This window comes from Acidimangrovimonas pyrenivorans (genome assembly GCF_042643245.1).
Taxonomy (GTDB): domain Bacteria; phylum Pseudomonadota; class Alphaproteobacteria; order Rhodobacterales; family Rhodobacteraceae; genus Acidimangrovimonas; species Acidimangrovimonas pyrenivorans.
Genome location: NZ_JBHRSK010000001.1, coordinates 1 through 53846, shown reverse-complemented (window position 1 = coordinate 53846; position 53846 = coordinate 1). Strand labels below are relative to the sequence as shown.

At 68.5% G+C, this 53846-nt stretch carries 60 protein-coding genes (1 of these 60 running past the window's edge); 32 read left to right on the top strand and 28 right to left on the bottom strand.

Annotation, left to right across the window (positions count from 1 at the left end; all coding sequences use genetic code 11):
• Positions 1-39, top strand: partial view of an ornithine carbamoyltransferase gene (gene argF, locus ACFOES_RS00300; protein WP_377830713.1) — the 3' end only. The gene continues 888 nt to the left of window position 1, outside the view; 39 of the gene's 927 nt are visible here — the last part of the coding sequence; its start codon lies off the left edge, out of view; its stop codon occupies positions 37-39.
• A 6-nt stretch (positions 40-45) separates the two neighbouring features.
• Here argF and ACFOES_RS00295 read toward each other — a convergent pair whose 3' ends face one another.
• Positions 46-543 (bottom strand): DUF2846 domain-containing protein, encoded by a 498-nt coding sequence (locus ACFOES_RS00295; protein ID WP_377830711.1) that lies wholly within the window; start codon positions 541-543, stop codon positions 46-48.
• A 104-nt stretch (positions 544-647) separates the two neighbouring features.
• Positions 648-3113: an ATP-dependent helicase HrpB gene (gene hrpB, locus ACFOES_RS00290; RefSeq protein WP_377830709.1), complete on the bottom strand. Its 2466-nt coding sequence runs from the start codon at positions 3111-3113 to the stop codon at positions 648-650.
• Positions 3114-3295: 182 nt separating this feature from the next.
• Between hrpB and meaB the strand changes: the two genes are divergently transcribed.
• Entirely contained in the window at positions 3296-4276 is a 981-nt protein-coding gene (meaB, locus tag ACFOES_RS00285) for a methylmalonyl Co-A mutase-associated GTPase MeaB (RefSeq protein ID WP_377830707.1), read from the top strand.
• 7 nt (positions 4277-4283) lie between these two features.
• On the opposite strand, the gene ACFOES_RS00280 is transcribed toward meaB, so the two are convergent.
• Entirely contained in the window at positions 4284-4445 is a 162-nt protein-coding gene (locus tag ACFOES_RS00280) for a hypothetical protein (protein ID WP_377830704.1), read from the bottom strand.
• Positions 4446-4544: 99 nt separating this feature from the next.
• Between ACFOES_RS00280 and ACFOES_RS00275 the strand changes: the two genes are divergently transcribed.
• A complete protein-coding gene (locus ACFOES_RS00275) occupies positions 4545-5453 on the top strand; it encodes a LysR substrate-binding domain-containing protein (RefSeq protein WP_377830702.1) in 909 nt (302 codons plus the stop codon).
• 6 nt (positions 5454-5459) lie between these two features.
• On the opposite strand, the gene ACFOES_RS00270 is transcribed toward ACFOES_RS00275, so the two are convergent.
• Positions 5460-5807, bottom strand: coding sequence for an antibiotic biosynthesis monooxygenase family protein (locus ACFOES_RS00270; RefSeq protein WP_377830700.1), 348 nt, complete (start codon positions 5805-5807; stop codon positions 5460-5462).
• Positions 5808-6072: 265 nt separating this feature from the next.
• On the opposite strand from ACFOES_RS00270, the gene rpmB reads away from it, so the two are divergent.
• From rpmB to ACFOES_RS00250, 4 genes are all read left to right on the top strand, one after another.
• Complete coding sequence (gene rpmB / locus ACFOES_RS00265; protein ID WP_377830989.1) at positions 6073-6360, top strand: 50S ribosomal protein L28; 288 nt, start codon at positions 6073-6075, stop codon at positions 6358-6360.
• 129 nt (positions 6361-6489) lie between these two features.
• Positions 6490-6843, top strand: coding sequence for a hypothetical protein (locus ACFOES_RS00260; RefSeq protein WP_377830698.1), 354 nt, complete (start codon positions 6490-6492; stop codon positions 6841-6843).
• A 37-nt stretch (positions 6844-6880) separates the two neighbouring features.
• Entirely contained in the window at positions 6881-7345 is a 465-nt protein-coding gene (locus ACFOES_RS00255; protein ID WP_377830696.1) for a copper chaperone PCu(A)C, read from the top strand.
• A gap of 144 nt (positions 7346-7489) precedes the next feature.
• Positions 7490-8041: a 2OG-Fe(II) oxygenase gene (locus ACFOES_RS00250; RefSeq protein ID WP_377830695.1), complete on the top strand. Its 552-nt coding sequence runs from the start codon at positions 7490-7492 to the stop codon at positions 8039-8041.
• Positions 8042-8141: 100 nt separating this feature from the next.
• On the opposite strand, the gene ACFOES_RS00245 is transcribed toward ACFOES_RS00250, so the two are convergent.
• Complete coding sequence (locus tag ACFOES_RS00245; RefSeq protein WP_377830693.1) at positions 8142-8840, bottom strand: NAD-dependent deacylase; 699 nt, start codon at positions 8838-8840, stop codon at positions 8142-8144.
• Positions 8841-8894: 54 nt separating this feature from the next.
• On the opposite strand from ACFOES_RS00245, the gene ACFOES_RS00240 reads away from it, so the two are divergent.
• The gene (locus ACFOES_RS00240) at positions 8895-9344 is read left to right on the top strand and encodes a low molecular weight protein-tyrosine-phosphatase (protein WP_377830691.1); all 450 of its coding nucleotides are present in this window, start codon (positions 8895-8897) and stop codon (positions 9342-9344) included.
• A gap of 37 nt (positions 9345-9381) precedes the next feature.
• Here ACFOES_RS00240 and ACFOES_RS00235 read toward each other — a convergent pair whose 3' ends face one another.
• The 5 genes from ACFOES_RS00235 to ACFOES_RS00215 form a co-directional block, all read right to left on the bottom strand.
• Complete coding sequence (locus ACFOES_RS00235; RefSeq protein ID WP_377830689.1) at positions 9382-9681, bottom strand: hypothetical protein; 300 nt, start codon at positions 9679-9681, stop codon at positions 9382-9384.
• A gap of 164 nt (positions 9682-9845) precedes the next feature.
• Positions 9846-10055, bottom strand: coding sequence for a cation transporter (locus ACFOES_RS00230; protein ID WP_377830687.1), 210 nt, complete (start codon positions 10053-10055; stop codon positions 9846-9848).
• Positions 10056-10257: 202 nt separating this feature from the next.
• A complete protein-coding gene (locus tag ACFOES_RS00225) occupies positions 10258-11001 on the bottom strand; it encodes a DUF3800 domain-containing protein (RefSeq protein ID WP_377830686.1) in 744 nt (247 codons plus the stop codon).
• Between the two features lie 239 nt (positions 11002-11240).
• A complete protein-coding gene (gene lepA, locus ACFOES_RS00220; protein ID WP_377830684.1) occupies positions 11241-13040 on the bottom strand; it encodes a translation elongation factor 4 in 1800 nt (599 codons plus the stop codon).
• A gap of 92 nt (positions 13041-13132) precedes the next feature.
• Positions 13133-13270 (bottom strand): entericidin A/B family lipoprotein, encoded by a 138-nt coding sequence (locus tag ACFOES_RS00215; protein ID WP_377830682.1) that lies wholly within the window; start codon positions 13268-13270, stop codon positions 13133-13135.
• 156 nt (positions 13271-13426) lie between these two features.
• Here ACFOES_RS00215 and ACFOES_RS00210 point away from each other — a divergent pair, with 156 nt between their 5' ends.
• From ACFOES_RS00210 to ACFOES_RS00200, 3 genes are all read left to right on the top strand, one after another.
• Entirely contained in the window at positions 13427-13732 is a 306-nt protein-coding gene (locus ACFOES_RS00210) for a hypothetical protein (RefSeq protein ID WP_377830680.1), read from the top strand.
• A gap of 98 nt (positions 13733-13830) precedes the next feature.
• The gene (locus ACFOES_RS00205) at positions 13831-14004 is read left to right on the top strand and encodes a hypothetical protein (protein WP_377830678.1); all 174 of its coding nucleotides are present in this window, start codon (positions 13831-13833) and stop codon (positions 14002-14004) included.
• Positions 14005-14094: 90 nt separating this feature from the next.
• The gene (locus ACFOES_RS00200) at positions 14095-14586 is read left to right on the top strand and encodes a cytochrome b (protein WP_377830676.1); all 492 of its coding nucleotides are present in this window, start codon (positions 14095-14097) and stop codon (positions 14584-14586) included.
• Here the strand turns inward: ACFOES_RS00200 and ACFOES_RS00195 are convergent.
• Complete coding sequence (locus ACFOES_RS00195) at positions 14583-15383, bottom strand: alpha/beta fold hydrolase (protein WP_377830674.1); 801 nt, start codon at positions 15381-15383, stop codon at positions 14583-14585. The two genes, ACFOES_RS00200 and ACFOES_RS00195, sit on opposite strands and share 4 nt — an antisense overlap.
• Positions 15384-15517: 134 nt before the next feature.
• Between ACFOES_RS00195 and ACFOES_RS00190 the strand changes: the two genes are divergently transcribed.
• Positions 15518-15889 carry a hypothetical protein gene (locus ACFOES_RS00190; RefSeq protein WP_377830672.1) on the top strand — a complete coding sequence of 124 codons (372 nt, stop codon included), beginning with the start codon at positions 15518-15520 and terminating at the stop codon, positions 15887-15889.
• Between the two features lie 160 nt (positions 15890-16049).
• Here the strand turns inward: ACFOES_RS00190 and glyA are convergent, their stop codons facing one another.
• Positions 16050-17354, bottom strand: a complete 1305-nt coding sequence (gene glyA / locus ACFOES_RS00185; RefSeq protein ID WP_377830670.1) for a serine hydroxymethyltransferase — start codon at positions 17352-17354, stop codon at positions 16050-16052.
• Between the two features lie 178 nt (positions 17355-17532).
• Here glyA and ACFOES_RS00180 point away from each other — a divergent pair, with 178 nt between their 5' ends.
• The 19 genes from ACFOES_RS00180 to folD all read left to right on the top strand — a co-directional run bounded on the left by ACFOES_RS00180 (position 17533) and on the right by folD (position 36036).
• Positions 17533-18300, top strand: a complete 768-nt coding sequence (locus ACFOES_RS00180; RefSeq protein WP_377830667.1) for an NAD kinase — start codon at positions 17533-17535, stop codon at positions 18298-18300.
• 191 nt (positions 18301-18491) lie between these two features.
• Entirely contained in the window at positions 18492-19415 is a 924-nt protein-coding gene (gene htpX / locus ACFOES_RS00175) for a zinc metalloprotease HtpX (protein ID WP_377830665.1), read from the top strand.
• An 80-nt stretch (positions 19416-19495) separates the two neighbouring features.
• A complete protein-coding gene (gene ruvB, locus ACFOES_RS00170) occupies positions 19496-20530 on the top strand; it encodes a Holliday junction branch migration DNA helicase RuvB (RefSeq protein ID WP_377830662.1) in 1035 nt (344 codons plus the stop codon).
• A 171-nt stretch (positions 20531-20701) separates the two neighbouring features.
• On the top strand, positions 20702-21334 hold the full coding sequence (locus tag ACFOES_RS00165; protein WP_377830659.1) for a hypothetical protein: 633 nt from the start codon (positions 20702-20704) through the stop codon (positions 21332-21334).
• Positions 21331-21732: a tol-pal system-associated acyl-CoA thioesterase gene (gene ybgC / locus ACFOES_RS00160; protein ID WP_377830655.1), complete on the top strand. Its 402-nt coding sequence runs from the start codon at positions 21331-21333 to the stop codon at positions 21730-21732. The genes ACFOES_RS00165 and ybgC overlap by 4 nt, the downstream gene beginning before the upstream one ends.
• A 102-nt stretch (positions 21733-21834) precedes the next feature.
• Positions 21835-22530, top strand: a complete 696-nt coding sequence (gene tolQ, locus ACFOES_RS00155; protein ID WP_377830653.1) for a protein TolQ — start codon at positions 21835-21837, stop codon at positions 22528-22530.
• Positions 22531-22533: 3 nt separating this feature from the next.
• Positions 22534-23013: a protein TolR gene (gene tolR, locus ACFOES_RS00150; RefSeq protein WP_377830649.1), complete on the top strand. Its 480-nt coding sequence runs from the start codon at positions 22534-22536 to the stop codon at positions 23011-23013.
• A 12-nt stretch (positions 23014-23025) separates the two neighbouring features.
• Positions 23026-24234: a hypothetical protein gene (locus tag ACFOES_RS00145; protein ID WP_377830645.1), complete on the top strand. Its 1209-nt coding sequence runs from the start codon at positions 23026-23028 to the stop codon at positions 24232-24234.
• The gene (gene tolB, locus ACFOES_RS00140) at positions 24231-25559 is read left to right on the top strand and encodes a Tol-Pal system beta propeller repeat protein TolB (protein ID WP_377830641.1); all 1329 of its coding nucleotides are present in this window, start codon (positions 24231-24233) and stop codon (positions 25557-25559) included. The genes ACFOES_RS00145 and tolB overlap by 4 nt, the downstream gene beginning before the upstream one ends.
• 92 nt (positions 25560-25651) lie before the next feature.
• Entirely contained in the window at positions 25652-26167 is a 516-nt protein-coding gene (gene pal / locus ACFOES_RS00135) for a peptidoglycan-associated lipoprotein Pal (RefSeq protein WP_377830639.1), read from the top strand.
• A 13-nt stretch (positions 26168-26180) separates the two neighbouring features.
• Positions 26181-27038, top strand: a complete 858-nt coding sequence (gene ybgF / locus ACFOES_RS00130; protein ID WP_377830636.1) for a tol-pal system protein YbgF — start codon at positions 26181-26183, stop codon at positions 27036-27038.
• Positions 27035-28321 carry a tRNA lysidine(34) synthetase TilS gene (gene tilS, locus ACFOES_RS00125; RefSeq protein WP_377830633.1) on the top strand — a complete coding sequence of 429 codons (1287 nt, stop codon included), beginning with the start codon at positions 27035-27037 and terminating at the stop codon, positions 28319-28321. The genes ybgF and tilS overlap by 4 nt, the downstream gene beginning before the upstream one ends.
• A 90-nt stretch (positions 28322-28411) precedes the next feature.
• Positions 28412-30319 (top strand): ATP-dependent zinc metalloprotease FtsH, encoded by a 1908-nt coding sequence (ftsH, locus tag ACFOES_RS00120; RefSeq protein WP_377830631.1) that lies wholly within the window; start codon positions 28412-28414, stop codon positions 30317-30319.
• A gap of 133 nt (positions 30320-30452) precedes the next feature.
• Positions 30453-31229: a methyltransferase domain-containing protein gene (locus ACFOES_RS00115; RefSeq protein ID WP_377830628.1), complete on the top strand. Its 777-nt coding sequence runs from the start codon at positions 30453-30455 to the stop codon at positions 31227-31229.
• A 3-nt stretch (positions 31230-31232) separates the two neighbouring features.
• Entirely contained in the window at positions 31233-31838 is a 606-nt protein-coding gene (locus tag ACFOES_RS00110) for an MOSC domain-containing protein (protein ID WP_377830625.1), read from the top strand.
• Positions 31839-32152: 314 nt separating this feature from the next.
• Positions 32153-33829, top strand: coding sequence for a formate--tetrahydrofolate ligase (locus ACFOES_RS00105; protein WP_377830623.1), 1677 nt, complete (start codon positions 32153-32155; stop codon positions 33827-33829).
• An 88-nt stretch (positions 33830-33917) separates the two neighbouring features.
• Entirely contained in the window at positions 33918-34235 is a 318-nt protein-coding gene (locus ACFOES_RS00100; protein WP_377830620.1) for a chorismate mutase, read from the top strand.
• A complete protein-coding gene (locus ACFOES_RS00095; RefSeq protein ID WP_377830618.1) occupies positions 34232-35122 on the top strand; it encodes a bifunctional 5,10-methylenetetrahydrofolate dehydrogenase/5,10-methenyltetrahydrofolate cyclohydrolase in 891 nt (296 codons plus the stop codon). The genes ACFOES_RS00100 and ACFOES_RS00095 overlap by 4 nt, the downstream gene beginning before the upstream one ends.
• Positions 35123-35133: 11 nt before the next feature.
• Positions 35134-36036, top strand: a complete 903-nt coding sequence (gene folD / locus ACFOES_RS00090; RefSeq protein ID WP_377830615.1) for a bifunctional methylenetetrahydrofolate dehydrogenase/methenyltetrahydrofolate cyclohydrolase FolD — start codon at positions 35134-35136, stop codon at positions 36034-36036.
• 274 nt (positions 36037-36310) lie between these two features.
• Here folD and ACFOES_RS00085 read toward each other — a convergent pair whose 3' ends face one another.
• On the bottom strand, positions 36311-36745 hold the full coding sequence (locus ACFOES_RS00085; RefSeq protein ID WP_377830612.1) for a PaaI family thioesterase: 435 nt from the start codon (positions 36743-36745) through the stop codon (positions 36311-36313).
• Between the two features lie 150 nt (positions 36746-36895).
• On the opposite strand from ACFOES_RS00085, the gene ACFOES_RS00080 reads away from it, so the two are divergent.
• Entirely contained in the window at positions 36896-37615 is a 720-nt protein-coding gene (locus tag ACFOES_RS00080; RefSeq protein WP_377830610.1) for a LytTR family DNA-binding domain-containing protein, read from the top strand.
• Here the strand turns inward: ACFOES_RS00080 and pdeM are convergent.
• The 15 genes from pdeM to ACFOES_RS00005 form a co-directional block, all read right to left on the bottom strand.
• Positions 37582-38283, bottom strand: a complete 702-nt coding sequence (pdeM, locus tag ACFOES_RS00075) for a ligase-associated DNA damage response endonuclease PdeM (protein ID WP_377830606.1) — start codon at positions 38281-38283, stop codon at positions 37582-37584. The two genes, ACFOES_RS00080 and pdeM, sit on opposite strands and share 34 nt — an antisense overlap.
• Before the next feature lie 42 nt (positions 38284-38325).
• Entirely contained in the window at positions 38326-40731 is a 2406-nt protein-coding gene (locus tag ACFOES_RS00070) for a ligase-associated DNA damage response DEXH box helicase (RefSeq protein WP_377830602.1), read from the bottom strand.
• Between the two features lie 163 nt (positions 40732-40894).
• Positions 40895-41725, bottom strand: a complete 831-nt coding sequence (locus ACFOES_RS00065) for an NAD(P)-dependent oxidoreductase (RefSeq protein ID WP_377830599.1) — start codon at positions 41723-41725, stop codon at positions 40895-40897.
• A complete protein-coding gene (locus ACFOES_RS00060; protein WP_377830597.1) occupies positions 41725-43038 on the bottom strand; it encodes an ATPase in 1314 nt (437 codons plus the stop codon). The genes ACFOES_RS00065 and ACFOES_RS00060 overlap by 1 nt, the downstream gene beginning before the upstream one ends.
• Before the next feature lie 77 nt (positions 43039-43115).
• Complete coding sequence (locus tag ACFOES_RS00055) at positions 43116-43610, bottom strand: prepilin peptidase (RefSeq protein ID WP_377830594.1); 495 nt, start codon at positions 43608-43610, stop codon at positions 43116-43118.
• Between the two features lies 1 nt (position 43611).
• The gene (locus ACFOES_RS00050; RefSeq protein ID WP_377830592.1) at positions 43612-44469 is read right to left on the bottom strand and encodes a tetratricopeptide repeat protein; all 858 of its coding nucleotides are present in this window, start codon (positions 44467-44469) and stop codon (positions 43612-43614) included.
• Between the two features lie 25 nt (positions 44470-44494).
• Entirely contained in the window at positions 44495-45076 is a 582-nt protein-coding gene (locus tag ACFOES_RS00045; protein ID WP_377830589.1) for a tetratricopeptide repeat protein, read from the bottom strand.
• Positions 45077-45081: 5 nt separating this feature from the next.
• On the bottom strand, positions 45082-46071 hold the full coding sequence (locus ACFOES_RS00040) for a type II secretion system F family protein (protein ID WP_377830587.1): 990 nt from the start codon (positions 46069-46071) through the stop codon (positions 45082-45084).
• A 10-nt stretch (positions 46072-46081) separates the two neighbouring features.
• Positions 46082-47050 (bottom strand): type II secretion system F family protein, encoded by a 969-nt coding sequence (locus tag ACFOES_RS00035; RefSeq protein ID WP_377830584.1) that lies wholly within the window; start codon positions 47048-47050, stop codon positions 46082-46084.
• A gap of 10 nt (positions 47051-47060) precedes the next feature.
• A complete protein-coding gene (locus ACFOES_RS00030) occupies positions 47061-48524 on the bottom strand; it encodes a CpaF family protein (protein WP_377830985.1) in 1464 nt (487 codons plus the stop codon).
• Positions 48525-48536: 12 nt separating this feature from the next.
• Complete coding sequence (locus tag ACFOES_RS00025; protein WP_377830582.1) at positions 48537-49793, bottom strand: AAA family ATPase; 1257 nt, start codon at positions 49791-49793, stop codon at positions 48537-48539.
• A 280-nt stretch (positions 49794-50073) separates the two neighbouring features.
• Complete coding sequence (locus ACFOES_RS00020; protein WP_377830580.1) at positions 50074-50727, bottom strand: OmpA family protein; 654 nt, start codon at positions 50725-50727, stop codon at positions 50074-50076.
• Positions 50728-50732: 5 nt separating this feature from the next.
• Positions 50733-52154, bottom strand: a complete 1422-nt coding sequence (locus tag ACFOES_RS00015) for a type II and III secretion system protein family protein (protein WP_377830578.1) — start codon at positions 52152-52154, stop codon at positions 50733-50735.
• A gap of 221 nt (positions 52155-52375) precedes the next feature.
• Complete coding sequence (cpaB, locus tag ACFOES_RS00010) at positions 52376-53242, bottom strand: Flp pilus assembly protein CpaB (RefSeq protein ID WP_377830576.1); 867 nt, start codon at positions 53240-53242, stop codon at positions 52376-52378.
• 166 nt (positions 53243-53408) lie between these two features.
• Entirely contained in the window at positions 53409-53618 is a 210-nt protein-coding gene (locus tag ACFOES_RS00005) for a hypothetical protein (protein ID WP_377830573.1), read from the bottom strand.
• Between the last annotated feature and the right edge of the window lie 228 nt (positions 53619-53846).

Here is a 53846-nt window from a genome sequence, read left to right as displayed (position 1 = left end):
GCCCAGAAGGCGGTGCTGCGCTGGTGCCTCGGGGTCTGAGCTCGCTCAGCCCTCGGGCGTGACCGTCGCCGCCTGTCCCAGCTTCGGCAGTTCGGGGCGGGCGGTTTCTTCGGGGACCAGCTGCAGTTTCGGCCCGCCGGCGAAGCCGGTCGTGATCCTGACATAGGTGACCGTCCCGCCCTTTGTGCTCAGGGTCAGGTCGGGCTTTTCCATCATCGCGTGGGCGAGGCCGATATTGAGGAAGTTCGCCTGCGTCCGGGCTGCGATCTGCACTGTCCCCGGGGCGGTGACGGCGGCGTAGCGCGTGCCGGATCGAATATCGGCGATGGCGGCGCCGTTGATCGCGATGCGGTAGATATTGGCGCTGCCGACGAAGTTCGCTGGCCGGTAGAAATAGACTACCGCCTTGTTGCGCGGCACCGTCAGCGGCGCCTCCTGCACCTGCGGCGGCGCGTTGGCGGGCGGCGCGGTGGCCGGTCCGGTTTCCGGAACACAGGCCGCGGCCAGCAAGGCGACGGGAATGACGCTGGCGATACGGAACATGGCCGGTTTTCTCCTCTCGGCGTGGCTACGAGGCAGAAGTCTAGACCGCGCCCTTCAATGTAGGTGTTGATCCCGATCAAGCCCCGCTTCAGCGGTCCGTCGCCTCAGCCGCGCCGTTTCGCCCGCAGGGTCGGATCGGCCTGGGTCGGGTCTTCGGGCCAGGGATGCTTGGGATAGCGGCCGCGCATGTCCTTGCGGACGTCGGCATAGGACGAGGCCCAGAAGCCCGGCAGATCCATCGTCACCTGCACCGGCTTGCCGGCCGGCGACAGCAGGGTCAGGCGCAGGGGCAGGCGCCTGGGGCCGACCGTCGGGTGTTCGGTGACGCCGAAGAGCTCCTGCAATCGCAGTTCGATCCCCGGCGCCGCGCCGGAATAGTCGATCGGCACCTTGCGGCCGAGCGGGGTGGTGAAATGGGCCGGTGCGAGGCGGTCGAGCAGCTGCATCTGCTCCCAGCTGAGGCTCTGGCGCAGCGGCTCCAGCAGGTCGAGCGCGGCGAGGTCTGCGGCGCTCTTGCGCCCCGCCAGGTGGGGCAGGAGCCAGTCGTCGAGCCGCGCCATCAGACCGGCATCGGACATGTCGGGCAGATCGGCGCCCTGGCCGCGCAGCAGCTCGACCCGGGCGCGGAAGCGGCGGGCGGCGGGCGAGAAGCCGAGGGCGTCGAGGCCGAGATCGCGGACGCCGTCGGCGGCGGCACGGGCGACGGCCTCGGGCGGGGCGTCGGGCCAGGTCCGGTCGTCGAGGACGAGGGCGCCGAAGACCTCCTGCCTGCGGGTCACGACGCGGCGGTCGCGCTTGGACCAGTCGCAGACCTCGCGCCAGTGGATCTGGTCGGCATAGAGCGCGCGCAGCCCGGCCTCGGAGATCGTCGCCGCCTGGCGGATGCGGGCCTCGCGCGTGTCGCCGTCGAGATTGGGGACGACGATCAGGCGGGCGCCGGCCAGCGGGTCGGCCTCGTCCATCATCGCCCCCTTGCCGCCCGACAGCACCCAGCGCGGCGTCTCGCCCTTGCGGCGCAGCCCGACCCGGTCGGGATAGGCCAGTGCCGCCATCTCGCCCGGCTCCAGCCCGGCATCGGGGGTCTTGACCATGCGGGCCAGCCGTTTCGCCTCGGCCCTGATCCGTTCGATCACGCCGCGATCCGCCGGCCAGGGGTGGCGGTCGGCATAGGCGCGGGGATCGGCGATCGCTCGTAGCCGCAGCGCCAGGTCGACCGGGGCGCCGCGGGAGAGCGGGTCGCGTTCCTCCAGCAGCGCGGCGAGCGGGGCGGCGGAAGGGCCGGCGCGCAGCAGCATGTGGCCGAGCCGGGGATGCAGCGGCAGGGCGGCGAGGGCGCGGCCGTGATCGGTGATCGCGCCGGCGGCGTCGAGGGCACCGAGCTCGGTCAGCAATGTCCGCGCTTCGGCGAAGGCGCCCGGGTTCGGCGGGGTCAGGAAGGCCAGATCGTCCGTCCCGCGCGCGCCCCACAGCGCCAGTTCCAGCGCCAGGCCGGTGAGGTCGGCGGTCTCGATCTCGGCCGGGGCGAAGCCGGGCAGGGCACCCTCCTCGCCCTTGGTCCAGAGCCGGAAGCACACCCCCGGCGCCACCCGGCCGGCGCGGCCGCGGCGCTGTTCGGCCTCGGCCCGGCTGACCTTTTCGGTCACCAGCCGCGACATGCCGGAATTGGGGTCGAAGCGGGCGCGGCGGGCGCGGCCGGCATCGACGACGACGCGGATGTCCTGGATCGTCAGCGATGTCTCGGCGATGGCGGTGGCCAGCACCACCTTGCGGCCTTCCTGCGCCGGGGCGATGGCGGCGCGCTGGGCGGCGAACTCCATCGCGCCGTAAAGCGGGCGCAGGGTGCAGTCGGCGGGCAGCCGGCCCTTGAGCAGGGTTTCCGTGCGCCGGATCTCGCCCTCGCCGGGCAGGAAGACCAGCACGCCGCCCTCGGTCTCGGCGACGGCCCGTTCGACCAGCCCGGCCACGGCCTCGGGCAGGCGGGCGCGGGGGGCGAGCGGGCGGTCGAGCCAGCGCGTCTCGACCGGGAAGGCGCGGCCCTGAGAGGTGACGACCGGGGCGTCGCCCATCATCGCCGCCACCGGCTCGGCGTCGAGCGTGGCGGACATCACCAGCAGCAGCAGGTCGTCGCGCAGGGCGCCGCGCAGCTCCCAGGTCAGGGCGAGGCCGAGATCGGCATTGAGCGAGCGTTCATGGAATTCGTCGAAGACGACGGCGCCGATGCCGTCGAGCGACGGGTCGGACTGGATCATCCTTGTCAGGATGCCCTCGGTGACGACCGCGATGCGGGTCTCGCTCGAGGTCCTGGTCTCGCCACGGATGCGGTAGCCGACGGTTCTGCCCACCGGCTCGCCCAGCGTCTCGGCCATGCGCTCGGCGGCGGCGCGGGCGGCGAGGCGGCGGGGTTCGAGCATGACCAGCTTGCCGGCGAAGAGGCCGGCATCGAGCAGCGCCAGCGGTACCCGCGTCGTCTTGCCGGCGCCGGGCGGGGCCTGCAGCACGGCGCGGCCGGCCCGGCGCAGGGCGGCGGTCAGCTCGGGCAGGGCGGCGTCGATGGGAAGCGTGTCGGCCATGGCGCGGTTATCGGCGTTTCGGCGCGGCTTGGCCAGAGCGGGTGATGATCGGAGGTTCCGCCCGGCGATTGCGCCGGGCAGGCAGGCGCTGCCCTTCTCTCCTCGCTCGACCGCTTCACAAGGCTGGACATGGCCGCCATGCCAAGAGACAACGGCTCCCGAGCAGGCACCGGAGGCAGGACATGGATATCGACGATCTGGCGCAGCGCATCCAATCGGGCGACCGCAGGGCGCTGGCCCGGGCGATCACGCTGGTCGAGAGCGGCCGCGCCGATCATCGCGAGATGGCGGCCGAGTTGCTTGACCGGCTGGCGGGCTCGGGCCGGCAGGCGCTGCGCATCGGCCTTTCCGGCACGCCCGGTGTCGGCAAGTCGACCTTCATCGAGTCCTTCGGCCTGATGCTCACCGGCCAGGGGTTGCGCGTCGCGGTGCTGGCGGTCGATCCGTCCTCGGCCCGCTCGGGCGGCTCGATCCTCGGCGACAAGACCCGGATGGAGCGCCTCAGCCGCGACCGCAACGCCTTCATCCGGCCCTCGCCGAGCCAGGCCCAGATGGGGGGCGTCGCCCGCCGCACGCGCGAGGCGATCGCGCTGTGCGAGGCGGCGGGCTTCGACGTGGTGCTGATCGAGACGGTCGGCGTCGGCCAGTCGGAAACCATGGTGGCCGAGATGTCGGACCTGTTCGTGCTGCTGCTGGCCCCGGCCGGCGGCGACGAGTTGCAGGGGGTCAAGCGCGGTATCATGGAGATCGCGGACCTGATCCTCGTCAACAAGGCCGACGGCGCGCTGAAGGAAACCGCGACGCGGACCTGCGCCGATTACGCCGGGGCGCTGCGGCTGCTGCGCAAGCGGGCGCAGGACCCGGAGGGCTTTCCCAAGGCGATCACGGTTTCGGCGCTGGAGGAACACGGGCTTGAGCGGGCCTGGGACGAGATGCAGGCGCTGGCGGACTGGCGCCGCGAACACGGGCATTTCGACGCCCGCCGGGCCGAGCAGGCGCGCGGCTGGTTCGAGGAAGAGGTCCATCTCGGCCTGCTGGCGCGGCTCGAGCGCGACCCGGCGCTGAAGGCGCGGATGGCCGAGCTGGGCGCCGCGGTGGCCGAGGGCCGGGCGGCGCCGGCGCGGGCGGCAGCCGAGCTGCTGGCGGCGCTCGAGGGGCGCTGAACCGGGTTCATATATCAGTCAGGCCAATGTCACGCCGCATATGCGGAGGCAGGCGACGCAAGCCGTGCATCCGGGCGCGCCGCGGCTGCGGCGCGCGCTTTTGCGATTGGCGGAATATCCTTTTCAGAAAGGACAGGTCAGGCGGGCGGATCAGGGTTTGCGTGGTCATGACGGGTTTCCTTTGCTTGGCTGAGAACCCTGATATGGCGCCGGGAGGGCTGGAGAACCAATCGAACCTGGGCTATCAGGCATAAGGAGGTTTTATGCCATGCCCGCCGCGCCGCTTGCCCCTCTGCCGCCCCTTGCCGCGATCCGTGCCTTCGAGGCCGCGGCCCGCCACCGCAGCTTCACCCGCGCCGCCGAGGAACTGGGAATGACCCAGGCGGCGGTCAGCTATCAGGTCAAGGTGCTGGAGGACCGGGTCGGCGTGCCGCTGTTCCGGCGCCGGGCGCGCGGCGTGTCGCCGACGCCCGAGGGCGCCCGGCTGGCGGCCCGCGCCGGCGAGGCGCTGGAGATCCTGCGCGACGCCTATGCCGAGGCGCGGCAGGACAGCGACCAGACGCTGGTGATCTCGGTCGTCGCCACCTTCGCGACCCATGTGCTGGCGCCAAGGCTGGGCCGGTTCCAGATCGCCCATCCCGAGATCACGACGCGGGTCGATGTCGATCAGCGGCTGGCCGACCTGGCGGCCGGCGAGGCGACGGTGGCGATCCGGACCGGCAAGGGCGTCTGGCCCGGGCTGCACGCCGACCGGCTGATGCGGGCGGGCTTCACCCCGATGGTCAGCCGTGGCTTCCTCGACCGCCACGGCCCGCTGACCGATCCGGCGCAGCTGCTGCAATTGCCGCTGGTCGATCCGGCCGATCCCGACTGGGCGCGCTGGTTCGCCGCCGCCGGGGTCGAGCGGCCCGCCGCGGCCGCTGGCCAGCGCAGCAGTTTCGGCACCCAGGTGCTGCAGGCGCAGGCGGTGCTGGCCGATCAGGGCGCCGGGCTGCTGTCGCCGCCCTTCTTCGGCGAGGCGCTGCGGCGGGGCGACCTGGTGAGACCGTTCGGGATCGAGATCGACAACGATGTCGATATCTGGCTGGTCTATCCCGAACGGCGCCGCAACGCCCCGGCGGTGCGGGCGTTCCGGGCCTGGATACTGGAGGAGATGGCGCAGATCGGGGCGGCGTGAGCGCCCTCAGCCGCCATGCGCCGCGCGGCTGTCCGCAGGGGCCTGGGCGCGGTCGTCGAGCCCGTAGTCGCGGATCACCCCGGCGACGCGCAGCCGGTAATCGGCGAAGACGCCGGATCGGCCGGCGGCCTGGGCCCGGCGATGGCTGTCCCGTTCGCGCCAGGCCTGCACCGCCGCCTCGTCGCGCCAGAAGGACAGCGACAGCAGCTTGCCCGGCGTCGTCAGGCTCTCGAAGCGTTCGACCGAGAGGAAACCGTCGGCCTGTTCGAGGTCGGCGCGCAGGGCGGCGGCGGTGGCCAGGTAGGCCTCGCGCTGGCCCGGGGCCGGGCTCACTTCGAATATCACCGCGATCATGGCGCGTCTCCTTTCCGGCTCTGGGCGGGCGGGCCTTGTGCCCCCCTTTGTGCTCCCATGTGCCCCCCCCTTGTGCCCGCGGGGCTCGGCGCCCATCATAGGCGCGCGCGCCGCGGGGGCCAGAGCCCGTGGCCGGCCCCGAGGCGGATTCCCTGTCCTGAATCGCTTGACGCCCCGCGGGATTCCCCCTAAACGGCGCGGATGGAATTCGGCGCATGGCCCTTGGCCGTGCCCTATGATGTTTACGACACGAAGGATCAAGACGATGTCGCGCGTCTGCGAACTGAGCGGTAAGGGCCCGATGACTGGCAACAACGTCAGCCACGCCAACAACAAGACCCGTCGGCGCTTTCTGCCGAATCTGAACGATGTCACCCTGCTGTCCGAGACCCTCGGCCAGTCGTTCAAGCTGCGCGTCGCGGCTTCGGCGCTGCGCTCGGTCGACCACCGCGGCGGGCTCGACGCCTACCTCGCCAAGGCGAAGGACGAAGAGCTGTCGCCGAAGGCGCTGAAGATCAAGAAAGAGATCGCGAAGGCCCAAGCCTCCGCCTGATCCGACCGTTCGCGACACGGTTGACCGGCCCTGCCAAGCGGCGGGGCCGTTTGCATTGCGTGCGGATTTCACCGCCGCGGCCGCCTTTGCGGCTTTCCTCCCTCACCGCGACGTGACTAGAGTGCGGCCATGACCCGGCGCGCGCTTCGCACTCTGCTGCCTCTCGCCCTGTCGCTCGTCCTGGCGGCGACCGGCCTCACCATGGCCGTCGCCCGGGGCCAGGCGCGGGTCGCCGGCAAGATCGTGGTCTGCTCGGGCTACGGGCTGACGACGATCTATGTCGACGAGAACGGCAAGGAAGTCCCCAAGGTCCATATCTGTCCCGATTGCGTGCTGGCGCTGATGGCGGCGCTGGCGGTCGAGGCGCCGCAGCTGGTCCGGCCCGAGACGCGGATGGCGCGGCTGACGGCGCCGGAACGGCGGCTGGCGGCCTCGCGCCCGGGCTGCCCCCATTGCGCCCGCGATCCGCCGCTGTCGGCCTGAGCCACCTTCACCGACATAACCAAGGACAGGACAAGCCATGTTCATGAAACCGATTCTGGCCGCCGCCGCGGTCGCCTTCGCCCTGCCGGCCCTTGCCGGGGACATCACCATCAAGGACGCTTACGCCCGCGCCTCGACGCCGGTGTCGAAGTCCGGCGCCGCCTTCATGGTGATCGAGAATGCCGCCGACCAGCCGGACCAGCTGATCGCCGCGCGCTCTGACATCGCCGCCAAGCTGGAACTGCACACCCACAAGCAGGACGCCAACGGGGTGATGCACATGATGGAGGTGCCCGGCGGCTTTCCGATCCCGGCCCATGGCAGCCATGTGCTGGCCCGGGGCGGCGACCACATCATGCTGCTGGGGCTGCACAAGGGGCTCACGCAGGGGGAGACGTTCAAGATCACCCTGACCTTCAGGAACGCCGGCGACGTTACCGTCGAGGTGCCGGTGGACCTGAAACGGATGCCGAAGATGGGTGGCATGAAGATGGACAACTGAGCCGCAGGGGGCTTCACGGCGCAGGGTGGCCCCGCGGGGCCGCCCTGTCGCGTTGCGGGGCGGAAAGCGACATCCAGGTCGCGGATATGCGGGACGGGGCCGCGATCCGCGCTATGTTGCTTCTCTTTCGAGGAGACCCGTTCCGTGTTCGCCATTCACACCATTCCCGACGCCTTCACCCCCGCCGAATGCGCCCGCATCGTCGCGCTCGCCCACCAGGACGACCTGGCCGAGGCCGGCCTGGTCGGCCGCGTCAGCGATCACAACATCCGCCGCGCCGAGCTGGCCTGGCTCGACGAGCGCGCCGGCAGCGACTGGGTGATGGAGCGGATTATCCGGCTGGTCTCGGCCGTGAACCGCGCGGCCTTCGGCTTCGACCTGAGCGAATTCGCCGAGAGCCCGCAGGTCGCCCGCTACGGCGCCGAGCGCGAGGGCCATTTCGGCTGGCATTCCGACATCGGCGACGGCCCGGTGGCGCGCAAGCGCAAGCTGACCATGGTGGTGCAGCTGAGCGCCGCCGACGCCTATGACGGCGGGGTGCTGGAGCTGCGGCCCGACCTTGCCGTGCGCGCGGCCGAACGCTGGCAGGGCGCGGCGGTGCTGTTTCCCAGCTTCATGCTGCACCGGGTGACGCCGGTGACGCGCGGCGAGCGCCATTCGCTGACGATCTGGGCGCACGGTCCGGCGTTTCGCTGACCCCCGAGGCCGGGCAGGGGCGGGCGGGCCGCGCGCGCCCGCGAGGGGCCCGCGCGGCCCGGGGCCTCCGGCGGGGATATTTTCGTGAAGATGAAAGGGATCAGGGGGCGAGGAGCGCGCTCACCCAGGCGGGGACGAGCTCGGTCGCCGGGCCGCGGCGGGTCTCGTCGAAATCGGTCGCGGTGTCGGACGGGTCGAGATTGAGTTCCAGCGTCCGGGCACCGAACAGGGCGGCCTCGCGCACGAAACCGGCGGCGGGGTAGACATTGCCGCTGGTGCCGATGGCGACAAAGAGGCCGGCGCGGTCCAGGGTGCGGTCGATTTCCGCCATGTGGTAGGGGATTTCGCCGAACCAGACGATGTCGGGCCGGGTGGCAGCGGCGCCGCAGGCAGGGCAGGGATCGGCGGCGTGCATCTCAAGCGGCGCCGGCCAGCGGTGGCCGCAGGCGGCGCAGAGGGCGCGGGAGAGCTCCCCGTGCATGTGCAGGACGTTGCGGCTGCCGGCGCGTTCGTGCAGGTCGTCGACATTCTGGGTGACGATCAGGACCTCGCCGGGCCAGTCGCGTTCCAGCCGGGCGAGCGCGTCATGGGCGGCGTTGGGCGCCGCGGTGGCGCAATTGGCGCGCCGCGCGTTGTAGAAGGCGTGCACCAGCGCCGGGTTGCGGGCGAAGCCCTCGGGCGTGGCGACCGCGTTCAGGTCGTAGCGGGTCCAGAGCCCGTCAACGTCGCGGAACGTGCCCAGCCCGCTTTCGGCCGAGATGCCGGCGCCGGTGAGGATGACGATCGTGTCGCGGGGCATCGGGCTTCCCCCTGTTCGGGCTTTCTGGCACAAGGATCGCCGAAGGAGAGCCCGATGACCAGCCGTATCCTCTTTGTCTGCCTTGGCAATATCTGCCGCTCGCCCTCGGCCGAGGGGGTTTTCCGCGCGCTGTCCGAAGAGGCGGGGAAGGCGCTGGAGATCGACAGCTGCGGCACCGGCGACTGGCATGTCGGCAAGGCGCCCTACGGCCCGGCGATCGCGGCGGCGGCCGCGCGCGGCTATGACCTGACGCCGCTGCGGGCGCGGCAGCTGGACGTGGCGGATTTCGACCACTTCGACCTGATCCTGGCGATGGACGAAGCCAACCGGGCCGATATCGAGGCGCTGCGGCCGGCCGGGAACAGGACGCCGGTGCGGCTGTTCCTCGATTACGCGCCCGAGACCGGCGTGGCCGAGGTGCCCGACCCCTATTACACCCGCGATTTCGACGCGGCGCTCGACCTGGTCGAGGCGGCGAGCCGGGGGCTGCTGGCCAGCCTTTAGGCGGCCTGCCCCGGTCTTTGCGCCCCGTGTCCCGGGCCTAGTCGCCGCACATGGCGACGGCGGTCTCGCCGAAATTCTGGTAGCGGTCCCAGAAGGCGTTGTCGCGGTCGGAGGAGGATTGCCGGACCTCCTGCGCCTTGTGCGGATCGCTGAAGAAGCGGGCGGCGCGGCGCTGGTCGCTGTGGCGCAGGGTGATGTCGGCGGCCTGCTGGATGCAGCCGCAGAGGGCGGCGGTGGCCGGACGGTCGGAGTTCTTGCAGGCGGCCTCGATCGGGCCCGCGTGAAGCGCCGGCGCCGAGGCAAGGGTGACCACGGTGGCGCAGACAAGTTTCTTCATATGCTGCCTCGTTCCGTTGGGCGCGGGTTGCTCCCGCTGCCGGGTGACGGGCGGATTATGGCGATCGCGGCGCGGTTTTTCAATTCCGCCAAAGGTCGCATGAGAAGGGCCGGCCGCGCCGCGCAAGCGAACGTGACCGGCCCCTGGGGCCGTTCGGCCGGGGATTAGCTGACGGGGCTGGCCGCGTAGCCGGCCTCGGCCAGCGCCGCCACCAGCGCCTCGGGCGCGGCGGAGCTGGCGACCTCGGCGGTGCGGCTGTCGAGATCGACGGCGACCTGCGCGCCGGCATCGAGCCCGGTTATGGCGCCCTCGACGGCGGCCTTGCAATGGCCGCAGGACATCTCGGGGATCGACAGTTTCAGTTTGTCCGACATGGGGAACCTCTCGGGGTGAGTCCGTTACGGGCGGAAGATGGAGGTTCCTGTTGGGGGAAGGTCAAGGGGCGAGGGAGATTTGTTGCGAACTCAATCAGTCATAGCATTTCCGTAGGAAATGTCCTACATTGTACCTATGATCTGAACGCGGGCACACTCGCTAGTAGGATCGTCCCGGCGGGCAGGAAACTGCCCGCCCTTTCTATAAGGTCACGATTCCCAACGGATTTGAGCGTGAGGCATGAGTGTTGAGGACAGGTGCTAGGCGGTCATAGTAGCGAGTTGCCCCAGATTTTCTCACATACGAATTAGGGTGGTGTCGTTGGTGGAGGAAGTACGCGACAACGTCGCATGCCTGTATGGGAAGAGAGCGAGCGGAGTTGCGCGGAGACGGATCCTCGATCACTCTAAGTATGGGGATATTTCGATAACCAACGCCCCCAGTATTGGGAATAGGATTATAGACATTCATCTTTCTCATGATTTGATTTAGGCGATTGCCGTTTGTGGCGTCTGTAAATACCTTTCCATACGATCTCTTGTATCCGCCTGGGAAGTTTCCGTGTGCTAAGGTATTCTCAAATCTTTGGAACAAAGTGCTCCATGCCGCTGCAAAGATGTCATATTGTGATGGCTTGCCCCGCTTGTCGACAACAACGCCGGTGATAGAGATGAAGTTCAGCTTTGCCAACTCGTCTAGGTAGTTGCGCAAGATGGCCAAGCGGGCGTGCTTTGCAATGCCAAAGGAGCTATGCCGAATTAGTTTGACTGCATGTAGCTCACTTCGCACGGGGAAACCATAAACATTCTTAATGGTGCGTCGAAATTTCATGTTCGCATTAATAAAATTCCGCCACTCGCTTTCGTGAATGACAATTCCTGAAAGACAGAAGAAATCCGACTGGGCGGTGTTGTTCCCCGGATCCCCGCTTTCGTCTACATACATTAGATACATGGTACAGCCTGCAGAAAACTCTTATCGGGACGCACCACCACATCCTCAGGCGCATTCCGGCAGTCAAAATTCGACTTGAGGTAGTAGAGCAGGCGAAGAGGCTACATTCAAGCGTGCGATTGGTGGCGACGTGCTTGTGCGTCCAGAAAGAAAAGAAAACCAGTGACTGTTCGGGCGTTGCTCAAGCAGAGGAGTGGGATGATGATCTTGGTGTTCGATCAACAGCCTCCTCACCCATCCATCTTCAACGCATTGATGAACGCCTGCTGCGGAATTTCCACCTTGCCGAACTGGCGCATCTTCTTCTTGCCCGCCTTCTGCTTCTCGAGCAGCTTCTTCTTCCGGGTGACGTCGCCGCCGTAGCATTTCGCGGTCACGTCCTTGCGCATCGCGGCGATGGTTTCGCGGGCGATGATGCGGCCGCCGATGGCGGCCTGGATCGGGATCTTGAACATGTGGCGCGGGATCAGCTCTTTCAGCTTCTCGCACATCGCCCGGCCGCGCATCTCGGCCCGGTCGCGGTGGACCATCATCGACAGGGCGTCGACCGGCTCGTCATTCACCAGCACCGACATCTTGACCAGGTTGTCCTGGCGGTAGCCGGTGATCTGGTAATCGAAGCTGGCATAGCCCTTGGTGACCGACTTGAGCCGGTCGTAGAAGTCGAACACGACCTCGTTCAGCGGCAGGTCGTAGACCACCATGGCGCGGCTGCCCGCGTAGCTGAGGTCGAGCTGGAGGCCGCGGCGCTCCTGGCACAGCTTGAGCACGTCGCCGAGGAAGTCGTCGGGCACCATGATGGTGGCCTTGATCCGCGGCTCCTCGATATGGTCGATATTGGCCGGGTCGGGCATGTCGGCGGGGTTGTGCAGCTCGATCATCTGCCCGTCGCGCATGTAGATCTGGTAGACGACCGAGGGCGCGGTGGTGATCAGGTCGACATCGTATTCGCGTTCCAGCCGGTCGCGGATGACCTCGAGATGGAGCAGGCCGAGGAAGCCGCAGCGGAAACCGAAGCCGAGCGCGGCCGAGGTCTCCATCTCGTAGCTGAAGGAGGCGTCGTTGAGGGCCAGCTTCTCGATCGCCTCGCGCAGGTTCTCGAAATCGGCGGCGTCGACCGGGAACAGGCCGCAGAAGACCACCGGCTGGGCCGGCTTGAAGCCGGGCAGCGGCGCGGCGCATTGCTTCTTCTCGTGGGTGATGGTGTCGCCGACGCGGGTGTCGCGGACCTGCTTGATCGAGGCGGTGAAGACGCCGATCTCGCCCGGGCCCAGTTCGGCGATGTCGACCATCTGCGGCTTGAGCACGGCGAGCTTGTCGAGCTTGTAGGTCGCCTTGGTCTTCATCATCCGGATCGTGTCGCCCTTGCGGATGACCCCGTCCATCACCCGGATCAGGACGACGACGCCGAGATAGGCGTCGTACCAGCTGTCGACCAGCATCGCCTTGAGTGGTGCGTCGCGGTCGCCCTTGGGCGCGGGCAGGCGGTGGACGATGGCCTCGAGCACGTCGGGAATGCCCATGCCGGACTTGGCCGAGATCGGGATCGCTTCGGAGGCGTCGATGCCGATGACGTCCTCGATCTGTTCCTTGACCCGGTCGGGCTCGGCCGCCGGCAGGTCGATCTTGTTCAGCACCGGGACGATCTCGTGATCCGCGTCGATCGCCTGGTAGACGTTGGCCAGCGTCTGCGCCTCGACCCCCTGGGAGGCGTCGACGACCAGCAGCGAGCCCTCGACGGCGCGCATCGAGCGGCTGACCTCGTAGGCGAAGTCGACATGGCCGGGGGTGTCGATCAGGTTGAGGATATAGGTGTTGCCGTCCTTGGCCGGGTATTCGATCCGGACCGAGTTGGCCTTGATGGTGATGCCGCGCTCGCGCTCGATGTCCATCGCGTCGAGCAGCTGGGCCTTCATGTCGCGTTCGGCCACCGTGCCGGTGAGCTGGATCAGCCGGTCGGCAAGGGTGGATTTGCCGTGGTCGATATGCGCCACGATGGAGAAATTGCGGATGCGGTCGAGATCGGTCATGGCGCGCATATGAGCAGGAATCAGGGGCCGGTCAAGCGGGGTCGACCGGCCGCGTGCGGGCTCGTGCGCAGTATTGCCCCGGCCGGGGCAATTTACATGTCCTTCTGGACCTTCTTGGCCGAGGAGGTGATCGCCGTGCCGGCCTTCTGGATGTCCTTGCCCGCGCCCTGGACGGTTTCGCAGGCGGCGAGGCCGAGGACGGCGGTGAGAACAAGGGCGATACGGATCATGCGGAAGGCTCCTGTTGCGGTCTGTGCCGCGGAAGTGACGCTGTCTTCCCGGTTTTGTCAACTCTCCGGCGGCCGCGCTGGCAGGGATGTGTATTAGGCAGGTGTTAACCGTGGCGCGGCGAGGCTGGCCCGGTCCACCACGCTGCGAGGGGTTCGATGCGGCTTGCCCTGGTCCTGCTTGTCCTGTCCGCGCTGGCCGGCTGCGCCGCCTCGCCGGCACCGCCCTTCTTCGGCGCGCAGCGGCAGCAGGTGACGCGCGGCGGCCACGACTACGTGCTCTACCGCCGTGGCGACCGGGTCGAGGTGATCCGCCTCGGCTATGCCCGGCCCGGCGAACATCGTGCGATCCGCGCCACCATGCTCTCCCTGATCCCGGAGCTGACCGGCTGCCGGCCGTGGAAACACAGCCTGCACGGCGACAGCGGCGAGATGCGCGGCCGGCTCGTCTGCCCTGCCGGCTGACCCCCGCGTCGGGAAACTTGATTCGGATCAAAGAGGGGCCTGTGGCCCTGTGCAACAAGGGGGATCTGAGGTCACGGCTCTGTGAAGGAGGGTCCCGGATGCACAAGCTGATCCTGATCTACTCGGTTCTGGCGCCGGCGGTGATCAGCCAATGCGTGCTGCTGGCCCTGGTGATCGGCTTCACCACGCTGACGCCCTATCTGGCCGCCGCGGGACTGGGGCTGGCGCTGTCGGCGCCGCTGTCCTGGTATGCAAGCCGCGCCCTGGGCTGAAAATCTCCGGATGAATTGCGCCTTTGCGCGACGGAAGCGGGCGGGCGCCGCGTATCATCTCTCAGGCAATCGAAGATAACAGGAGGAAGGATGTCCACCGTTACGGGATATTCCAAGGGCCAGATCCGTCTGCACTGGATCGTGGCCGCGCTGATCGTCATTCAATACGTGTTTCATGACGCGATCTCGCACGCCTGGCGGGCGATCGGTCGCGGGCTGGAGGTCGAGTTCAGCCCGATGATCCTGCTGCATGTCGTCGCCGGGGTGGCGATCGGGCTGCTGGCCCTCTGGCGGCTGGCGATCCGGGCCCGGCGCGGCGCGCCCAAGCCGCCGGCCGGCGGCAACCCGGTCCAGGACCTGCTGGCGGCGGCGGTGCATTGGCTGCTCTACGCGCTGATGCTGGCACTGCCGCTGACTGGCCTGATCGCCTGGTTCGGCGGCGTGCGCAGCATGGGCGAGGCGCATGAGCTGCTCAAGGGCGTGCTGCTGATCCTGGTCGGGCTGCACGTGCTGGGGGCGCTGGTGCACCAGTTCGTGCTCAAGGACGGGCTGATGCTGCGGATGAAGCGCCCGGCGGATTAATCCGCCGGCGCCTCCGCGGCCTCCTCGGTGGCATCGTCGGCGAGAAAGGCGGCGACCGCCGCCTCGAACTCGCGCGGCTTCTCGGCATGCAGCCAGTGGCCCGCGCCCTCGATGGTTTCGAACCGCGCCTGCGGGAACAATGCGGTGATGCGGGCGTGATGCTCGGGCCGCACATAGCTCGACCGCTCCCCGGTCAGGAACAGCGTCGGCCCCTCGAACCGGCTCGCCACGCCGGGCCAGCCGATGATGCGGTCCATCTCGGCTTCGAGCACGTCCAGGTTGAGTCGCCAGCGCGGCGGCTCCGCCCGCAGATCGAGCGACTGCAGCAGGAAGGCCCGGGTGCCGGGATCCTCGATCGTGGCCGACAGGCGGCGGTCGGCTTCGGTCCGGGTCGTCAGGTCGGTCAGGTCGAGCCCGCGCATGGCGTGGATCAGGTGGTTTTGGCTGTGGCTATAGGCGACCGGAGCGATATCGGCCACGATCAGCCGCCGCACCATGGCGGGACGGGTCAGCGCCAGCATCATCGCCGCCTTGCCGCCCATCGAGTGGCCCAGCAGATCGACCTGCCCGCCATGCATCGAAATGACCGCCGCCAGGTCGCCCGCCAGCCCCTCGTAGCTGTGGGTCGATCGCCACGGGCTCGTGCCATGGTTGCGCATGTCGACGGTGATGACCTGGCGGTCGGAACTCAACCTGCGGGAGATTACACCCCAGTTGCGGGCCGAGCCGAACAGGCCGTGGACGATCAGCAGGGGCGGGGCGGCACCGGGCCGGCCCTGAAGGACGGTTGTCAGCATGATGAGGTAATACAGCTTTCTCCGGAACCAGCGCAACAGCGGATGCTGCAACGCAGATTCTTCCTCCACTCTTGCCCCCGTTTCGCCTATCATGGCGTGGTTTCCGAATGTGATTTACGAGAAGGCGAAGATCCATGAGTGCGATTACCGTGCAGCAGATGGCGGACCGTGTTGCCGAGTTGATGGACAGCCGACTGCAGGTCCGGGGCAAGGGGCTCGCGGCAAAGTTGCAGAATGGTGGGCGCAACCTTCCGCGCGACGTGCGCGCGAATGCCGAATTCCTGGTCGAGGCCGCGACCATGGCGAAGAATCCCAAGCTTCTACCGCAGATTGACGAGGTCAGGGTCGCCGAGGCCTACAATTCCTGCCTGCGCCACCTGACGGCGATCAGCCGGCACGACCGTCGCAAGGCGCTGGCCCGCAGCATCGGTGCCAATATCGCCTTCAGCCTGCTGGTGGTTTTCGCCCTGCTGATCACCGTGCTGGTCTGGCGTGGTTTCCTCTGAGCGGGGTCTTCGCGTCCGCGCGAGGCGCGTCTTGCGGGCGGCTTGCCCGTGCCGGGGACAGGTGGCGGGGCAGCGCCATCACACGCCCATCCGCGCCGCCAGCGCGGCGGGCGCGCGGTCGGGCTCCGCCGCCGGGGCGGCAGAGCCCGTGCTTCGGCTCTCAGAGCTCGGGATAGACGGGGAAGCGGGCGCAGAGCCGGGCGACCTCGGCCTTGACCTTGGCCTCGACCTCGGCATTGCCCTCTTCGCCATTCGCGGCCAGCCCGTCGACCACCTCGACGATCCAGTCGGCGATCTGGCGGAACTCGGCCTCGCCGAAGCCGCGGGTGGTGCCGGCCGGGGTGCCCAGGCGGACACCCGAGGTCACGGTCGGCTTTTCCGGGTCGAAGGGAATGCCGTTCTTGTTGCAGGTGATATGGGCGCGGCCGAGCGCATGCTCGGTGGCGTTGCCCTTCACCCCCTTGGGCCGCAGGTCGACCAGCATGACATGGGTGTCGGTGCCGCCGGTGACGATGTCGAGCCCGCCCTTCATCAGCTGGTCGGCCAGCGCCTGGGCGTTCTTGACCACCTGCGCGGCATAGGCCTTGAACTCGGGCCGCAGCGCCTCGCCGAAGGCTACCGCCTTGGCGGCGATGACATGCATCAGCGGCCCGCCCTGGATGCCCGGGAAGATCGCCGAGTTGACCTTCTTGGCGATCGCCTCGTCATTGGTCAGGATCATGCCGCCGCGCGGGCCGCGCAGGGTCTTGTGCGTCGTCGTGGTGGCGACATCGGCATGGGGGAAGGGCGAGGGATGGACGCCCCCGGCGACGAGGCCGGCGAAATGGGCCATGTCGACCATCAGCAGGGCGCCGACGCTGTCGGCGATCTCGCGGAACTTGGCGAAGTCGATCACCCGCGGCACGGCCGAGCCGCCGGCGATGATCAGCTTGGGCTGGTGTTCCTGCGCCAGCTGGGCGACCTGGTCGTAGTCGATCTGCTGGTCCTGCGGACGGACGCCGTATTGCACCGCGTTGAACCACTTGCCCGACTGGTTGGGCGCGGCGCCGTGGGTCAGGTGGCCGCCCGAGGCGAGGTTCATGCCGAGGATGGTCTCGCCCGGCTTCAGGAGCGCATTGAACACGCCCTGGTTGGCCTGGCTGCCCGAATGGGGCTGGACGTTGGCGAAGCCACAGCCGAACAGCTCCTTGGCGCGGTCGATGGCCAGGTTCTCGGCAATGTCGACATACTGGCAGCCGCCATAGTAGCGCCGGCCCGGGTAACCCTCGGCATACTTGTTGGTCATGACCGAGCCCTGGGCCTCCATCACCGCCGCCGAGACGATGTTCTCCGAGGCGATCAGCTCGATCTCGTCGCGCTGGCGGCCAAGTTCGGCACGGATGGCGCCGAAGATCTCGGGATCGCGGCTCTTGAGCTCTTCGGTGAAGAAGCCGGCATCATGCGCGGCGTTGGTCGGGGCGTCCATGGGCGTCTCCTGAACAGGTCTGCAGGCGGGGTTTGGCGCTGTTTATCGCAAGCGGCGCGGGTTCAAAAGCCTGTAAGCGACCGGTTGCGCTGTTGCGGCGCCGCGCCGCGTCTCCGGGGCGGGGCTTGTGTTTCGCATCGGCGCGGGCGATGACTTTCGGAAACAGCGGGGGGAGGCCATGGCCAGGCGTCGGAAAATCGCCTTCAGGGCAAGCGAGACCGAGATCGCCCGCGCGGCGCTGAAGCGGCTGGTCGAGCGCTACGGCGATGCGCCGGTTGCCGAGGCCGAGGTGATCGTCGCGCTGGGCGGCGACGGCTTCATGCTGCACACGCTGCACGACACCGAGACGCTGGACCTGCCGGTCTACGGCATGAATTGCGGCACCATCGGCTTCCTGATGAACGAGTTCACCGAGTACGAGCTGAGCGCGCGGCTCGACGCGGCCGAGGAGACAGTGATCAACCCGCTGGCGATGCGGGCGCTCGACGCCAAGGGCGAAGAGCACCACGCGCTGGCCATCAACGAGGTCAGCCTGCTGCGCGCCGGGCCGCAGGCGGCCAAGCTGCGGATCAGCGTCGACGACAAGGTCCGGATGGAGGAACTGGTCTGCGACGGCGCGCTGCTGTCGACGCCGGCGGGCTCGACCGCCTACAACTACTCGGCCCACGGCCCGATCCTGCCGATCGGCTCGGACGTGCTGGCGCTGACGGCGATGGCGGCGTTCCGGCCGCGGCGCTGGCGCGGTGCGATTCTGCCCAAGGCGGCGCTGGTCCGCTTCGACGTGCTCGAGGCCGAGAAGCGGCCGGTGATGGCCGATGCCGACGGCCGTTCGGTCCGCGATGTGGTGATGGTCGAGATCCGCAGCGAGCCGGCGGTCCGCCACCGCATCCTGTTCGATCCGGGCCACGGGCTGGAGGAACGGCTGACCCGCGAGCAGTTCGAGTAGGCGGAAATGCCGCGCGGATCGGGTCGCTTTCCAGAATGACTGTTTCGCCCGGCGTGCCGCCGGGCGGCGCCCACCCAGGGTCGGGCGCTGCCTTTCCCGCCTCGCTCACCTGCTCACCACCCCGCGCGGCCCTCTTGAGCCGCGCCCCGGCCATATCCATATCCCTTCCGTTCCAACGCAGGACGGAAGAGATGGGTTACGCACGCACTGCAATTCTGATGGCCGCGATGACGGCGCTGTTCATCGGGCTGGGCGGCCTTCTGGGCGGCCAGACCGGGGCGATCGTCGCGCTGGTGGTCGCCGGGGCGATGAACCTGTTCACCTTCTGGAACTCCGACCGGATGGTGCTGCGGATGCACAACGCGCGCGAGGTCGATGCCCGTTCGGCTCCCGAGCTGGTGGTACTGGTGCGCGGCCTGGCCGAGAATGCCGGCCTGCCGATGCCGCGCGTCTATGTCATCGAGACCGACCAGCCCAACGCCTTCGCCACCGGCCGCAGCCCGGCCAATGCCGCCGTCGCCGCCACCACCGGCCTGTTGCGGACGCTCAGCCGCGAGGAGCTGGCCGGCGTGCTGGCGCATGAGCTGGCCCATATCAAGCATCGCGACACGCTGACCATGACCGTCACCGCCACCTTCGCCGGGGCGATCTCGATGCTCGCCAACTTCGCCTTCTTCTTCCGCGGCGGCGACCGCAACAACCTCGGCCTCGTCGGCACGCTGGCGATGATGTTCCTGGCGCCGATGGCGGCGGGCCTCGTCCAGATGGCGATCAGCCGCTCGCGCGAATACGAGGCCGACCGGATCGGCGCCGAGATTTGTGGCCACCCGCTGTGGCTCGCCTCGGCGCTGGGCAAGATCGACCGGCTGGCGGGGCGCACCGTCAACCAGGCGGCCGAGCGTCACCCGGCGACGGCGCATATGTTCATCATCAACCCGCTGCACGCGCTGCCGCAGGACAAGCTCTTCGCCTCACACCCCGCGACCGAGAACCGCATCGCCGCCCTGCGCGAGATGGCGGCGAAACGGGGCCGGCGCGAGGACCGCCCGCGTGCCCCGCGCGGCATGGCCGGCCCCTGGGCGACCCCAGACAGCCGCCGCGGCCCCTGGGCCTGATCCGAGGGCGCGCCCGGTCGCGCCCTTGCGCCGGACGGCCATTCCGGCGAATGTCTCGGAACCCCGATACAGGCGCCCGAATGACCCCGTCCGACCCCACGCTCCGCCCCGATCCCCTGCCCGAGGATGCCGACCGCGCCCTGCGGCCGCAGCTGCTGGACGAGTTCATCGGCCAGGCCGAGGCGCGGGCGAACATGAAGGTCTTCATCGAAAGCGCCAAGATGCGCGGCGAGGCGATGGACCACACCCTGTTCCACGGCCCGCCCGGGCTGGGCAAGACGACGCTGGCCCAGATCATGGCACGCGAGCTGGGCGTCGGCTTCCGCATGACCTCGGGCCCGGTGCTGGCCAAGGCCGGCGACCTGGCGGCGATCCTGACCAATCTCGAACCGCGCGACGTGCTGTTCATCGACGAGATCCACCGTCTCAACCCGGCGGTCGAAGAGGTGCTCTACCCGGCGATGGAGGATTTCGCCCTCGATCTCGTCATCGGCGAGGGCCCGGCGGCGCGCACCGTGCGCATCGACCTGCAGCCCTTCACCCTGGTCGGTGCCACCACCCGGCTCGGCCTGCTGACGACGCCGCTGCGCGACCGCTTCGGCATCCCGACGCGGCTGCAGTTCTACACCGAGGACGAGTTGAACGAGATCGTCACCCGCGGCGCCCGGCTGCTGGGCGTCGCCGCCGATCCCGAGGGCTGCCGCGAGATCGCCCGCCGCGCCCGCGGCACGCCGCGCATCGCCGGCCGGCTGCTGCGCCGGGTGGTCGATTTCGCGCTGGTCGAGCATGGCGGCCGGATCACCCGCGAGGTCGCCGACAAGGCGCTGACCCGGCTCGGCGTCGACCATCTCGGCCTCGACGGCGCCGACCGGCGCTACCTGATGCTGATGGCCGAGCATTACGGCGGCGGGCCGGTCGGGGTCGAAACCCTGTCGGCGGCGCTGTCGGAAAGCCGCGACGCGATCGAGGAAGTGATCGAGCCCTACCTGCTGCAACAGGGCCTGATCGCCCGCACCCCGCGCGGCCGCATGCTGGCGCCGCGCGCCTGGCGCCATCTCGGGCTGGAGGCGCCGAAGGTGCCGGGGCCGGGGCAGGGCGATCTGTTCGGCAAGTAGGATTGGCGCCGGCGCCTGGAGGCGGGATGCCTCCGGCCGGAGGACTTGGACAAAGAGGAAGGCCGGGCGGCGCGCCGACCCCATTCCCTTGCGCCTTCTTCTTTGAACAAATACTCCCCGCGGAGCGGCCACCCTTGGCCAGCCCGCGCAGAGAGGGATCAGGAGGACCAGATGACAGCGGACGAGGTGCAGGCGCTCTTCACCCGGGCCGACGGCTCTTACCTTTTCGCGCGCTGGGGCCGGCCGATCGTGCCGGTGGTCTTCGGCGTCGCTGACCAGACCCTGCCGGTGGTCAAGGGCGCGATCGAGGCGGTGGTGACGCTGGCCGGCCACCAGATGGCCGAGACCGATCCCGAGCTGGGCGCCAACCTGATGGTGTTCTTCTTCCGCGACTGGGCCGAGCTGGCCGCGCTGCCCGATCTCGACCGGCTGATCCCCGACCTGCACCCGCTGGTCGAGCGGCTGCAGGCGCAGGGCGCCAACCAGTACCGCGCCTTCCGCTTCGACAGCGAGGGCGCGATCCAGGCGGCCTTCGTCTTCGTCTGCATGGACGAGGCGCTGTCGCAGATGCCGGCCGAGACGCTGGCGCTGGCGCAGGCGGCGCAGGTGATCCTTTTGTGGTCCGACACCGCCTTCGCCGAAAAGGCGCCGCTGGCCCAGGTCGGCGAGCGGGTGATCCTGCGGCCCGAGATCGGCGACGTCATCCGCGCCGGCTACGACCCGGTGATGCCGGCGGTGGCGGAGGACCCGTCGCATGCGCTGCGTCTGGCGGCGCGGCTGCCGGCGGGGGAGGGCGAGGCATGAGCCACCGCTTCCCGATCCGCGTCTATTACGAGGACACCGACCTTGCCGGCATCGTCTACTACGCCAATTACCTGAAATTCATCGAGCGCGGCCGCAGCGAATGGATCCGCGAACTGGGGCTCGACCAGACCCGGCTCAAGCAGGATCAGGGGCTGGTCTTCGCCGTCCGCCGGGTCGAGGCCGATTACCTGTCACCGGCGACCTTCGATGACCTGTTGACGGTCGAGACCCGGCTGACCGCCCTGACCGGGGCGCGGATCGTGCTCGACCAGGCCGTGCTGCGCGGCGACCGGCCGCTGTTCCGGGCCGTCGTCACCCTGGTCTGCCTGACGCAGACCGGGGCGCCGGCGCGGCTTCCGGCGGATATTCGCCAGCGTCTGGCGTCGGCGTCGGAATAATGCCGCCTGTCACATGCATGTGTTGGCTTTTGGCCTAAAATGCCTGTAGAATCGCTGGTAATCGAGCCGACGGAGAGCGGCTAACCCAGAACGAGCAGGCTTATGGACACCCAGACTATTGCGATGGCGCACGAGATCGATTTCTCGATGCTCGCCCTCTTCATGCGCGCCACGCTGACCGTGAAACTCGTGATGATCCTCCTGACCGTGGCCTCTTTCTGGTCCTGGGCGATCATCATCCAGAAACACATCTCCTTCCGCCGGGCGCGCGGCGAGTCCACCGTCTTCGACCGCGCCTTCTGGTCGGGCGAACCGCTGGACGAGCTGTTCGACCAGATCGGCCCCGAGCCGGACGGCGCGTCGCAGAAGATCTTTTCCGCCGGCATGCTGGAATGGCGCCGCAGTCATCGTCAGGACGGCAAGCTGATCGCCGGGGCGCAGGCGCGGATCGACCGCTCGATGGACGTCGCCATCGCCAAGGAGGCGGAAGTGTTGAACGGCGGGCTGTCCTTCCTGGCCACCGTCGGCTCGACGGCGCCCTTCGTCGGCCTGTTCGGCACCGTCTGGGGGATCAAGCACTCCTTCGAGCAGATCGCGATCTCGCAGAACACAAATCTCGCCGTCGTCGCGCCGGGCATCGCCGAGGCGCTGGTCGCCACCGCGCTGGGGCTGGTGGCCGCGATCCCGGCGGTGATCTTCTACAACAAGCTGAATGCCGACAGCGACCGGATCGTCGCCGGCTACGAGGCCTTCGCCGACGAATTCGCCACCATCCTCTCGCGCCAGCTGGACGCCTGAGCCATGGGCGCGGGGGTGAGCCAGAGGAGCGGCGGATCGGGCCGACGCGGGCGCAAGCGGCGCACCGGCCGCTCGCACGCGATGTCCGAGATCAACGTCACGCCGATGGTCGACGTGATGCTGGTGCTGCTGATCATCTTCATGGTCGCGGCGCCGCTGCTGACCGTCGGCGTGCCGGTGCAATTGCCCAAGACGGCGGCGACCGCCCTGCCGACCGAGAAGGAAGAGCCGCTGACCATCACGCTCACCGCCGACGGCCGGATCATGATCCAGAAGACCGAGGTCAGCCAGGACGAACTGATCCCGAAGCTGCGCGCGATCGCCGCCGAACGGACCGACAAGAAGCTCTACCTGCGGGCCGACGGCGCCATTCCCTATGCCCGCGTGGCGCAGGTGATGGGGGCGCTCAATGCCAGCGGCTTCAACGATATCGGGCTGGTGACGGACAATAACGGGCCGACCTTCGGCGGCAGCGGCGGTTAATCCGCGGTGGGCATGAACAAGGGCATCATCATCTCCGGCATCGGGCATCTCGGCCTGATCCTCTGGGTGCTCTTCGGCGGGCTGTTCCTGCGCGCCCATGACAATCCCAAGGCGGCGGTGTCTCAGGTTTCGCTGATCAGCGCCCAGGATTTCGCGGCGCTCAGCGCGGCCGGCTCCTCGGCGCCGGCGACGCCGCAGACCGAGGTGACGCCGCCCAAGCCGACGGCGCCGGAAACCGCGCCCGCGCCCAGGCCGGCGCCCAAGCCCGAGGCCAAGCCGGCCCAGACCGAACCCAGGCCGGCCGACGCGCCCAAGCCCGACACCGCGCCCGACGTCGCCGGCGTCCAGCCGTTGCCGCAGGCCGATGTCTCGGGCGTCGCGCCGCCCAGCCCGCCGCCGCCGGACGCCCAGCAGGAGGCGGTGCTGGTGCCCGAGCAGAAGCCCTCGGACACGCCGCGCAACATCCCGCGGGTCGCGCCGATGCCGGCGCCGAAGCCGCCGCAGGACGCCAAGGTCTCGGACCAGGCGCAGAAAAGCGCCGCGCCCAAGCCCAGCGATACCGCGACCAAGCAGCAGAAGCCGAAGGAGGCGACGGCGCCGAAGGAGGCGACGACGCGGATCGCGACCGAGGCGAACACCTCCGACACCCCGGCCGCGCCGGTGCTGGCCCCGGCCACGAGCCCGCGGCCGCAGGGCCGGCCGAAACGTCTCGCCGCGGCCGAACCGCCGAAACCGGAGACCCCGCAGCCGGACAAGCCCAAGCCGGAGGCGGCCAAGCCTGAGAAACCCAAGGCGTCGCAGGAGGATGCCATTGCCGCCGCCGTCGCCGCCGCCGTGGCCGGATCGGTCGACAGCGGCGCCTCGACCGCCGATGCCGGCGCCGGCCGGGCCCCCTCGGGCCCGCCGCTGACCGCGGGCGAGAAGGACGGGCTGCGCCTCGCCGTCCAGCAATGCTGGGTGGTCGATCCCGGGTCCGAGGCCGCCAAGGTCACGGTGACGGTCGGGTTCTCGCTCAACCAGGATGGCACGGTGGTCTCCGGCTCGTTCAAGCAGGTCTCCGCCTCCACCGGCCCCGACAGCGCCGTGCGCGCCGCCTATGACGCCGCCCGCCGCGCCATCGCCCGCTGCGGCGCGGAGGGTTACAAACTGCCGCCCGAGAAATACGATCAGTGGCGGGACGTCGAGATCGTGTTCAACCCCGAGAAGATGAGGATCAAATGAGCCTTGTGAAAACCCTGGCCATCGCCATGGCCCTTCTGGGGCTGACCGCCGTGGCCGGCCTCGCCCAGCAGAAGGGCCCGCTGAAGCTGGAAATCACCGAGGGTGTGATCGAGCCCTTGCCCTATGCGCTGCCGCAATTCGTCGCCGAGAACGGCGCCGCCGGGCAATATGCCAGCGAGATCACCGGCGTCGTCGCCGCCGACCTGACCGGAACCGCCCTGTTCCGCGAGATCCCGGCCAGCGCCTATATCAGCAAGGTGACCAGCTTCGACGCCCCGATCCAGTATGCCGACTGGAAGGCGATCAACGCCCAGGCGCTGATCACCGGCGCGGTCAGCGTCCAGGGCAGCCAGATCGCGGTCAAGTTCCGCCTGTTCGACGTCTTCTCGGGCAAGCCGCTGGGCCAGGGGCTGCAATTCACCGGCAGCACCGACACCTGGCGGCGGATGGCGCACAAGGTGGCCGACGCGGTCTATAGCCGGATCACCGGCGAGGGCGGCTATTTCGACAGCCGGGTGGTGTTCGTTTCCGAGAGCGGCCCCAAGATCAACCGCAAGAAGCAGCTGGCGATCATGGATTACGACGGCGCCAACGTGAAGAACCTGACCGATGACAGCACCATCGTGCTGGCACCGCGCTTCTCGCCCGGCGGCAAGCGCATCCTCTATACCAGCTACGAGAGCGGCGAGCCGCGGATCTACCTGATGAATCTCGATACGCTGCAGCGCCAGGTGCTGGACGACCAGCCCGGCACCATGACCTTCGCGCCGCGCTTCTCGCCCGATGGCAACACCGTGGTCTTCTCGCTCGAGCGCGGCGGCAACACCGACATCTACACGCTGAACCTGCGCACCGGCCAGCGCACCCGGCTGACCAGCGCGCCCTCGATCGAGACAGCGCCGAGCTATTCGCCCGACGGCACGCAGATCGTCTTCGAAAGCGACCGGTCGGGGCTGCAGCAGATCTACATCATGCCGGCCAGCGGCGGCCAGGCGACGCGGATCAGCTTTGGTGCCGGCAAGTACAGCACGCCGGTCTGGTCGCCGCGCGGCGACCTGATCGCCTTCACCAAGCAGAACAAGGGCCGTTTTCACATCGGCGTGATGCGGACCGACGGCAGCGAAGAGCGGCTGCTCACGGCTTCGTTCCTTGACGAAGGGCCGACCTGGGCCCCGAATGGACGCGTATTGATGTTTACGCGAGAAACTGCAGGGGTGAACGGGGCTCCGGCGCTGTATTCGGTCGATATCTCGGGGCGCAATCTCAAGCGGGTGCCGACCCCGGACGCGGCTTCCGACCCGGCCTGGTCACCGCTGCTGCAGTGATCCGCCGGCCCGGAGCCGGGCCGATTTCCAAAGCGTTGCGAACCTGTTATGAAACGCCTGCAAAAGGGCATTGAGAATCGAGGGATAGAATCATGCGTCATCTGAGCACCGCACTGCTGCTGGTCGCTGCCCTGGGCGTCGCGGCCTGCAACAATCCCGATCGCTATGGCGCGAACGGCGGCGCGGGGGGCGCGAATGGCGGCATCGGCACCTCGGCGCTGGGCGATGTCAACGATCCCAACTCGATTGCCTATTTCAACCAGGCCGTCGGCGACCGCGTCTTCTTCGCCGTCGACCAGAGCACCCTGTCGCCCGAGGCACAGGCGACCCTGACCCAGCAGGCGCAATGGCTCAACCAGCATCCCGACTACGCGGTGATCATCGAGGGCCATGCCGACGAGCAGGGGACCCGCGAATACAACCTCGCGCTGGGCGCGCGGCGGGCCAACGCGGCCGAGCAGTTCCTGGTTGCCCACGGCGTTCCCGCCAGCCGGCTGAAGACCATCAGCTACGGCAAGGAACGCCCGGTGGCGACTTGTTCCAACGAATCGTGCTATTCGCAGAACCGTCGCGCGGTGACGGTGCTGTCGATGGGCGCGGGCAGCTAGGAGAGGGGTAACGGTGCAGCGGCGCGGAGCCTGGTTCGCTCTGTCCATCATGGCGCTGATCGCGTTGGCTGACGCGACGCGCCCCGGCGCCGCTCACGCCGAAACCAGCGCCAAGACCCTCGCCAGCATCCGTCAGGAACTCAACGGACTCTATTCGCTGGTGCGCGGGCTGCAGCAGGAGATCAAGGCGCCGCCGGCCAAGCCGGAGGCCGTCGACCTGTCGGGCTCGACCCAGGAGCGGCTCGACGCGATCGAGGCCCGGCTCGAGCAGCTGACCAACGACACCGAGGAGTTGCAGCACCGCATCAAGCAGGTGATCGCCGATGCCACCAACCGGATCGGCGACCTGAACTACCGGCTGTGCGACCTGGAAAAGGGCTGCGATATCACCAAGATCGGCAAGACGCCGGTGCTGGGCGGGGCCGATGTCAAACCGGCGCCGGTGACGGCGCCCGCTCCCGGGCAGCCGCAGGAGGCACCCGATCTCGCGGTCGGGGAGAAGCCGGATTTCGAAAAGGCCAAGGCCGCGCTCGACGCCGGCAAGTATCAGGATGCGGCCGACCAGTTCGCCTCGTTCACCGAAACCTACACTGCCGGCCCGCTGACCGGCCAGGCGCATTACTATCGCGGCTGGGCGCTTGAGCAGATGGGCCAGACCGCCGATGCCGCGCGCGCCTATCTCGACAGTTTCTCGGGCTCGCCCGATGGCGTCCGCGCCCCCGACGCGCTGACCCGGCTGGGGATCAACCTGGGCAAGCTGGGCCAGGTCCAGGAGGCCTGCGTGACCCTGGGCCAGGTGTCGGTGCGCTATCCCGACAGCTCGGCCGTCGCCGATGCCGACAAGGCGCGCCAGAACCTCGGCTGCCAGTGACCCCCGCAGACCTCGCGTTGATCGAGCGGCTGGGCCGGGCGCTCAGCCCGCAACCGCCCACCGCCCTGGGTGTCGCGGTTTCGGGCGGCGGCGACTCGATGGCGTTGCTGCACCTGCTGGCGGACTGGGCGGCGGGATCGGGCTGCCGGCTGGCGGCGGTGACGGTCGATCACCGGCTGCGGCCCGAGGCGGCGGAAGAGGCGGCGATGGTCGGCCGGGCCTGCGCCGGGCTGGGCCTGCCGCATGACATCCTGCATTGGCACTGGGACGGGCAGGGCAACCTGTCCGACGCGGCGCGGCGTGGCCGCTACGCGCTGATGGCCGACTGGGCGCGCGGGCGCGGCATCGGCGCGGTGGCGCTGGGCCACACGCTGGACGACCAGGCCGAGACGGTGCTGCTGCGGCTGGCCCGCGGCTCGGGCGTCGACGGGCTGTCCGGCATGGCGGCGCGGCGCGCGGCCGACGGCATCCTCTGGCTGCGGCCGCTGCTGGACGTCCGGCGCGCGGCGCTGCGCGATTTCCTGACCGCGCGCGGGATCGGCTGGGCCGAGGACCCCAGCAACGACAACCCGGCCTATGACCGGGTCAAGGCCCGGACCGCGCTGGCGGCACTGGCGCCGCTGGGGATCGACGCCGAGGGGCTGGCGGAGACCGCCGCGCGGCTGGCCATGGCGCGGCGGGCGCTGGAGGAGGTCACGCTGCGGATCGCGCGCGACGGCGCCCGTGTCGAGGCCGGCGACGTGGTCTTCGACCGCGCCGCCCTGGACGAAGCGCCGCAGGAAATCCGGTTGCGGCTGATCGCCCATGCCCTGCGCTGGATTGTCTCGGCGGATTATCGCCCGCGGCTGGCGCCGCTGGCCGAGGCGGTGGCAGCGGCGCTGGCCGGCGGCCGGCGGACGCTGGCGGGCTGCCTGATCTCCGGCACGGCCGACAGCGTCCGGATCAGCCGCGAATACCGGGCGGTGCGCGACAGCCGCTGCCCGACGGACCGGCTCTGGGACCGCCGCTGGGCCTTGTCCGGCCCGGATTCAGGCGGGATTCCCGAGGGGTTGGAGCTGCGGGCGCTGGGCGAGGACGGGCTGGCCGCCTGCCCGGACTGGCGCCAGACCGGGCTGCCGCGCGACAGTTTGCTGGCCACGCCCGCGGTCTGGCGCGGGGCCGAGCTGGTCGCCGCGCCGCTGGCCGGGCGGCCCGGGGACTGGACCGCGGAACTGGCGCCAGACGGATGTCGCGCCGGCCCGGACGACCCGGGCGGCTTCCTGCAAAAGATTTTATCGCATTGAACCGCCGGGCCTAATCTCTATTTTAGAGAAAAGATGTCTCGGTGGGGGCCGCATCGTCATGCGCGGGCCCCGCCAACAAGGAGGTCCTCAGTGGGCAACGCGAGAAACATCGCATTCTGGGTCGTTCTCTTCGTCCTGATCCTGGCGCTCTTCAACCTGTTCAGCGGCAGCCAGTCGACCATGGCGTCGCGGACCATTCCCTATTCGGATTTCATCCAGCGGGTCGATAACGGCGATGTGTCGTCGGTCACGCTCGATGGCGAAAAGGTCTATATCAAGGGCAAGGACGGTCATTCCTACATGACCATCAAGCCCCAGGGCGAGAATGTCACCGACAAGCTGCTGGCCAAGAACGTCTCGGTCGACGCCAAGGCGCAGCAGCAGTCCGGCTTCCTGTCGATGCTGGGCGTCTGGCTGCCCTTCATCGTGCTGATCGGGATCTGGATATTCTTCATGAACCGGATGCAGGGCGGCGGCCGCGGCGGGGCGATGGGCTTCGGCAAGTCGCGCGCCAAGCTCTTGACCGAGAAGCAGGGCCGGGTGACCTTCGACGACGTCGCCGGCATCGACGAGGCCAAGGAAGAGCTGGAAGAGATCGTCGAGTTCCTGCGCAACCCGCAGAAATTCAGCCGCCTCGGCGGCAAGATCCCGAAAGGCGCGCTGCTGGTCGGCCCGCCCGGCACCGGTAAGACGCTGCTGGCCCGCGCCATCGCCGGCGAGGCGGGCGTGCCCTTCTTCACCATCTCGGGTTCCGACTTCGTCGAGATGTTCGTCGGCGTCGGCGCCAGCCGGGTTCGCGACATGTTCGAGCAGGCCAAGAAGAACGCGCCCTGCATCGTCTTCATCGACGAGATCGACGCGGTCGGCCGCTCGCGCGGGGTCGGTTACGGCGGCGGCAATGACGAGCGCGAGCAGACCCTGAACCAGCTGCTGGTCGAGATGGACGGTTTCGAGGCCAACGAGGGCATCATCATCGTCGCCGCGACCAACCGGCCCGACGTGCTCGACCCGGCGCTGCTGCGCCCGGGCCGTTTCGACCGCCAGATCCAGGTGCCGAACCCGGACATCAAGGGCCGCGAGAAGATCCTCTCGGTCCATGCCCGCAAGGTGCCGATCGGCCCCGATGTCGACCTGCGCATCATCGCCCGCGGCACCCCCGGCTTCTCGGGCGCCGACCTGGCCAACCTGGTCAACGAGGCGGCGCTGATGGCCGCCCGCGTCGGCCGGCGCTTCGTCACCATGGACGATTTCGAGAATGCCAAGGACAAGGTGATGATGGGGGCCGAGCGGCGCTCGATGGTCATGTCCGAGGACGAGAAGAAGCTGACCGCCTATCACGAGGCCGGCCACGCCGTCGTCGGGTTGAACGTGCCGCAGCACGATCCGATCCACAAGGCGACGATCATCCCGCGCGGTCGGGCCCTGGGCCTTGTCCTCAGCCTGCCCGAGCGCGACCAGCTGTCGGTGACCTACACCAAGTACAAGTCCAAGATCGCGATGGCGATGGGCGGCAAGGTCGCCGAGGAACTGGTCTTCGGCAAGGAGAACGTGACCTCGGGTGCCGCCAGCGACATCCAGCAGGTGTCGAAGATCGCCCGCGCCATGGTCACCCAGTTCGGCATGTCCGACAAGCTGGGCAATATCGACTATGCCAACGAGCAGCAGAGCTATCTGGGCACTTATTCCCAGGGCTCGGCCCACTCGCCCGAGACGATGGAGCTGATCGACGAGGAAGTGCGCAAGATGGTCGACGAGGGCTACGAGACCGCCAAGCGCATCCTGACCGAGCATGCCGACGATCACCGCCGGCTGGCCGAGGCGCTGCTGGAATACGAAACCCTGACCGGCAACGAGATCCTCAAGGCGATGCGGGGCGAGCCGTTGGACCGCGGCGACGATGACGACGGTGCGACCACCACGCCCAGCCTGACCGCGATCCCCAAGACCAAGCCCAAGCCCAAGTCGGACGGCGGGATGGAGCCCGAACCGACCGCCTGAGCGGGGCGCGATATGACGGAAGGGCCGGGCATGTCTCGGCCCTTTTGCTTTTTGTCCGGGCGGGGCGATGGGCTTGCGCCCGTTTGGTATGCAATGGTATACAGAATTCGTTTCGAGTGAGAGGAGGCGCGAGATGACCCGATCGGACTGGAACCCGGTCCTCTATGAACGGTTTGCCGGGCTGCGGCTGCGGCCGGCGCTCGATCTCATGGCCCAGATCGGCGCACTGCCCGACGGTCCGGTGATCGACCTGGGCTGCGGCAATGGCCCGGTGGGGCCGGCGCTGGCAGGGCGCTTTGCCGGGCGCGAGTTGATCGGCCTCGACAATTCCCCGGCCATGCTGGCCAAGGCGCGCGAGACTGGCGCCTATGCCCGCCTCGACGAGGGCGACATCGCTGCCTGGACGCCGGAACAGGCGCCGGCGCTGATCTTCTCGAACGCCGCGCTGCACTGGCTGCCGGACCACGACACGCTGCTGCCGCGGCTGGCCGGGCTGCTGGCGCCGGGCGGCACGCTGGCGGTGCAGATGCCGCGCCAGACCGGGGCGCCCTCGCACCGCTTCCTGCGCGACATCGCCACCAAGCTGTTCGGCGACCGTTTCGACTTCGCCGATTGGGTGCCGCCGGTCGCCCCGGCCGAACATTACTGGCGCCTGCTGGCGCCGCTGGGCCGGGTGACGGCCTGGGAGACGGAATATGTCCAACAGCTCGCCCCCGTCGCCGACGGCCACCCGGTGCGCCGCTTCACCGAGAGCACGGCGATGCGCCCGTTCCTCGACAAGCTGAACGCCGAGGAGACGGCGGAATTCATCGCCGCCTACGAAGAGGCGCTCGGCGTTGCCTATCCGCTGCTTGCCGACGGCGGCGCGCTGTTCCCCTTCCGCCGCTGTTTCTTCGTTCTCGAGGTCTGATCCATGCCCGCGCTCAAACCCACCGCCTTCTCGGCGACCGTCACCTGGCTCGGCCGCGTCGCCGACCGCTCGGCCGCGCTCAATTCGACGCCCGCCGACAGCCTGACCCTGGGTTTCGCCGGGCCCGAGGGCGAGGCGCATGGCGGCCGCACCCGGCCGTCCTGTTCGCGCGTGCTGGCCCAGCACCCGCGCGACACCGAGATCGCCAATGTCCGGCAACTCTCGATCGTCTCGGCCGAGGAGATGGACGCGACCGCCGCCGAGATGGGCATCGAGGCGCTGAACCCCGAATGGCTCGGCGTCAGCGTCGTGGTCTCGGGCCTGCCCGATTTCGCCCACCTGCCGCCCTCGTCGCGGCTGCAGGGCCCGGACGGGGTGACGCTGGTGGTCGATATGGAGAACCGGCCCTGCAACCTGCCGGCGCGGGTGATCGAGGACCTGCTGCCGGGCATCGGCAAGAAGTTCAAGGCGGCGGCCCGGGGCCGGCGTGGCGTCACCGCCTGGGTCGAGCGCCCCGGCCGGCTGAACCTGGGCGACAGCCTGACCCTGCATATCCCCGATCAGCCGGTCTGGACCCATCTGGCGGAGGCGCGCGGCGCGGACGCATAGGAGCGGTGACGCGGAGCGAGAAGGGCGGCGCCGGGCAAAACGCTTGGTCGCCGCCCTCTCACCGGATTGTCATCGCGACAAACGTCGCGCCCGCAGGGCCGGGCTGTCGCCTTTGCCGAGGCTCCGATTCCCCGCGCGCCTGCGGCCGCTTGCCTGTCCTTGGCGCTTTCCCGCCGGCCACGGTGCGGTTCGATCGGAAATCCCATCTGGCGAAATTGTCGCGGCAGGTGTCGCAATCGCCCCTTCGGGGTGACATTCGCACCGCTATAGCCGAAACCACGGAAGGCCCGCCGGCACCAGGGAGAGAGGACCACATGACCTTCAAGACCGACATCGAAATCGCCCGGGAAGCGCAGAAGAAACCGATTCAGGAGATCGGCGCCAAGCTGGATATCCCGAACGAGCACCTGCTGCCCTACGGCCATGACAAGGCCAAGGTCGGCCAGGACTTCATCAAGAGCCTCGAAGGCAGGCCGGACGGCAAGCTGATCCTCGTCACCGCGATCAACCCGACCCCGGCGGGCGAGGGCAAGACCACCACCACGGTCGGCCTCGGCGACGGGCTCAACCGCATCGGCAAGAAGGCGGCGATCTGCATCCGCGAAGCCTCGCTCGGCCCGAACTTCGGCATGAAGGGCGGCGCCGCCGGCGGCGGGCTGTCGCAGGTGGTGCCGATGGAGGAGATGAACCTCCACTTCACCGGCGACATGCACGCCATCACCTCGGCCCACAACCTGCTGTCGGCGATGATCGACAACCACATCTACTGGGGCAACGAGCTGGGCATCGACCAGCGCCGCGTCGTCTGGCGCCGGGTGCTCGACATGAACGACCGGGCGCTGCGTGACACCGTGGTCAGCCTCGGCGGCGTCGCCAACGGTTTCCCGCGCCAGACCGGCTTCGACATCACCGTGGCCTCCGAGGTGATGGCGATCCTGTGCCTCGCCAATGATCTCGAGGACCTGCAGAACCGGCTGGGCGACATCGTCGTCGCCTATACCCGCGACCGTGCGCCGATCACCTGCCGCGACATCAAGGCCGACGGCGCCATGACCGTGCTGCTGAAAGACGCGATGCAGCCGAACCTGGTCCAGACGCTGGAGAACAACCCGGCCTTCGTCCACGGCGGCCCCTTCGCCAACATCGCCCATGGCTGCAACTCGGTCATCGCCACCCGGACCGCGCTCAAGCTGGCCGATTACGTCGTCACCGAGGCCGGCTTCGGCGCCGATCTCGGGGCCGAGAAGTTCTTCGACATCAAGTGCCGCAAGGCCGGGCTCAAGCCCTCGGCGGCGGTGGTCGTCGCCACGGTGCGGGCGATGAAGATGAACGGCGGCGTCGCCAAGGTCGACCTGGGCGCCGAGAATGTCGAGGCGGTGCAGAAGGGCTGCCCGAACCTGGGCCGCCACATCGCCAACGTGAAGAGCTTCGGCGTGCCGGTGGTGGTGGCGATCAACCACTTCCACTCCGACACCGAGGCCGAGGTCGAGGCGGTCAAGGCCTATGTCGCCGAGCAGGGCGCCGAAGCGATCCTCTGCCGCCACTGGGCCGAGGGTAGCGCCGGCATCACCGAGCTGGCCAACAAGGTGGTCGAAATGGCGGATTCCGGTGTCGCCAATTTCTCGCCGATCTATCCCGACGAGATGGGCCTGTTCGAGAAGATCGAGACCATCGCCAAGCGCATCTACCACGCCGACGAGGCGCTGGCCGACAAGTCGGTGCGCGCCCAGCTCAAGGCCTGGGAGGACGCCGGCTACGGCAACCTGCCGGTCTGCATGGCAAAGACGCAATACAGCTTCTCGACCGATCCCAACCTGCGCGGCGCGCCCACCGGCCATTCGGTCCCGGTGCGCGAGGTGCGGCTGTCGGCCGGCGCCGGCTTCATCGTCGCCATCTGCGGCGAGATCATGACGATGCCCGGCCTGCCGCGCCACCCGGCGGCCGAGACGATCCGGCTCGACGACGACGGGCTGATCGAAGGGCTGTTCTGAACAAATGGGGGCCACGGCCGTTCGCGGTTGTGGCCCCCGCGCATCTGCGGCAGATCGGGGGCAACCTGTCCCTGCCGGAGATTGCACCATGACCGACCTCGCCCGCATCACCTCGATGGCCGAGCTGCGCCGCGAGATCGACGCCCATGACCGCGGCATCGTCGCCGCCCTCGTCCGGCGCGCGGCGATGATCGACCGGGCGGCGGAACTGAAGCCGGCCGAGGGCCTGCCGGCGCGGATCGGGCCGCGGGTCGAGGCGGTGGTGGAGAACGTGCGCGCCGCCGCCGTCGAGGGCGGGCTCGACCCCGACCTGGTCGAGCGGCTGTGGCGCGAATTGATCGAGTGGTCGATCGCGCGGGAAGAAAAGGTACTGGGGCCTTCGGGCCCGGAAGGGCAGGGGAGATGACGGCGACACTCATCGACGGCAAGGCGATCGCGGCGGAAATGCAGGCGAAAACGGCGGCCGAGTCGGCCGAGCTGTCGGCGGCCGGCTGGGCGCCGCGGCTGGTCTCGATCTCGGTCGGCGACGTCGCCGCGGCCGAGCTCTACGTCCGCAACCAGCAGCGCCGGGCCGAGGCCGCCGGCGTCGGTTTCGAGGCGCGCAACTATCCCGAGACGATCAGCCTGGAACAGCTTACCGGCGTGCTCCAGGGCCTGAACGCGGACCCGCGCGTCAACGGCATCATCATCCAGCGCCCGCTGCCGGCCCATATCCCGGTGAAGGCGCTGCAGAAGTCGATCCATCCGCTCAAGGATGTCGAGGGCATGCATCCCTCCTCGATCGGCAACATCGTCTACAACGACCTCGCGCTCGGCCCCTGCACGGCGGTCGCCGCGGTCGAGATCCTCAAGACCCTGCCGCTCAAGGTCGAGGGGCTGGACGTCACGGTCATCGGCCATAGCGAGATCGTCGGCAAGCCGATCGCCTTCCTGATGATGGGGCTGGGGGCGACGGTCACGGTCTGCCACCACCTGACCCGTCAGGTCGCGGTGCATTCGCGCCGGGCCGACGCGGTCTTCGTCGCCGTCGGCAAGCCCGGGCTGGTGACGGGCGAGATGCTCAAGCCCGGCGCGGCGCTGATCGATATCGGCATCAACCGGGTCGAGGGCCCGGACGGGCCGCGCACGGTCGGCGACGCCGATTTCGACAGCTGCGCCGAGGTGGCGGGCTGGATCACCCCGGTGCCGGGCGGCGTCGGCCCGGTGACGGTGGCGACACTGATGCAGAATGCGGTGCTTGCGACCCGGATGCAGATGGCGCAATACCGCGACATCTATACCGCGGCGGAATAGGGAGTGGGCGGATGAGCGCGACAATCATCGACGGCAAGGCCTTCGCGGCCAAGGTGCGTGGCCAGATCGCCGAACAGGTGGCGCGGCTGAAGGCCGAGAAGGGGCTGACCCCCGGTCTTGCCGTGATCCTGGTCGGCGAGGACCCGGCCAGCCAGGTCTATGTCCGCAACAAGGGCAAGCAGACCGTCGAGGTCGGCATGAACAGCTTCGAGCACAAGCTGCCCGCCGATGTCCCGGCCGACGAGCTCTACGCCCTGATCGACAAACTCAACGCGGATCCGGCGGTCCATGGCATCCTGTGCCAGTTCCCGGTGCCGCCGCATCTGAGCGAGACCGAGATCGTCGCCCGGATCGACCCGGCCAAGGATGTCGACGGCCTCCACGTGGTCAATGCCGGGCTGCTGGCCAGCGGCCAGAAAGCGATGGTCTCCTGCACCCCTCTGGGCTGCCTGATGCTGCTGCGCGACCAGCTCGGCAGCCTGTCGGGGCTGAACGCGGTCGTGGTCGGGCGCTCGAACCTGGTCGGCAAGCCGATGGCGCAGCTGCTGCTGCGCGACAGCTGCACCGTGACCATCGCCCACAGCCGGACCAAGGACCTGCCCGAGGTCTGCCGCCGCGCCGATATCCTGGTCGCCGCCGTCGGCCGGCCCGAGATGATCAAGGGTGACTGGGTCAAGCCGGGGGCGACGGTGATCGATGTCGGCATCAACCGCATCGACGCGCCGGAGCGCGGCGAGGGCAAGACAAGGCTGGTCGGCGATGTCGAGTTCGGCGCGGCTTCCGAGGTGGCGGGCGCCATCACCCCGGTGCCGGGCGGCGTCGGCCCGATGACCATCGCCTGCCTGCTGGCCAATACCCTGACCGCCTGCTGCCGCGCCAACGGCCTGCCCGAGCCGGAGGGGCTGACGGCCTGAGCCGGGCGGCCTGATCCGGAGGCCCCCGACCGCTGCAACGTTTCGCCCGGCGGCAATGCCGGGCGGCACCCGCCCCTCCCCCCGGGAGCGCGCGCGTCCCCCCGGAGCGTGTCGTTTTTCCGGCAATGCGTATTGCTTTGCGGAACTGCGCATTTTGTTACCCGCGGTCCAGGCGCCGCCCAAGTGCCGCCCAACTGCCGCCGGTGTGGCGCTCGCTCTGCGATGCCGATGCCAGTCGTCGCAAGCGCCGGTCTCGGCAGTCCCGCGATCGGCCTCAGCCTGCCACGGCGACCGGCACCATCGTCCCCTGCAGGATCGCGATCAGCTTCTCCTTGCCCGCGGTCTCGGCGAAGACATCGGCCCGCACCACCGTCAGCCGCCGCCCCGCCTTCACCACCTCGCCGCGCGCGATCAGCCGGTCGCCGGCCGCCGGGGCCAGCAGGTTGATCTTGATCTCGGCGGTCATCACCTCCTGCTCCGCCGGCATCAGCGTCAGCGCGGCATAGCCGGCGGCGGAATCGCCCAGCGAGAAGGCCAGCCCGGCGTGGCCGACCCCGTGCTGCTGGCGTGCCAGCGGCAGGACCGGCGCCACGATCTCGCAGCGGCCGGGGGCGAGCGCGGCGATCTCGGCGCCGAAGGTCTGCATCATCGTCTGGCGCGCGAAACTGCTGCGGACCCGGCTTTCGGTGTCGTCGAAGCGTGTCCCCATGATCCCTGTTCCCCCATTCGCTGTCGGCGCCGTCTTGTCTCCAATTCGGTGTGACGCTAACTGAAGACATCCGCAAGTATTTGTTCATGTTGGGTTATAAGGGTGAATATGTCAGGGGAGGCGGTTCGGAGAGTTGCCGCACAGCGGATCGTGGCGCTGTGGTTCCTGGCCAGCGTCTGCGTTGCCATCGCCGGGCCGTTCGGTACCTACGAGGCCCTCGGCCTGGCCGGTCGCCTGCTGTGCTGGTCGGCGATCCTCGCCCTGGCTTTCGTGGCGGGCGCCGGCACGTCGTGGATCATGGCCCGTTGTTGCCGCCATCGCGGCTTCTGGCAACGCCAATTGATTGACGCCGCGTTCTTCACTCTGTTCTTCCTGCCGATCCTGCGTGGCGTCCTGCTGGCGGTGACAGGGCCGGCCCATCGCCATCTGGTGATGGATAGCTGGCAGATGGCCGGGGCGGTGCTGATGGTGCCACTCGGCCTGAGCCTCGCGGAGTATCTCTGGCTCCGCCCCCGCGCCGATGCCGGGGAGGCGGCCGCGCCGGGGATGCTCCGGCCGGGGCCGCGGCTGCTGGACCGGCTGACGCCCGAGCGGCGCGGCGAGATCCTGCACCTGTCGGGCCGCGATCACTATGTCGACGTCAAGACCGATCGCGGCAAGGATACGTTGCTGATGCGGTTCTCGGACGCGATGGCCGAACTCGAAGGGCTCGACGGGCTGCAGGTCCATCGTTCGCACTGGGTCGCGGTCGAGGCGGTGCGGGGGGCCGAGCGCGAGCGCGGCCGCGTCTACCTCACCCTCGTCGACGGCAGCCGGGTGCCGGTCAGCCGCAGCCATCAGCCCGAGGTGGTCGAGCGCGGCTTGCTGTAGCCCTTCGCCCGCGGCATCGGCAGGGCGCGCGGCGCCGGACCGGTCAGCACCGCCAGCGCGCCGGGGGCCATCAGCTCGGACAGCACCGCCTCGTGGCTGGCCAGCCCGCCGGTATAGCTGCCGAAGGCGGGCAGGATCACGCGCCGCTCGTCGATCAGGAAGCAGGGCCGGGCCAGCGACTGGCCGCGCAGGCTGAGCCGGACCTTGGGGTGGTAATGGCCCGAAACCTCGCCCCGGCCCCCGGCTTGCGCGATATGGCGGAAGACCACCGGGCCGAGCTGCCACTCGGCCCGGTGGCTGCCGCCCAGGTCGACCGGCCCGGGGTCGTGGTTGCCGGCGATCCAGATCCAGCGCCGCCCCGCCATCAGCCGCGTAAGCCACAGCGCGTCCCCCTCGTCCAGCGCCCCGGCCGCCGCGGCGTCGTCGAAACTGTCGCCGAGGCAGAGCACCGTCGCCGGGCCGGTGGCCGCGATCTCGGCCTCGAGCCGGGCCAGCGTGTCGCGCGTCTCGTAGGGCGGCAGCAGGGTGCCGCCGCGCCGGGCCAGCCGCTCGGCCTTGCCCAGATGCAGGTCGGCAACGACCAGCAGCCGCTCGGCCGCCCACCACAAGGCGCCCGAGCCGCGCGCGGTCAGCGCCGCGCCGAAGAAGGTAAAGCCGTGCCCGTCCATCCCGGTTCGGTGCCTCAAGCGGCGCGGCTTGGCAAGGGCCGCCTAGCGTTCGGCCAGTCCGGCCGCCGCCATCAGCCGCTCGGCCTCCTCCGCCAGCAACCGCTCCCTCGCCGCCCCCTCGACCGGCACCCGGCCATGTTCGAGGAACAGCGGCGCCGCCAGCGGCGTCACCCGGTCGAGCCGCAGCAGCGCGATCCGGCCGCCGATCCGCGCCAGCATCTCCTCGATGCGGCCGAAATCGACCAGCCCGCGCAGCGCCTCCTCGCGGGTGATGCGCAACAGCAGGTGGTCGGGATCGTAACGCCGCAAGGTGTCGTAGAGGATGTCGGAGGAGAAGGTCGCCTGCCGCCCGGTCTTGCGCTGGCCCTGGGTCACCCGGTCGATCAGCCCGGCGATGACGGCCGCGTTGCGGAAGGTCCGCTTCATCACCGCGTTGCCGGCCAGCCAGCTGTCGAGCCCGACCCGCAACCCCTCGGGCGCCAGCAGCGGGGCCGGGTCGGTCACCGCGTCCAGCCCCCAGATCAGCGTCGCGTAATCGGTGGCGACGAAGCCGAGCGGGTGCAGCCCCTCCTCCTCCATCCGCTTGGTCAACAGCAGCCCCAGCGTCTGCTGCGCGTTGCGGCCGGCGAACCCGTAGAGGCAAAGATGCTCGCGCCCCTCATGCGGAAAGCTCTCGATCAGCAGGCTGTCGGCCTCGGGCAGGCGCGAGACCTGGCTTTGCAGCGCCAGCCAGTCGGCCGTGTGTCGCGGCAGGGCATCGCGGTGAGCGGGTTGCAAAAGGTCAAGGATGCGCCGGGCCAGCAGGGTGGAAGTGGCGAACTTGGTGCCGGAAAAGACGGCCAGCTTGGGGTTGCGCCCGGGGCTGCGGCTGACCTCGACCACCATCTCGCGCAGCGCGTCGTAGCGCACGACCTGGCCGCCGATCAGGAAGGTGTCGCCCGGGGTCAGGCTGGCGGCGAAGCTTTCCTCGACCTCGCCCAGCGGCGCGCCGCCGCGGCCGCGCAGCCGGACCTTGAGCACCTCGGTGTCGATGATCGTGCCCAGGTTCATCCGGATCCGCGCCGCCGCCCGCGGGTCGCGCAGCTGCCATTTGCCATCGCGCCGGATCAGCCGCTGCCAGCGGTCATAGGCGCGCAGGGCATAGCCGCCGGTGGCGACGAAATCGAGGCAGTCGTCGAAGCCCGCGCGGGAGAGCCCGGCATAGGGGCCGGCGGTCCTGACCTCGGCGAACAGCGTGTCGGCGTCGAACGGCCCGGCGGCGGCCGTCGCCAGGATATGCTGGCACAGCACGTCGCGCGGCCCCGGCCCGCGCGGCTCGCCGTCCAGGTCGTGGTCACGCGCGGCCTGCAGGGCGGCGACGCATTCGACGACCTCGAACCGGTTGGCCGGCACCAGCAGCGCCTTGGAGGGCGCGTTGTAGCGGTGGTTGGCACGGCCGATGCGCTGGACCAGCCGCTTGACGTTCTTCGGCGCGCCGACCTGCACCACCAGGTCGACATCGCCCCAGTCGATGCCGAGGTCGAGGCTGCCGGTGCAGACCACGGCCCGCAGCGTTCCCGCCACCATCGCCGCCTCGACCTTCTCGCGCTGCTCGCGGGCAAGGCTGCCGTGATGGATGCCGATCGGCAGGTTGTCGTCGTTGTGCAGCCAGAGCTGGTGAAAGAAGATCTCGGCCTGCGCCCGGGTGTTGTGGAAGATCAGCGTCGTGCGGTGGCGCCGGACCTCCTCCAGGATCGCCGGGATCGCGTAACGCCCGCCGCCGCCGGCCCAGGGCGGCGGCGTCTCGGTCTCCAGCATCGCGATATCGGGGTCGGGGCCGGGATCGGCCTGCAGGATCTCGCAAGCGTCGGGAGAACGGGCAAGGAAGCGGGCCAGCGCCGGCGGGTCCTCGACCGTCGCCGACAGCCCGACCCGGCGCAGCCCCGGCACCAGCGCCGACAGCCGGGCCAGCGCCAGCATCAGCTGGTCGCCGCGCTTGCTCTCGGCCAGGGCGTGGACCTCGTCCACCACCACTCGCTTCATTCCGGCGAAGATCCGCGGCGCGTCCTCGTAGCTGAGCAGCAGGGCGAGGCTTTCCGGCGTCGTCAGCAGGATATGCGGCGGGTCGGCGCGCTGGCGTCGGCGGCGGCTGTGGGGGGTGTCGCCGCTGCGGTCCTCGATGCGGATGTTGAGCCCGATCTCCGCGACCGGCTGGCGCAGGTTGCGGCCGATATCGGCCGCCAGCGCCTTGAGCGGCGAGATGTAGAGCGTGTGCAAGCCGGCAGGCGGATCGGGGCCCAGTTCGACCAGCGTCGGCAGGAATCCGGCAAGCGTCTTGCCGCCGCCGGTGGGCGCGATCAGCAGCAGCGCCGGCGCCCCGGCCCGGTCGAGCATCGCTTGTTGATGGGGATGCAGCTGCCAGCCGCGGGCAGAGAACCAGTCTTGGAGCGGGGCAGGCAGGGCGGTCATGGCGCGAGGATAGCCCGGGCATGGCGGCTGTGGAACGGGCAGGACCGGGGCGCTGCCCCGGACCCCGGGATATTTTGCCTGAGAGGAAGAGGATGGAAGCTCTTTCGGGCTTCCTCTCAGCGGAAATATCCCGGGGGTCCGGGGGCTGGCCCCCGGCCCGACCTTACTTCTTGGGGCGCGGGGTGAGATGCCGGATGGCGGTCTGGACCGCACGGGGCAGGTCGGTGTCGGCGCCGTCTGGCGCGGCGTCGAGGGCGCTTTCGACATCCTTGACCAGGATGCCGATCGAATTGTCCGGCGCCCAGCCGTCGCGGGCGAACTCGATCGTCTCGAAGCCCGAGGCGAGCCAGTTCTGGCCCGAGGAGGTGGCGATCAGGTCGAGCAGCCGGCGCTCGTCGATCCCTTCGGCATCGGCCCAGTCGAGCACCAGCCGGGTCATCGCCGTCGACGAGGCGGCGAGCAGGTTGTTGAGCACCTTGGCCGCCATGCCGGCGCCGTAGCCGCCCATGCGGTGGAAATGCGCCCCCATCGCGTCGAAGAGCGGCTGGGCGCGGTCGAGATCGGCCCGATCGCCGCCGAGCATGAAGGACAGCCGCCGCTCCTGCGCCGCCACCGCCGCACCTGACATCGGGGCGTCGATCAGGGCGATATGCCGAGGCACCCGGGCGCGCAATTCGCGGACATAGCGCGGCGACAGGGTCGAGGACAGGATCACCGTCTCCAGCGCGGGGGCGCGGCTCAGGAAGCCCTGGTCCGAGAACAGCAGTTCCTCGGTCTGGGGGATGTCGCGCACGACCGAGATCAGAACGCGTAGCCCGGCGGCGAAACGGTCGGGATCGTCGGTCATCCGCTCCGCCAGCGCGCCGAATTCCGACGGCGGGCGGATGTCGAAGCCGCGGGCCTCGATCCCCGCTGCCGCCAAGGCCGCCAGCATCGGCGCGCCCATCCGGCCGCAGCCGGCCAGCCCGACCCCCTCGCGCATCGGTGTCGCCATCAGTGGATGATCTCTTCCTGGCGCACGAACATGTTCGACCAGGCCCGGTCGATCAGTTCGGGCGTCATCTGGTAGGGAATGCCCTCGAACTCGCAGATCGCGATCATCTGGTCGACCAGGAAGATCGGCTGGTAGTTGGCGTAGACATTGTCGATCTCGGGGTACTTGACCTTGAGCAGGTGGACCAGCGCGGTTTCGTCCAGCGGCATCTTGCGCTTGCGGGCGACCATGGCGAAGATCTTGAGGAAGTCCTCCTGGTTCGGCCCGTCGATCTTGATCTTGAAGAAGATCCGGCGCAGCGCGGCGCGGTCGAAGATCTCGTTCGGGTGGAAGTTGGTCGAGAAGATCACCAGCGTGTCGAAGGGCACGGTGAATTTCTCGCCCGATTGCAGCGCCAGGATATCGCGGTTCTCTTCCAGCGGCACGATCCAGCGGTTGACCAGCTTCTGCGGCGGTTCGGCCTGGCGGCCGAGGTCGTCGACGATGAAGACGCCGCCGGTCGCCTTGAGCTGGAGCGGCGCCTGGTAGGTGCGCGCCGTCGGGTTGTAGGTCAGGTCGAGCATGTCGATGGTCAGCTCGCCGCCGGTGATGACCGTCGGCCGCTCGCAATAGACATAGCGGTTGTCGAAGCGGTTCGAGGTCCGGCGCAGCGAGTTCGGGTCGTCCACCGCCATCTCGGCCTTGGAATGGATGATCGGGTCGTAGACGGTGATGACCTGGCCGGAATATTCCAGCGCGCGAGGGACGTAGATCTTGTCGCCCAGGGCGTCGCGGATGCCGTTCGAGATCGAGCTCTTGCCGTTGCCGGGCGGGCCGTACATCAGGATCGAACGGCCCGAGGTCACGGCGGGGCCGAGGTTCTGCAGCAGATCGTTGGGCAGGATCAGGTGGCCCATGGCCGAGGTCAGCTGCTCGCGGCTGATCTGGATGTTGCGGATCGACTGGCGCTTGACCTGCTCGCCATAGTCGATCAGCGGCACCGGCATGGCGCCGTAATATTCCGACTGGCTGAGCGCGTCGAGCGCGCGCGCCTTGCCGGCATCCGAGAGCTGGTAGCCCATCTCGTTGCCGGCATTGGCGTGCAGGGTGCCGGTCGCCTCGATCAGCCGCTGGGTGCGGGCGATGTCGACCAGTTCCTGCGTCACCGGCACCGGCAGGCAGACGATCCGGGCGATGTCCGAGACGGTATCGAGGTTCATGCGGAACATGGTCTTGAGCAGGATGTCCCGCAGCATGACCATCGACAGCCCGGTTTCCGCCAGCGTGCGCGGGGTCGGCGGGGCAAGAACGGTGGTTTTCGCTTCAGCGTTCATGGGCAACGCTCCTGTCGGTCGGTGTGGCGCCGGTGGACAGGATGCCCGGGCCGGCTTGACCAGGGGTTAAGGCCGGCTCAGGCGCCATAGGGCACCGCCAGCATGAGGTAGAAGATCAGTACGCCGGAAAGGGCGAGCCCCATCGGGAAATCCTTGCGCTGCCACGATTGCCAGTCGCCGGCGGCGCGGCGGAAGGCGGGCACCAGGCCGAGACCGCGATGGGCGGTGAAGGCGGCCAGCAGGATCGCCGAGGACAGCGCGATCACCAGCCGCAGGTCGGCGGTCATGAAATAGGGGGCCATCGCGGCGGCGAATTTCGCGTCGCCCGCGCCCAGCAACCCGCTCATGTTCATCACGAAGCCGACGCCGAGGATCAGCGGCAGGTGGCCGAGCTGCCACAGATAGGTCTCGAGCGGCAGGGTCAGCGGGCCGAGGACGATGAAGACGGCGGCCAGGGCCAGCACCGCCATGTTGGGGATCTTCATGAATTTCATGTCGCTCCAGGCGACCCAGACCCCGATCGCCAGGGCGAAGGGCAGGAAGACGAGCGCGGCGCCGGCGGGGAACAGCATCCTAGTCGCTCACCTTCTCGTTCAGCGCGTCGAGACTGCGCTGAGCGGCTTCGAAATATTGCGGGCTGGTGGCGATCGCGTCCTGCAGCAGGCTCTTGCCCACCGCGACGTCGTCCTGCTTGATCGCGGTCAGCGCCAGCGTGTAGAGCAGATGCGCCCGCTCGGTCTGGGTCATCTTCACCAGTGGCAGGTCGTATTTGCGCTGCGCGCCGCGGGCCAGCACCAGGTTGTTCTTGGCGGTGAACAGGGTCGGATCGTAGGTCAGCGCCCGGGCGAACAGCTTTTCGGCGCCGGCATAGTCGCCGCGGGTCAGCTTGGAAAAGCCCCAGTTGTTGTAGACGCCGGCCGGCCGGGTCGTCATCCCCGCCGCGGTCTCGTAGAAGCTGTCGGCCTTCTTCCACTGCTTCTTGCTGTCGGCCACCATCGCCTCGAGCCGGTAGCGCTGATAGGTCTCGTGGGTCGGCGGCACGGTGTTGAGCACCGCCTCGGCCTGCTTCCACTTGTTGGCGCGGATCAGCGCCCCGGCCTGGTTGACCTTGTCGTCCTCGGTGCCGCCGGGCATCGCCGCCACCTTGGCCCAGACCTTGGCGCCCTCGTCGGGCGCGCCGGCGCGCACCAGCGACGCGGCCAGTCCGCGCTGCATGGCGATGTCGTCGGGTTTCTTGGCCACGCCCTTGCGGAAATAGGCGACGGCCTCCTTGGGATCGGCGACCGTCATCATGATCGCGTTGAGGTTGCTCTCGTCGACCTGGTTGACCTGCTTGACCGCCTTTTCCACCCGCGCTTCGCGCGAGTCCCCGCAGGCAGAAAGCGCCAGCGCCGTGCCAAGACACAGGGTAACGAAGACCGGATGGCGCATGATGCGTCCTCTTACTGCTCGGCGCTCACGGCGTGGACAGCAGGAGGTATCGCCCGTCGCCCCGCCGCACCAGCGCATATTTTGTTGTTTCTTGCGGCGAATCATACGCGGATTTTTCCGTTTTTGCGATAGCCAGGCGCAGATTTTGCCGGATCTCGTCGGAGGCGCCGTCGTCCAGCGCATAGGCCTTACGGAAGGTCAGCCGCGCCTCGCCGTATTTGCCCTGGTTCATCAGCACCACGCCCAGGTTGTTCAGGGCCGGCACGAAGTTGGGGTCGCGCTCGAGCGCGCGGTGCAGCAATTGCTCGGCCTGGTTCAGCCGGCCGAGCTTGAGATTGGCCGAGCCGAGCGCCGACAGCACATCGGCATTGACCCCGTCCTCGGCCGCTGCGCGCAGATAGGCCTTGAGCGCCAGTTCGTATTCCCCGGCCGCCATCAGCCGGTGGCCGACCACCAGCCCGTCGACCGCTTCCTTCACCGCCGGCGTTCCCGGCGGCGGCTTGAGCCCCTCATGCGCAGGCGCAAGGCCGCCGGTCGTCTGACAGGCGGCCAGCAGGGCCAGGGCGGCACAGGCGACGAGGAGGCGGCTTCGTCGTGGTGTCGTCATCGTCCTCAGAAACTCGAGCCAGACAGGGTTTGCGCGATCCCGTAGATCGAAGGCCCGATCAGGATGATCATCAGCGGCGGGACCGTGAACAGCATAGTGCCCAGTGTCAGCTTGGTGGGCAACTTGTTTGCCTTCTCCTCGGCCCGCATCACGCGCTTGTCACGCATCTCGGCCGAGAAGACCCGCAGCGCCTCGGCGATCGAGGTGCCGAAACTGGCCGACTGGATCAGCACGGTGACGAAGGACGAGACGTCGGGCACGCCGGCGCGCTCGGACATGTCGCGCAGCACGTTGACGCGGTCCTTGCCGGCCTTGACCTCGTTGGCGACCATGTCGAATTCCTCGGCCAGCGCCGGGTAGCCCGCCTTGATCTCCTTGGCGACGCGGACGATCGACTGGTCGAGCGACTGGCCCGCCTCGACGCAGACCAGCATCATGTCGAGCGCATCGGGAAAGCCGTCGAGGATCTCCTGCTGGCGCGCCTGGATGCGGCGCTCGATCCAGTACTTGGGCAGGAAATAGCCCGCCGCGCCGGGGATCAGCGTGTAGAGGATCAGCGTCTGGGTGCTGACATCGCGGGTGTGCGACAGCATCAGCGCGTAGAGCACCCCGACGACGAGGGCACCGATGCCGAGAACGAATTGCGCGGCATGGAACATCCGCACCGCGTTGCGCGCGCGATAGCCCGCGCGCAGCATCCTCAGCCGCGCCGCGCTCATTTCCTCGGCGCTTTGCGGTTCGAGGAAGGTGGCGAATTTGTCGAGCTTGTCCGAGGCGCCGCCGTCGTTGCGCAGCCCCTCCTTCTTCGACCGCTGCGGCGCTTCCTTGGCCTTGACCGTCTCGCGCAGCTTGTCGAGCGGGTCGCTTTCCTTGCGCAGCATGGTCGGAAGCGCCAGCAGCACCAGCAGCACCCCCAGCCCGCCGACCGCGATCAGCGGCCCCAGCGGCCCCAGCTTGTCGACGAGCATCGCGTTGATCGCGTTGAAGTATTCCATTGCGTGCCCCTCAGACCTTGATGTTGACCATGATCTTCATGAAGATGACGTTGACGACCAGGAAGACGCCCACCACCAGCGCGGCGGGGATGAAATAGGCCGTCTTCTGGACGTCGTCGTAGTAATGCGGCTGGATCACGTTGATCATGATCAGCGCGGCGATCGGGAAGGCCGACAGGAACATGCCCGACCATTTCGCTTCCGCCGTGATCGCCTTGACCCGGCGGAACAGCTTGAAGCGGGCGCGGATCACCCGGGCCAGACCGTCGAGGATCTCGGCCAGGTTGCCGCCCGATTGCTGCTGGATCGTGACCGCCACGGCGAGGAAGCGCAAATCCTGCATGTCCAGCCGCTCGGCCAGATCCTTGAGGCTTTCGGCGACGTCGCGGCCATAGGCGGCCTCGTCGGCGATCATGCCGAACTCCGACCCCAGCGGGTCGGGCACTTCCTTGGCGACGATGCCGATCGCGGCCGAGAACGGGTGGCCGACGCGCAGGCTGCGCACCATCAGCTCGACGGCGTCGGGCAGCTGTTCCTCGATCAGTGCCAGGCGCTTCTTGGCCTTGTTGGAGACCCAGAGATAGACGCCGCCGAAGCCCATCGCGATCGCCACTGCCACCCGCACGGGCAGCGCCGCCTCGGTGCCGATGGTCAGGCCGACATAGGCGAAGCCGGACAGGCCGAACATGATCATCACCAGCTGGCGCGGGGTGAAGACGATATTGGCCCGCTGCGCCTTGGTGGCGAGGATCGAATAGAGCGGGATGCCCTTGACCGTCATGTGCTGGCTCATCTCCTTGCGGAGCTGTTCCAGCACCTTCTCGCGCCCGGCGCCCTTTTCCAGCAGGGCGAGGCGGCGATTGACGCGGTTGTTCAGGCTGATCGACTTGCCGAAGACGGTCAGGTAGAGCCCCTCGACCAGCAGCAGCACGCCGATGAAGATGAGACCGTAAATGAGCGGGGCGGCGCTGATCTGCATGGCTGTTTCCTCACACGATCGGTTCGTAGATCTCGGCGGGCAGGTTGTAGCCCCACTGCTTGAAGCGCTCGGCGTAATAGGAGCGCACGCCGGTGGCGTTGAACCGGCCGACGATCTTGCCGTTGGCCTCCATGCCCAGACGCTCGTAGCGGAAGATCTCCTGCATCGAGATCACGTCGCCCTCCATGCCGGTGATCTCGGTCACCGAGACCATCCGGCGCGAGCCGTCCTGCAGGCGCGAGACCTGCACCACCAGGTTGACGGCGCTGGCGATCTGGCTGCGCAGCGCCTTGATCGGCATCTCGATGCCCGACATCGAGACCATGTTCTCGAGACGCGAGACGGCGTCGCGGGCGCTGTTGGCGTGGATCGTGGTCATCGAGCCGTCATGGCCGGTATTCATCGCCTGCAGCATGTCGATGACTTCCTCGCCGCGCGTCTCGCCGACGATGATGCGGTCGGGACGCATCCGCAGCGCGTTGCGCAGACAGTCGCGCTGGGTCACGGCGCCCTTGCCCTCGACGTTGGGCGGGCGGCTTTCCATCCGGCCGACATGGACCTGCTGGAGCTGAAGTTCCGCCGTGTCCTCGATGGTCAGGATGCGTTCGGAGTTGTCGATGAAGGACGACAGCGCGTTCAGCGTGGTCGTCTTGCCCGAGCCGGTGCCGCCCGAGACGATGATGTTGAGCCGGGTCGCGACCGCCGCCTGCAGATAGGCGGCCATCTCCTCGGTGAAGGCGCCGAACTTCACCAGGTCGTTGACGGCCAGCTTTTCCTTCTTGAATTTCCGGATCGAGACCAGCGAGCCGTCGACGGCGATCGGCGGCACCATGGCGTTGAAGCGCGAACCGTCGGCCAGGCGGGCGTCGACGTAGGGGTTCGATTCATCGACGCGCCGGCCCACGGCCGAGACGATCTTGTCGATGATGCGCAGCAGGTGGCGCTCGTCCTTGAAGGTGATGTCGGTCAGCTGGAGCTTGCCGTCCCGCTCGACGAAGATCTGCTGCGGACCGTTGACCAGGATGTCGTTGACCGTATCGTCCTTGAGCAGCGGCTCGAGCGGGCCGAGCCCCATGACCTCGTCATAGAGCTCCTGGTTGATCGTGGTGCGGTCCTCCTTGTTGAGGACGATCGACATCTCGTCCAGCGCCTCGCCGGCGATGGCGGCGATCTCGGACCGCAGGCTGGCCTCGGTGGCGTGTTCCAGCGCCGCGAGGTTGAGGTTGTCCAGCAGGCGCTTGTGCAGCTCGACCTTGATCTCCTGCAGGCGTTCCTTGCGCTTCTTCTCCTTGTCATGCACCACAGTCTGCGCCACCGTCTTGGCGCTGACGGTCGGCTTGGCGCGCGGCGCCGTCGGCGTGGCGGCGGCCATATGGGCCTTGGCCTGAGGGGCGCTCAGCCCTTCCTTGACCGGCGCCGTGGTCTGGGCCGGGCGCGCGTGGTTTTCTTCGAGTTTCTTGAAGCGCGAGAACATGGCCATGGCGGATTATCCCTTTCCGGCCTCGGCGGCCTGGTTCAGCTCGTGCAGTTGCTTGGCGAGCTTCTGGATTTCCTTGCGCAGCGGGTTCTTGGCCGCGGTTTCCGACAGCGGCAGGCCGTGATCGTTGGCCTGGGTGACCTGGTGGGCGCCGTCGGGCAGCATCAGCTCGATGTCGATGTCGAGGCTCTCGGCCAGGCGCTTGGCGCGCGACTTGCCGCTCAGGTCGGTGAATTTCGGCGCCCGGTTGAGCGCGAAGCGCAGCTTCTCGAAGGGCAGTTCCTCGGCCTTCAGCGCGCGCAGCAGGCGCAGCGCGTTCTGGGCCGAGCGCATGTCGAGTTCGATCAGCGCGAAATAGACATGGGCATGGTGCAGCACCGTCTCGGTCCATTGCACCACCGTCTTGGGCATGTCGATGATGACGAAGTCGAAATTGGTCCGCGCCATCTGCACTAGCCGGTCGATGTCGTCGGCGCTGGCGATTTCCAGCGGCAGCATCTCGGCCGGCGCGGTGAAGACATGCAGCCGGTCGTTGAAGGTCTGCATCGCCTGCAGGAAGCTGTCGCTGTCGGCCGAGGCGGTGTCGGACAGGATGTCGAAGATCGCATCGCGCCGCGGCAGGTCGAGATAGGTCGAGACCGAGCCGTATTGGAAATCGAAGTCGATCAGGCAGACCTTCGGCGACTCCTTCTTGCTGATATTCGCCAGCTCCCAGGCCAGGTTGACCGCGAGGGTGGTGGCGCCGGTGCCGCCCGCCAGGCCGTGAACCGGCAGCACGACGCCGTCGCGGTCGCCCTTGGCATGTGCCGTCGGCGCGCCGGGATGGCCGCCCTCGGGCCGCGGCGAGGCGGTCGGGCCGGGGTTGCGCACCCGCTCGATCGCGTCGTGCAGCGCGCCCTCGGGCAGCGGGTAGGGCACGAAATCGTCGGCGCCCAGCCGCAGCAGCTGGTGCAGGGCGATCGGGCTGATCTCTTCGGCGATCAGGATCACCCGGATTCCGGTCTCCTTGGCCTGCTTGATCAGGGCGCTGATCCGCGTCAGGTCGCCTTCGTCCTGGTCGTCCACCGCGATGGCGACGAATTCCAGCGACGAGGCTTCGGGCTGGGTCAGGAACAGGGAGGCATCGTCGAAGCTGAGGTCGCCCCAGCTTTCGCCCAGTTCCGCCTCCATGTCCTCGATCAGCAGATCGAAGTTCTGCACATCGCGCGAGATCGTGCATGCCACGATCGGTGCCGGATCAGGCTGTAGCGCCGCTACGTTGGTCATTGCCTCTCGTCCTTCCTCTGACGAACCGGAACGGTCTTCTGGCAGGCCGGCTGTCTTCGCGCTGCTCATCCGTCCACGTCCTCGTTCGCGGTCCGGGCACGACTCGGCGCCGTGCCAACTGCTCCCAAGTTGGCAAACTGGTGGAGAATGTTGGCAACATTGGGGCCAAAAAATCGTTATTGTACGATCATTTCGCGCCAATGCCGGCCGCAGGGGCCGGCATTGGGGCAAGATCTGGAAACGGTTGGAGTGATCGCCTGCGGCCCGCGGCCGCGGGCGCTCAGTTGCCGGTCGGAGTGGTCGAGGTGCTGCTGCTGGCCGCGGCGGCCTCGACGCCGTCGGTCGGCACCGCGCTCTTGACGTATTCGCGGAAGATCACCTGGGCATATTTGCCGTTCAGCACCAGGGGCGCGGTCTTGACGAAGCCCGAGACCTCGGTGACGGCGCGGCGGTTGCGGCGCTCGCGATTGGGCGTCGGGATCAGCGGACGGGTCTCGCCATAGGAGACGACCGCCTGCAGCCGCGAGCGCGAGATGCCCTGGCTGACCAGGTAATTGACCACCGTCCGGGCGCGGCGCATCCCCAGCGACTTGTTGTAGCGCTCGGTGCCGACCAGGTCGGTATAGCCGAAGACGCGGAACCGGGCTTCGGGGAACTGGCGAATCCAGTTGGCTTGCTGGCGCAGCACCGCCTTGGCCTGTTCATCGAGATAGGCCTTGTCGAAGGCGAAGTTCACCGTGTTCGGCACTTCCTCGGCGAACCGCTTGGCAAGCTGGATAGCGTAGGGTTTCTGGCCCGTCTGGACCATGATGTTGTTCATCGTCGGGTTGCCGTAGCCGCCCTCGTCGAGAGAGCTGCCGACCGGTGCGGTGCTGCAGGCGGCAAGGCCGACGAGGCCGAAGCCGGTCACGAGGGTCCGGATCTGTCGCTTCATGCCGCTCACTCCATCACGTAGCCGTAGGAGCCGCTGAAGTCCTGCTTGGCGACTTCCCCGGCCGGGCCCTTGGGCTGTTTCCTGTGCGCCACCTTGCCGAACAGGAACAGGTCCTTCTCGCTGGGCGGGGCGACACGGTCGGTCGGCAGCGCCAGCGCCTCGCCCTTGGTCGGCGTGACCAGGTGCGGGGTGACGATGATGACCAGCTCGCTCTGCTTGCGGCTGTAGTCCGAACTGCGGAACAGGGCGCCCAGGACCGGGATCTTGCCCAGCCACGGCACCTGGCCGATCAGGTCGGTGAAATCGTCCTGCAGCAGCCCGGCGATGGCGAAGCTCTGGCCGTCGCGCATCTCGACCGTGGTCGAGGTTTCGCGCCGCTTGAAGGCGTTGATGGAGAAACCGTTGTTGTTGTAGCTGACCGTGGTGTCGACGCCGCTGACCGCGGCATTGATCTTGAGGTTGATGATATCGCCATCGACCACGGTGGGAATGAAGCTCAGCTCGACGCCGAAGGGCTTGTATTTCACGGTGACGGTGCCGTTGTCGCCCTGCACCGGGATCGGGTATTCGCCGCCGGCCAGGAAGCTGGCCTTCTGGCCCGACAGCGCGGTCAGGTTCGGCTCGGCCAGCGTCCGCACCATGCCCTTGCTTTCCAGCGCCTCGAGCAGCACCGCGAATTGCAGGCTGCCGGCCGAGAAGCCGAGCGTGACGGCGCCGTTGCTGGCGTTGGAACTGCTGGCGTCGCCGCCCGAGAAGACCGAGTTGACGTTGGCCGGATCGGTGAAGACGCCGTTGCCGCCCTTGACCCCGAGATCGCCGCCCAGCACCGAGCCGTTGATCGCCAGGCTGGAGCTGAGGTTCTTGGCGACCGAGCGCTGCATCTCGGCGAAGCGCACCTTCAGCATCACCTGCTGGGTGCCGCCGACCGTCATCAGGTTCGAGACCCGCTTGGGCGCGTAGCGTTCGGCCAGGTCGAGCGCGCGGTCGAGCTTGGCGGTGCTCGACACCGTGCCCGACAGCACGATGCCGTCATTGGCGGTGCGCACCTGGATATGTTCGCCCGGCAGGATCTGCTGCAGGCGCTCCTTGAATTCCGCGATGTCGGGGGTGACCTGCACCTCGACATTGGTGATCAGCTTGCCGTCGCCCGACAGAAGCGTCAGCGTCGTCCGCCCCGGCGCCTTGCCGAGAACGTAGATCGACTTGTCGGACAAGGTCGAGATATCCGCGATGCCGGGATTGGCGATCGACAACTCGGCGAAGGGTTCGTCGCTCTCGACCACCACCGCCCGGTTCATCGGCACGCTCAAGGCGCGCGACGTCGTGCCATGCATCACATGGAGGGTTTCGGCCTGGCCGGCCGGGGCCGTCGCGAGGGCCAGGGAGACCCCCAGAAACCCGGCTTGCCATAGTCTTTTCATGCTCATGTGATCCTGCCTCTCCGATCACGCCTCAACGGGGGTCTTGGCGCCCCTGATCCCGGCCACAATGCGGGAAACGGCCTTTTTTTGCAAGAATCAAACCGTTGTCAGGCGATGTGTATGTGGATAACCCGCAACAGCCCAAGGCATAGGTGCAACAGCAAAGGGGCACCCAAGATCGGGTGCCCCATGGCGCATTTCGTGACGGTTCCGGCACTTGGCGCGGATCAGTTCGTGCAGGGGATCGGAACCTCGATCACCTTGTCGCCACGCCGCTGCCGGACGGTGCAGACCTTCTTCTTTTCCGGCTTCTGCTCGACCACCGGCTGGTCCTGGATACCCAGCAGGCTCTTGCTGTCGACCTCGATCTTCCCGGCCGTGCTGGTGTCGCGCAGACCGACCAGCGACAGCGCCAGCCGACCGGTGGCCTGGGCCTGGGCCAGCACCGCAACCTGTTCCTGCGTCGCCTCGACGGTCACCGTGCGGGCGATCATCGTCGCGGCGGTGGGATCGGCATTGGCGTTCTGGTCGACGGCGATGATGTTCACGCCGGCCTCGATCAGCCGCGTCAGGTCGCCGCCACCGGGCCCGCCCTTGCCGGTCCAGTAGACATCGACATGGTCGCCCGGGCGCAGGAAGCCCGAGACGCCCGAGGCGACATCGACCTTGATCGCGAAGGCGCGCATCCCGGGGCTGAGCCGCGAGGTGATGCCGGCATCGGCGCCGGGCTTGGTGATGTTGGAGGTCAGCAGCGGCTCGTACTGGGCGATCGGGCGCAGCGCGATCCGCGGCGCGTCGGTGCCCTCGACGAACAGGGCGTGGCTGTCCTTGCCCTTCAGCTCGGTGAAGGCCTGCTTCGGCAGCGCCCGCTTCGGCCAGGCGATCGGCATGACGTCGTCCTTGGTCAGCGTGTCGCCATAGGCAAGCGCCTTCTTGGCCACGTAGACCGTCACCGTCGGCTCGGGCGGCTTCTTCGTCGCGCGTTCCCGCGCGAGTTCCGCCTGGGTCTGCTTGATGTAGCCCTGGGCCATGTAGACCGCAAAGCCGGCGAGTCCGAGGCCCACGACCAGGACCAGACCGAATACCATTCGCATATCGCTTTCCTTTCCTAGTCCGGCATCCAGCTGACGGCTATTTGTCCGTTATTCGAAACTGGAGCTTCATTCTGCTGGTCATTGTTTCCGAGGAATGCGGCAAAAGATGGGAAACTCGGCGTCTCCGGCGTGAATTGTCCGCGGCGCTTTTGCGGGCCGGGGCGGCTCAGTTCGTGCCGTAGCCGGCATTGATGGCGCTGAGCTGGCTCGATACCCGGACCGCCATGCTGTCGGTGCTGCCGCCGATGGCGTTGACGACGACGAGGCCGAGGCCGATGACGGCGGCGGTGAGGACGACCCAGTCGACGGTGACTGCGCCTTCCTCGCGTTGGCGGAAACGGACGAGCCGCGATCTGATATGGGACGGGTCGGGCATGGTGTGTTTCGCTCCTCGGGGCCGCCTCTCGGGCGGCGGTCTCGATTTTCCGACTTCACACTGTCGTGTGAATGCGGCGAGATCGCGGCGTGAATGCGGGCACGGCGCGGAGAATGCCCCGCAATGGAAAACCGCGCCCGGGGAAGGGCGCGGCTCAGGCTTATCAGGCTTCGAGCTCCTGGCGGCGGGGCCGCCGTCGGGATCAGTTGTTGCCGTAGCCCGACTGGA

Bases quoted from the DNA above. Each gene is read 5' to 3' on its own strand.
- ACFOES_RS00295 (WP_377830711.1), bottom strand. From the start codon at position 543: ATGTTCCGTATCGCCAGCGTCATTCCCGTCGCCTTGCTGGCCGCGGCC.
- hrpB (WP_377830709.1), bottom strand. From the start codon at position 3,113: ATGGCCGACACGCTTCCCATCGACGCCGCCCTGCCCGAGCTGACCGCC.
- meaB (WP_377830707.1), top strand. From the start codon at position 3,296: ATGGATATCGACGATCTGGCGCAGCGCATCCAATCGGGCGACCGCAGG.
- ACFOES_RS00280 (WP_377830704.1), bottom strand. From the start codon at position 4,445: ATGACCACGCAAACCCTGATCCGCCCGCCTGACCTGTCCTTTCTGAAA.
- ACFOES_RS00275 (WP_377830702.1), top strand. From the start codon at position 4,545: ATGCCCGCCGCGCCGCTTGCCCCTCTGCCGCCCCTTGCCGCGATCCGT.
- ACFOES_RS00270 (WP_377830700.1), bottom strand. From the start codon at position 5,807: ATGATCGCGGTGATATTCGAAGTGAGCCCGGCCCCGGGCCAGCGCGAG.
- rpmB (WP_377830989.1), top strand. From the start codon at position 6,073: ATGTCGCGCGTCTGCGAACTGAGCGGTAAGGGCCCGATGACTGGCAAC.
- ACFOES_RS00260 (WP_377830698.1), top strand. From the start codon at position 6,490: ATGACCCGGCGCGCGCTTCGCACTCTGCTGCCTCTCGCCCTGTCGCTC.
- ACFOES_RS00255 (WP_377830696.1), top strand. From the start codon at position 6,881: ATGTTCATGAAACCGATTCTGGCCGCCGCCGCGGTCGCCTTCGCCCTG.
- ACFOES_RS00245 (WP_377830693.1), bottom strand. From the start codon at position 8,840: ATGCCCCGCGACACGATCGTCATCCTCACCGGCGCCGGCATCTCGGCC.
- ACFOES_RS00240 (WP_377830691.1), top strand. From the start codon at position 8,895: ATGACCAGCCGTATCCTCTTTGTCTGCCTTGGCAATATCTGCCGCTCG.
- ACFOES_RS00235 (WP_377830689.1), bottom strand. From the start codon at position 9,681: ATGAAGAAACTTGTCTGCGCCACCGTGGTCACCCTTGCCTCGGCGCCG.
- ACFOES_RS00230 (WP_377830687.1), bottom strand. From the start codon at position 10,055: ATGTCGGACAAACTGAAACTGTCGATCCCCGAGATGTCCTGCGGCCAT.
- ACFOES_RS00225 (WP_377830686.1), bottom strand. From the start codon at position 11,001: ATGTATGTAGACGAAAGCGGGGATCCGGGGAACAACACCGCCCAGTCG.
- lepA (WP_377830684.1), bottom strand. From the start codon at position 13,040: ATGACCGATCTCGACCGCATCCGCAATTTCTCCATCGTGGCGCATATC.
- ACFOES_RS00215 (WP_377830682.1), bottom strand. From the start codon at position 13,270: ATGATCCGTATCGCCCTTGTTCTCACCGCCGTCCTCGGCCTCGCCGCC.
- ACFOES_RS00210 (WP_377830680.1), top strand. From the start codon at position 13,427: ATGCGGCTTGCCCTGGTCCTGCTTGTCCTGTCCGCGCTGGCCGGCTGC.
- ACFOES_RS00205 (WP_377830678.1), top strand. From the start codon at position 13,831: ATGCACAAGCTGATCCTGATCTACTCGGTTCTGGCGCCGGCGGTGATC.
- ACFOES_RS00200 (WP_377830676.1), top strand. From the start codon at position 14,095: ATGTCCACCGTTACGGGATATTCCAAGGGCCAGATCCGTCTGCACTGG.
- ACFOES_RS00195 (WP_377830674.1), bottom strand. From the start codon at position 15,383: ATGCTGACAACCGTCCTTCAGGGCCGGCCCGGTGCCGCCCCGCCCCTG.
- ACFOES_RS00190 (WP_377830672.1), top strand. From the start codon at position 15,518: ATGAGTGCGATTACCGTGCAGCAGATGGCGGACCGTGTTGCCGAGTTG.
- glyA (WP_377830670.1), bottom strand. From the start codon at position 17,354: ATGGACGCCCCGACCAACGCCGCGCATGATGCCGGCTTCTTCACCGAA.
- ACFOES_RS00180 (WP_377830667.1), top strand. From the start codon at position 17,533: ATGGCCAGGCGTCGGAAAATCGCCTTCAGGGCAAGCGAGACCGAGATC.
- htpX (WP_377830665.1), top strand. From the start codon at position 18,492: ATGGGTTACGCACGCACTGCAATTCTGATGGCCGCGATGACGGCGCTG.
- ruvB (WP_377830662.1), top strand. From the start codon at position 19,496: ATGACCCCGTCCGACCCCACGCTCCGCCCCGATCCCCTGCCCGAGGAT.
- ACFOES_RS00165 (WP_377830659.1), top strand. From the start codon at position 20,702: ATGACAGCGGACGAGGTGCAGGCGCTCTTCACCCGGGCCGACGGCTCT.
- ybgC (WP_377830655.1), top strand. From the start codon at position 21,331: ATGAGCCACCGCTTCCCGATCCGCGTCTATTACGAGGACACCGACCTT.
- tolQ (WP_377830653.1), top strand. From the start codon at position 21,835: ATGGACACCCAGACTATTGCGATGGCGCACGAGATCGATTTCTCGATG.
- tolR (WP_377830649.1), top strand. From the start codon at position 22,534: ATGGGCGCGGGGGTGAGCCAGAGGAGCGGCGGATCGGGCCGACGCGGG.
- ACFOES_RS00145 (WP_377830645.1), top strand. From the start codon at position 23,026: ATGAACAAGGGCATCATCATCTCCGGCATCGGGCATCTCGGCCTGATC.
- tolB (WP_377830641.1), top strand. From the start codon at position 24,231: ATGAGCCTTGTGAAAACCCTGGCCATCGCCATGGCCCTTCTGGGGCTG.
- pal (WP_377830639.1), top strand. From the start codon at position 25,652: ATGCGTCATCTGAGCACCGCACTGCTGCTGGTCGCTGCCCTGGGCGTC.
- ACFOES_RS00115 (WP_377830628.1), top strand. From the start codon at position 30,453: ATGACCCGATCGGACTGGAACCCGGTCCTCTATGAACGGTTTGCCGGG.
- ACFOES_RS00110 (WP_377830625.1), top strand. From the start codon at position 31,233: ATGCCCGCGCTCAAACCCACCGCCTTCTCGGCGACCGTCACCTGGCTC.
- ACFOES_RS00105 (WP_377830623.1), top strand. From the start codon at position 32,153: ATGACCTTCAAGACCGACATCGAAATCGCCCGGGAAGCGCAGAAGAAA.
- ACFOES_RS00100 (WP_377830620.1), top strand. From the start codon at position 33,918: ATGACCGACCTCGCCCGCATCACCTCGATGGCCGAGCTGCGCCGCGAG.
- ACFOES_RS00095 (WP_377830618.1), top strand. From the start codon at position 34,232: ATGACGGCGACACTCATCGACGGCAAGGCGATCGCGGCGGAAATGCAG.
- folD (WP_377830615.1), top strand. From the start codon at position 35,134: ATGAGCGCGACAATCATCGACGGCAAGGCCTTCGCGGCCAAGGTGCGT.
- ACFOES_RS00085 (WP_377830612.1), bottom strand. From the start codon at position 36,745: ATGGGGACACGCTTCGACGACACCGAAAGCCGGGTCCGCAGCAGTTTC.
- pdeM (WP_377830606.1), bottom strand. From the start codon at position 38,283: ATGGACGGGCACGGCTTTACCTTCTTCGGCGCGGCGCTGACCGCGCGC.
- ACFOES_RS00070 (WP_377830602.1), bottom strand. From the start codon at position 40,731: ATGACCGCCCTGCCTGCCCCGCTCCAAGACTGGTTCTCTGCCCGCGGC.
- ACFOES_RS00065 (WP_377830599.1), bottom strand. From the start codon at position 41,725: ATGGCGACACCGATGCGCGAGGGGGTCGGGCTGGCCGGCTGCGGCCGG.
- ACFOES_RS00060 (WP_377830597.1), bottom strand. From the start codon at position 43,038: ATGAACGCTGAAGCGAAAACCACCGTTCTTGCCCCGCCGACCCCGCGC.
- ACFOES_RS00055 (WP_377830594.1), bottom strand. From the start codon at position 43,610: ATGCTGTTCCCCGCCGGCGCCGCGCTCGTCTTCCTGCCCTTCGCCCTG.
- ACFOES_RS00050 (WP_377830592.1), bottom strand. From the start codon at position 44,469: ATGCGCCATCCGGTCTTCGTTACCCTGTGTCTTGGCACGGCGCTGGCG.
- ACFOES_RS00045 (WP_377830589.1), bottom strand. From the start codon at position 45,076: ATGACGACACCACGACGAAGCCGCCTCCTCGTCGCCTGTGCCGCCCTG.
- ACFOES_RS00040 (WP_377830587.1), bottom strand. From the start codon at position 46,071: ATGGAATACTTCAACGCGATCAACGCGATGCTCGTCGACAAGCTGGGG.
- ACFOES_RS00035 (WP_377830584.1), bottom strand. From the start codon at position 47,050: ATGCAGATCAGCGCCGCCCCGCTCATTTACGGTCTCATCTTCATCGGC.
- ACFOES_RS00030 (WP_377830985.1), bottom strand. From the start codon at position 48,524: ATGTTCTCGCGCTTCAAGAAACTCGAAGAAAACCACGCGCGCCCGGCC.
- ACFOES_RS00025 (WP_377830582.1), bottom strand. From the start codon at position 49,793: ATGACCAACGTAGCGGCGCTACAGCCTGATCCGGCACCGATCGTGGCA.
- ACFOES_RS00020 (WP_377830580.1), bottom strand. From the start codon at position 50,727: ATGAAGCGACAGATCCGGACCCTCGTGACCGGCTTCGGCCTCGTCGGC.
- ACFOES_RS00015 (WP_377830578.1), bottom strand. From the start codon at position 52,154: ATGAGCATGAAAAGACTATGGCAAGCCGGGTTTCTGGGGGTCTCCCTG.
- cpaB (WP_377830576.1), bottom strand. From the start codon at position 53,242: ATGCGAATGGTATTCGGTCTGGTCCTGGTCGTGGGCCTCGGACTCGCC.
- ACFOES_RS00005 (WP_377830573.1), bottom strand. From the start codon at position 53,618: ATGCCCGACCCGTCCCATATCAGATCGCGGCTCGTCCGTTTCCGCCAA.